Source organism: Streptomyces jeddahensis, assembly GCF_001642995.1.
Classification (GTDB): Bacteria; Actinomycetota; Actinomycetes; order Streptomycetales; family Streptomycetaceae; genus Streptomyces; species Streptomyces jeddahensis.
Window position 1 is genome coordinate 1 of the sequence record NZ_LOHS01000031.1, and the last position, 55,037, is coordinate 55,037.

The 55,037-nt window shown below is 71.2% G+C and carries 41 protein-coding genes; 20 read left to right on the forward strand and 21 right to left on the reverse strand.

What is annotated here, in order from left to right; all coding sequences use genetic code 11:
* Window positions 1-347 precede the first annotated feature (347 nt).
* The 5 genes from STSP_RS03515 to STSP_RS03535 form a co-directional block, all read right to left on the reverse strand.
* Window positions 348-1,721 (reverse strand): ABC transporter ATP-binding protein, encoded by a 1,374-nt coding sequence (locus STSP_RS03515; RefSeq protein WP_067271851.1) that lies wholly within the window; start codon window positions 1,719-1,721, stop codon window positions 348-350.
* Window positions 1,722-2,007: 286 nt separating this feature from the next.
* Window positions 2,008-3,312 carry an MFS transporter gene (locus STSP_RS03520; protein WP_067271861.1) on the reverse strand — a complete coding sequence of 435 codons (1,305 nt, stop codon included), beginning with the start codon at window positions 3,310-3,312 and terminating at the stop codon, window positions 2,008-2,010.
* A gap of 3 nt (window positions 3,313-3,315) precedes the next feature.
* Complete coding sequence (locus tag STSP_RS03525) at window positions 3,316-4,743, reverse strand: CitMHS family transporter (protein WP_067271863.1); 1,428 nt, start codon at window positions 4,741-4,743, stop codon at window positions 3,316-3,318.
* Window positions 4,744-4,865: 122 nt separating this feature from the next.
* Window positions 4,866-7,145 carry a molybdopterin oxidoreductase family protein gene (locus tag STSP_RS03530; protein ID WP_067271865.1) on the reverse strand — a complete coding sequence of 760 codons (2,280 nt, stop codon included), beginning with the start codon at window positions 7,143-7,145 and terminating at the stop codon, window positions 4,866-4,868.
* A 196-nt stretch (window positions 7,146-7,341) separates the two neighbouring features.
* Window positions 7,342-7,965, reverse strand: a complete 624-nt coding sequence (locus STSP_RS03535; protein ID WP_067271868.1) for a TetR/AcrR family transcriptional regulator — start codon at window positions 7,963-7,965, stop codon at window positions 7,342-7,344.
* Window positions 7,966-8,165: 200 nt separating this feature from the next.
* Here STSP_RS03535 and hmgA point away from each other — a divergent pair, with 200 nt between their 5' ends.
* From hmgA to STSP_RS03550, 3 genes are all read left to right on the forward strand, one after another.
* Window positions 8,166-9,533, forward strand: a complete 1,368-nt coding sequence (gene hmgA / locus STSP_RS03540) for a homogentisate 1,2-dioxygenase (protein ID WP_067271869.1) — start codon at window positions 8,166-8,168, stop codon at window positions 9,531-9,533.
* A gap of 70 nt (window positions 9,534-9,603) precedes the next feature.
* Window positions 9,604-10,353, forward strand: a complete 750-nt coding sequence (locus STSP_RS03545) for a GntR family transcriptional regulator (protein ID WP_067271873.1) — start codon at window positions 9,604-9,606, stop codon at window positions 10,351-10,353.
* A 12-nt stretch (window positions 10,354-10,365) separates the two neighbouring features.
* Complete coding sequence (locus STSP_RS03550; RefSeq protein ID WP_198547249.1) at window positions 10,366-11,595, forward strand: type ISP restriction/modification enzyme; 1,230 nt, start codon at window positions 10,366-10,368, stop codon at window positions 11,593-11,595.
* 60 nt (window positions 11,596-11,655) lie between these two features.
* On the opposite strand, the gene STSP_RS03555 is transcribed toward STSP_RS03550, so the two are convergent.
* From STSP_RS03555 to STSP_RS03570, 4 genes are all read right to left on the reverse strand, one after another.
* Complete coding sequence (locus STSP_RS03555) at window positions 11,656-13,395, reverse strand: amidohydrolase (protein ID WP_067271875.1); 1,740 nt, start codon at window positions 13,393-13,395, stop codon at window positions 11,656-11,658.
* A 315-nt stretch (window positions 13,396-13,710) separates the two neighbouring features.
* A complete protein-coding gene (locus STSP_RS03560; protein WP_067271877.1) occupies window positions 13,711-13,980 on the reverse strand; it encodes a hypothetical protein in 270 nt (89 codons plus the stop codon).
* A gap of 128 nt (window positions 13,981-14,108) precedes the next feature.
* Entirely contained in the window at window positions 14,109-14,873 is a 765-nt protein-coding gene (locus STSP_RS03565; RefSeq protein ID WP_232789512.1) for an anti-sigma factor, read from the reverse strand.
* A complete protein-coding gene (locus STSP_RS03570) occupies window positions 14,870-15,412 on the reverse strand; it encodes a sigma-70 family RNA polymerase sigma factor (protein WP_067271882.1) in 543 nt (180 codons plus the stop codon). The genes STSP_RS03565 and STSP_RS03570 overlap by 4 nt, the downstream gene beginning before the upstream one ends.
* 264 nt (window positions 15,413-15,676) lie before the next feature.
* Here STSP_RS03570 and STSP_RS03575 point away from each other — a divergent pair, with 264 nt between their 5' ends.
* The 4 genes from STSP_RS03575 (at window position 15,677) to STSP_RS03590 (ending at window position 22,451) form a co-directional block, all read left to right on the forward strand.
* Entirely contained in the window at window positions 15,677-17,203 is a 1,527-nt protein-coding gene (locus tag STSP_RS03575) for a DUF4331 domain-containing protein (protein WP_067271885.1), read from the forward strand.
* A 174-nt stretch (window positions 17,204-17,377) separates the two neighbouring features.
* Window positions 17,378-18,748: a tetratricopeptide repeat protein gene (locus STSP_RS03580; RefSeq protein WP_078066863.1), complete on the forward strand. Its 1,371-nt coding sequence runs from the start codon at window positions 17,378-17,380 to the stop codon at window positions 18,746-18,748.
* Between the two features lie 44 nt (window positions 18,749-18,792).
* Window positions 18,793-20,700, forward strand: coding sequence for a nickel transporter (locus tag STSP_RS03585; RefSeq protein ID WP_067271887.1), 1,908 nt, complete (start codon window positions 18,793-18,795; stop codon window positions 20,698-20,700).
* 44 nt (window positions 20,701-20,744) lie between these two features.
* On the forward strand, window positions 20,745-22,451 hold the full coding sequence (locus STSP_RS03590; protein ID WP_067271889.1) for a serine/threonine-protein kinase: 1,707 nt from the start codon (window positions 20,745-20,747) through the stop codon (window positions 22,449-22,451).
* A gap of 24 nt (window positions 22,452-22,475) precedes the next feature.
* Here STSP_RS03590 and STSP_RS03595 read toward each other — a convergent pair whose 3' ends face one another.
* Window positions 22,476-23,285 carry an SGNH/GDSL hydrolase family protein gene (locus STSP_RS03595; RefSeq protein WP_067271891.1) on the reverse strand — a complete coding sequence of 270 codons (810 nt, stop codon included), beginning with the start codon at window positions 23,283-23,285 and terminating at the stop codon, window positions 22,476-22,478.
* A 314-nt stretch (window positions 23,286-23,599) separates the two neighbouring features.
* On the opposite strand from STSP_RS03595, the gene STSP_RS03600 reads away from it, so the two are divergent.
* From STSP_RS03600 to STSP_RS03630, 7 genes are all read left to right on the forward strand, one after another.
* Window positions 23,600-24,814, forward strand: a complete 1,215-nt coding sequence (locus STSP_RS03600) for a S8 family peptidase (protein ID WP_067271900.1) — start codon at window positions 23,600-23,602, stop codon at window positions 24,812-24,814.
* Between the two features lie 177 nt (window positions 24,815-24,991).
* Window positions 24,992-25,399 carry a hypothetical protein gene (locus STSP_RS03605; RefSeq protein ID WP_198547250.1) on the forward strand — a complete coding sequence of 136 codons (408 nt, stop codon included), beginning with the start codon at window positions 24,992-24,994 and terminating at the stop codon, window positions 25,397-25,399.
* A gap of 1 nt (window position 25,400) precedes the next feature.
* Window positions 25,401-26,495 carry a GNAT family N-acetyltransferase gene (locus STSP_RS03610; RefSeq protein ID WP_067271906.1) on the forward strand — a complete coding sequence of 365 codons (1,095 nt, stop codon included), beginning with the start codon at window positions 25,401-25,403 and terminating at the stop codon, window positions 26,493-26,495.
* 420 nt (window positions 26,496-26,915) lie between these two features.
* On the forward strand, window positions 26,916-27,830 hold the full coding sequence (locus STSP_RS03615) for a glycosyltransferase family 2 protein (RefSeq protein ID WP_078066864.1): 915 nt from the start codon (window positions 26,916-26,918) through the stop codon (window positions 27,828-27,830).
* Window positions 27,827-28,894, forward strand: a complete 1,068-nt coding sequence (locus STSP_RS03620) for a glycosyltransferase (protein ID WP_269801023.1) — start codon at window positions 27,827-27,829, stop codon at window positions 28,892-28,894. Before STSP_RS03615 ends, STSP_RS03620 begins: the two co-directional genes overlap by 4 nt.
* A 40-nt stretch (window positions 28,895-28,934) precedes the next feature.
* Window positions 28,935-29,732 (forward strand): polysaccharide deacetylase family protein, encoded by a 798-nt coding sequence (locus tag STSP_RS03625; protein ID WP_198547251.1) that lies wholly within the window; start codon window positions 28,935-28,937, stop codon window positions 29,730-29,732.
* A complete protein-coding gene (locus STSP_RS03630) occupies window positions 29,725-33,759 on the forward strand; it encodes a lipopolysaccharide biosynthesis protein (protein ID WP_232789513.1) in 4,035 nt (1,344 codons plus the stop codon). The genes STSP_RS03625 and STSP_RS03630 overlap by 8 nt, the downstream gene beginning before the upstream one ends.
* Before the next feature lie 40 nt (window positions 33,760-33,799).
* Here STSP_RS03630 and STSP_RS03635 read toward each other — a convergent pair whose 3' ends face one another.
* Window positions 33,800-35,218, reverse strand: a complete 1,419-nt coding sequence (locus STSP_RS03635) for a GH39 family glycosyl hydrolase (RefSeq protein WP_067271969.1) — start codon at window positions 35,216-35,218, stop codon at window positions 33,800-33,802.
* Between the two features lie 144 nt (window positions 35,219-35,362).
* Between STSP_RS03635 and STSP_RS03640 the strand changes: the two genes are divergently transcribed.
* Entirely contained in the window at window positions 35,363-36,472 is a 1,110-nt protein-coding gene (locus STSP_RS03640; protein ID WP_067271909.1) for a DUF5925 domain-containing protein, read from the forward strand.
* An 89-nt stretch (window positions 36,473-36,561) separates the two neighbouring features.
* On the opposite strand, the gene STSP_RS03645 is transcribed toward STSP_RS03640, so the two are convergent.
* Window positions 36,562-36,942, reverse strand: a complete 381-nt coding sequence (locus STSP_RS03645) for a GntR family transcriptional regulator (RefSeq protein WP_198547252.1) — start codon at window positions 36,940-36,942, stop codon at window positions 36,562-36,564.
* A 70-nt stretch (window positions 36,943-37,012) separates the two neighbouring features.
* Here STSP_RS03645 and STSP_RS03650 point away from each other — a divergent pair, with 70 nt between their 5' ends.
* Together STSP_RS03650 and STSP_RS03655 are read left to right on the forward strand one after the other, a co-directional pair.
* A complete protein-coding gene (locus STSP_RS03650) occupies window positions 37,013-37,933 on the forward strand; it encodes a GNAT family N-acetyltransferase (protein WP_067271914.1) in 921 nt (306 codons plus the stop codon).
* Window positions 37,914-38,420, forward strand: coding sequence for a DUF402 domain-containing protein (locus tag STSP_RS03655; RefSeq protein WP_067271931.1), 507 nt, complete (start codon window positions 37,914-37,916; stop codon window positions 38,418-38,420). Before STSP_RS03650 ends, STSP_RS03655 begins: the two co-directional genes overlap by 20 nt.
* A gap of 6 nt (window positions 38,421-38,426) precedes the next feature.
* Here STSP_RS03655 and STSP_RS03660 read toward each other — a convergent pair whose 3' ends face one another.
* Window positions 38,427-39,578 (reverse strand): methyltransferase domain-containing protein, encoded by a 1,152-nt coding sequence (locus STSP_RS03660; protein WP_067271970.1) that lies wholly within the window; start codon window positions 39,576-39,578, stop codon window positions 38,427-38,429.
* A gap of 114 nt (window positions 39,579-39,692) precedes the next feature.
* On the opposite strand from STSP_RS03660, the gene STSP_RS38195 reads away from it, so the two are divergent.
* On the forward strand, window positions 39,693-39,830 hold the full coding sequence (locus STSP_RS38195; RefSeq protein ID WP_107441186.1) for a hypothetical protein: 138 nt from the start codon (window positions 39,693-39,695) through the stop codon (window positions 39,828-39,830).
* A gap of 35 nt (window positions 39,831-39,865) precedes the next feature.
* Here the strand turns inward: STSP_RS38195 and STSP_RS03665 are convergent, their stop codons facing one another.
* From STSP_RS03665 to STSP_RS03680, 4 genes are read right to left on the reverse strand one after another with little or no spacing between them, the layout of a single operon-like run.
* Window positions 39,866-40,342, reverse strand: coding sequence for a GNAT family N-acetyltransferase (locus tag STSP_RS03665; protein ID WP_067271934.1), 477 nt, complete (start codon window positions 40,340-40,342; stop codon window positions 39,866-39,868).
* Entirely contained in the window at window positions 40,339-41,835 is a 1,497-nt protein-coding gene (locus tag STSP_RS03670; protein ID WP_067271937.1) for a tripartite tricarboxylate transporter permease, read from the reverse strand. Before STSP_RS03670 ends, STSP_RS03665 begins: the two co-directional genes overlap by 4 nt.
* A gap of 1 nt (window position 41,836) precedes the next feature.
* On the reverse strand, window positions 41,837-42,376 hold the full coding sequence (locus STSP_RS03675; RefSeq protein WP_067271939.1) for a tripartite tricarboxylate transporter TctB family protein: 540 nt from the start codon (window positions 42,374-42,376) through the stop codon (window positions 41,837-41,839).
* Window positions 42,373-43,356 carry a Bug family tripartite tricarboxylate transporter substrate binding protein gene (locus tag STSP_RS03680; protein ID WP_067271942.1) on the reverse strand — a complete coding sequence of 328 codons (984 nt, stop codon included), beginning with the start codon at window positions 43,354-43,356 and terminating at the stop codon, window positions 42,373-42,375. The genes STSP_RS03675 and STSP_RS03680 overlap by 4 nt, the downstream gene beginning before the upstream one ends.
* Before the next feature lie 166 nt (window positions 43,357-43,522).
* On the opposite strand from STSP_RS03680, the gene STSP_RS03685 reads away from it, so the two are divergent.
* Window positions 43,523-44,209 (forward strand): response regulator, encoded by a 687-nt coding sequence (locus tag STSP_RS03685; protein WP_067271944.1) that lies wholly within the window; start codon window positions 43,523-43,525, stop codon window positions 44,207-44,209.
* Between the two features lie 60 nt (window positions 44,210-44,269).
* Here the strand turns inward: STSP_RS03685 and STSP_RS03690 are convergent, their stop codons facing one another.
* The 4 genes from STSP_RS03690 to STSP_RS03705 form a co-directional block, all read right to left on the reverse strand.
* Window positions 44,270-45,244, reverse strand: coding sequence for a DNA polymerase Y family protein (locus STSP_RS03690; protein WP_067271948.1), 975 nt, complete (start codon window positions 45,242-45,244; stop codon window positions 44,270-44,272).
* Window positions 45,241-48,792 carry a DNA polymerase III subunit alpha gene (locus STSP_RS03695; protein WP_067271950.1) on the reverse strand — a complete coding sequence of 1,184 codons (3,552 nt, stop codon included), beginning with the start codon at window positions 48,790-48,792 and terminating at the stop codon, window positions 45,241-45,243. Before STSP_RS03695 ends, STSP_RS03690 begins: the two co-directional genes overlap by 4 nt.
* Before the next feature lie 649 nt (window positions 48,793-49,441).
* On the reverse strand, window positions 49,442-49,894 hold the full coding sequence (locus STSP_RS03700; RefSeq protein ID WP_067271951.1) for a hypothetical protein: 453 nt from the start codon (window positions 49,892-49,894) through the stop codon (window positions 49,442-49,444).
* Window positions 49,895-50,026: 132 nt separating this feature from the next.
* Window positions 50,027-50,959 (reverse strand): hypothetical protein, encoded by a 933-nt coding sequence (locus STSP_RS03705; protein WP_067271953.1) that lies wholly within the window; start codon window positions 50,957-50,959, stop codon window positions 50,027-50,029.
* Window positions 50,960-51,479: 520 nt separating this feature from the next.
* On the opposite strand from STSP_RS03705, the gene STSP_RS03710 reads away from it, so the two are divergent.
* Window positions 51,480-54,620, forward strand: coding sequence for an AfsR/SARP family transcriptional regulator (locus tag STSP_RS03710; protein ID WP_232789514.1), 3,141 nt, complete (start codon window positions 51,480-51,482; stop codon window positions 54,618-54,620).
* The last annotated feature ends 417 nt before the right edge of the window (window positions 54,621-55,037 follow it).

Below are 55,037 nucleotides of genomic sequence, written 5' to 3' on the forward strand. Positions count from 1 at the left end.
TGGGGTTGTGCCCACCCGTTCCGCCCTGCGGAACGATTGCCCACAACGGTAGCGGTGCTGCTGCCCACAAACGGTCGCGGCGTGGCGCCCACAAAGGTCGACCCCACCGGCCCGCAGGCGCCATGCGGCCGAAGGGGACGTGGCGGGATGTGCGCCCGCAGCGGCTGGCGCAAAGTGTGGGCCAACCCGACGACGTACGGCCTGGCGCCAGACCGAGGACGTACATCCCGGCGCGGCCCCGACTCAGCCACCGGCAGGTGGTGGACCGGCCGACGACGGCCCGCAGACGCGCACACCCCTAGCCACCCACCGGCAGATGGCGCACCAGCCACCGCGCAGCGCCCCGCTCAGACATCCAGCCCCGGCACCACCGAAGGCGCCGGGCAGATCCGCCGCCCCTCCACGTCGAAGACATACAGGTGCGCGAGATCGACGAGCAGCGGAACCTGCGCTCCCCGCTGCAGCTGGACATCTGGACTGGTGCGTACGACCAGGTCACTCGCGCCGGCGGCGGGGCCACCGGCCCCCGACCTCTCCCAGACATAGGGCTCCGGCTCATCCACGGCCACCACCGGCCCCATCACTCGGTCCGATGCCGAACCGCCCGCCGCGCGGGAACCCGCAGGCTCCAGCCACCGGCTCAGCACCCCGGCCCCGGGCGCCCTGCGCCGCCGCCGCGGGACCGCCACCGGCCGGGGCGCCTCGAGGTCGGCCACCACGGCGGGCCGGGAGCCGGTGTTGAAGTGGACCAGCGCCTCATGGCCCTGGTACTCCATGTGCTCGACGAGCCCGCTGATCGGCACCTCACCGGGCCGCGCCTCGGCCGGCGTCGCGATCCGCACCGCCTCGGAGCGCAGCCCGACGACGATCCGCCGCCCCTGCTGGATGCGCAGCAACTGGTGGTCGGGGCTGAGCGGTTCGGGCAGGGGCAGCCGCTGCCGCCGCAGGTCGATCGACATACGGCCGTCGAGCGGGGCATGGACCGTGGCTTCGAGCAGATTGATGCGCGGGGTGCCGATGAACGCCGCCACGAAGATGTTCTCGGGGACGGCGTAGACGTCGCGCGGCGTGCTGACCTGCTGCAGCACACCGCCCCGCATGATCGCGACGCGGTCGCCGAGCGACATGGCTTCGGCCTGGTCGTGCGTCACGTAGACCGTGGTCACGCCCAACTCCCGTGTGAGGCGGGCGATTTCGGCTCGCAGGTGGTTGCGGAGCTTGGCGTCGAGGTTGGACAGCGGCTCGTCCATCAGAAAGCACGAGGGCCGTCGGCTGACGGCCCGTCCCATCGCGACCCGCTGCCGCTCGCCGCCGGAGAGCTGGCTGGGGTAGCGGTCGAGGATGTCCTCGATGCCCAGCATGCGCGCGGTCGCCTCGACACGCGCCCGGGGGTCGTCGCCGGAGTTCTCCATCCGGAGCGGGAAGCCGATGTTGTCACGGTTCGTCATGCTCGGGTACAGGGCGAAGTTCTGAAAGACCATGGCCATGTCGCGCTCGCCGGGCGCCAGATCGTCGACGGGCTCGCCGTCCAGCAGCAGTTCGCCGTCGGTGATGTCCTCGAGTCCGGCGATCATGCGCAGTACGGTCGACTTTCCGCAGCCCGACGGCCCGAGAAGGACCACGAACTCCCCCGGTGAGATGTCGAGCGTGAAACGGTCGACGGCCCGTACGTTCCGGCCGTACATCTTGGTGACGTTGCGAAGCGATATGGCGCGAGTCATGGGGTCCCGCCCAAGTGTTCGAGATGCGGCTGCGACGTAAGTGCTTGGATACCGCACGAGTGAACGTGCGGTGCCGGAACGTTAGCCGGTTACTCAGCGAGAGGGAACGACTCCGGCACGAGAACAGCCCGATTCACAGCCGCCGCCTGGGACAGAACGCGCACTACGTACAACCAGCGGCGTGGGCACGGCCCACCGCCCCCGAACAGCGGGACGCGTCGGGCCCGTTGGGCCTGTGCCCCTCGCGCAACGCTCACTGACCCGACACCCGGCCCCCGACTCACCCTCACTCCCTGCGGCTGACCGCCCCCGGCGCGTTCGCTGCCGAGCCCCGCCGTACGTCCCGCACATCGGCCCCACCCGGGCCCTGGCGGCGAAGCCCCAGCCCGGACGCCACCAGCAGCAGCACGCCGAGCATCACGAACGGCGCCGCCGTCCCCGCGACCCCGGCGACAAGACCGGCGGCCGCGGGCGCGGCGACCTGGCCGAGCCGGTTGCCGGTCAGCCGCAGGGCGAGCGCGGTGGAGCGGGCGTCCTCGGGAGCGGCCTGGACGACCGTGGTCATGGACAGCGGCTGCCCGACGCCGAGGCAGAAGCCGAGCACCGCGAGCATCACGGCAAGCGCCCAGACGGGGACGGGGAGGGCCAGCCCCGCGCAGACCAGGCCACCGACCAGGCAGGTCACGGCGAGCAGCGCGGCCCGTCCGAGCAGCCGCAGCATCGGGGGCAGCACCAGACGGCAGGCGATCGTCGCCGCGGCGCGCAGGCTGAGCAGCAGACCGATCACGGAGGGCGCGATGCCCCGGTGTTCGCCGACGACGGGCAGATACGCGGTGAGGATGTCGGTCGCCGACAGCACGGCGAGGCTGATGAAGATGCCTGCGGGCACACCCCGGGTGCGCAGGATGCGGTGCACGGGTACGCGCGGGCCCTCCGCCTTGCGCGAGCCCGGCGGCGTACGCCGCTCGATGCGCCACAGCGAGGTGAACGACACCGCGGCCACCACGGCCGCGACGATCAGCGCGAGTGCGCTGGTGTGCGCCATCGCGCCCGCCTGCCCGGAGACCGCGCCGCCCTGCCCGGCGGCGGCACCGCCCTGGCCGGACACCACGTACCCCGCGGCGATGGGCCCGACGAGCTGGCCGAGCGAGGCGCCGATCGTGAAGTGGCCGAAATTTCGGTCCTGTTCGGCGGGCGCGGACTGCCGGGCGACGATCGACTGGGCGCCGATGACGAAGCAGAGATGACCGAGGCCCATCACTCCGCTCCAGGCCGCCATGGCGAGCAGCGAGTCCGCGGTGCCGCTGAGCGCGCATCCGCCGGCGATCAGGGCGACGCCGACGGGCAGGAGGGGCGCGCAGCGGCCGTGGTCGGTCCTGCGCCCCAGCGGTACGGCGGCGAACAGCGGAAGGAGCGCGTACACACCGGCGATCACACCGATCGCCCGTTCGTCCGCGCCCAGCGCGAGGGCCCGGTAGGAGACGGCGGGCCGGGCCATCGACACCGCTCCCTGCGCGAAGGCGAAGGCGATGACGAGGCGGAGCAGCCAGCCGCGGTTCCCACCGGGCCTGCGTATATCGGTCTTGGGCATGGATCAGATGATGCCGAACAGGATTCCGGCGCCGAGCACCACCAGCGAGGTGAGCGCGGCCCACTTCACCACGAACCGGGTGTGGTCGCCGAACTCGACCTTGGCCATGCCGACCAGGACGTATACGGCCGGGACGAGCGGGCTCGACATGTGCAGCGGCTGGCCGACGAGCGAGGCCCGGGCGATCTCCAGCGGGCTGATGCCGTGGGCGGCGCCGGCCTCGGCGAGGACGGGCAGCACACCGAAGTAGAAGCCGTCGTTGGACATGAAGTAGGTGAGCGGCAGGCTCAGCAGACCGGTGACGAGGCCCATGTGCGGGCCCATCGCGTCCGGGATGACGCCGACCAGCCACTTGGCCATGTGGTCGACCATGCCGGTGCCCTGCAGGACGCCGGTGAAGACGGCGGCGGCGAAGACCATGCCGGAGACGTTGAGGACGTTGTCGGCGTGGGCGGCGATCCGGGCCTTCTGGTCCTTCACGTGCGGGAAGTTGACCGTGAGGGCGAGCGCGGCGCCGAGGATGAACAGCACCGGGATGGGCAGCCACTCCATGATCATGGCGGTGAGCAGCAGCACGGTCAGCGCGGCGTTGAACCAGTACAGCTTCGGGCGCAGCGTGGGCCGGTTCGGGTCCAGGCCCTTGAAGTCGTCGTCCGCGTCGTCCGGGGTCGCGTCGGCGTCGGTTCCGGAGCCGGAGCCGCCGGTGGCCTTGGCCGTACGCACCTTGTCGTCACCAGAGCCGCCGACGCCGGCACCGACGAGCACCGTCTCGGACTCCTGCTCCTTCTCCTCGACCAGCACCTCGTCGAGGGTGAGGACGCCGAGCCGCTTGCGCTCGCGCAGACCGAGGACGTACGAGAGCGCGAACACAAAGAGCAGGCCGACTCCGAGAGCCGGGATCATCGGGACGAAGATGTCGCCCGCGTCGAGCTTGAGGGCGGTGGCGGCGCGGGCGGTCGGGCCGCCCCAGGGCAGGGTGTTCATGACGCCGTTGGCGGTGGCGGCGACACCGGTCATCACGACCAGGCTCATCTTGAGGCGCTTGTACAGCGGGTACATGGCCGAGACGGTGATCATGAAGGTGGTCGAGCCGTCGCCGTCGAGCGAGACGATCGCCGCGAGAAGGGCCGTACCGACGACGATGCGCAGGGGGTCCGCTTTGCAGAAGCGGAGGATGCCCCGGACGATCGGGTCGAAGAGGCCGACGTCGATCATCAGGCCGAAGTAGACGATGGCGAACATCAGCATCGCGGCGGTGGGCGCGAGGTTGCCCACCCCTTCGATGACGTAGTCGCCGAGCTTCGCACCCTTTCCGACGAACACACAGAACAGTGCGGGGATCAGAACCAGCGCCGCTATCGGCGACATCTTCTTCATCATGATCAGGACCAGGAAGGTCGCGATCATGGCGAAGCCGAGAATGGTCAGCATCAGTGGACACCTAACGTTCGCCCTTGAACACCCCGCGGGGGCCGGGGGTGGCATGACGTTAGGTCGCGCAAGATGGGCTTAACAAGACGTTGACGTGCGAGCAATAAGCGCAAAACTCCAGGTCACGGCGTTGCTGTTACGCCAACGGGGATTCCGTTGAGCACGGCGTTGCCGGACAGCGGGTCCAGGAGGGTGCCGTCGAGCAGCTGGTTGACGTTGGCGCCGGGGTCGGTCGCGGCGGCGTGCAGGCGGGTGCCGGGACGGTCGTGGCCCCAGCCGTGCGGGAGGCTCACGACGCCGGGGCGCACCGCGTCCGTGATCTCCACGGGAGCGGTCACCTCTCCCCCGGCGCCCTTGACGCGCGCGTACGCACCGTCGGTGACGCCGAGGCGCGCCGCGTCGTCGGGATGGACGTGCAAGGTGCAGCGGTTGGAGCCGCCGGTCAGGGCCGGGATGTTGTGCAGCCAGCTGTTGTTGGAGCGCAGATGGCGGCGGCCGACGAGGACGAGACCCGCGGGACGCTCGGCGAGGCTCTTCTTCAGCCGGGGCAGGTCGTCGGCGATCGGCGCGGGCAGCAGCTCGATGCGGCCGCTGCGGGTCTTGAGCGGCCCCGGGAGGCGCGGCTGCAGCGGCCCGAGGTCGATGCCGTGCGGATGGTCGAGCAGCCGGTCGAGGGTGAGGCCGTCGGGGTCGGCGCCGAACCCGTCGCCGTACGGGCCGAGGCGCAGCATCATGTCCAGCCGCCGCTCGGGGCCGTTCTCGCCAGTGAGCTGTGCGGCCAGCTCCTTCGGGTCGCGGCCGTGGACCGGCGAGTGCGGGTCGGTGACGGCCTTGCCGAGGGTCCGGTCGACGACCATGGCGTCGACGGCGTCCGGTTCCGCGCCGTGCATGCCCGAGGCCGCGAGCACCAGCCGGGCGTGGATCTCGGTCTCGGCCATCCGGCCCGGTTCGAGCGGTACGGCGGCCCGGGTGTAGCGGACCTGGTTGTGGATGGCGAAGGCGTTGAAGGCGAAGTCGTGGTGCGGGCTCTGCGCGGGCCGGGGCGGCGGCAGCACCACGTGCGCGTGCCGCGATGTCTCGTTCAGATACGGGTCGACGCTGACCATGAAGTCGAGCGACTCCAGGGCCTTGTCCAGGCGGTCGCCGTCGGGCGCGGAGAGGACGGGGTTGGCGGCGATGGCGATGACGGCGCGGATCGGGCCCGCGTCCGTGGCACCGGAGCCGCGGCCCTCCGACTTTCCGGAACCGCCCGGCGTGTCGATCTCCTCGGCCAGCGCCGCCAGGGGCAGCTCGCTCTTGGCCTCGGGATATCCGCTCACCCGGCTGCGCCAGCGGCCCAGCGCGAAGCCCCTGCCGGGTCCGGCGGGACGCGGTGCCCGGTCGGTGGCGGCGAGCGGGAAGAGGGCGCCGCCGGGCCGGTCCAGGTTCCCGGTGAGGATGTTCAGGACGTCGACCAGCCAGCTGCCGAGGGTCCCGAAGGCGACGGTGCAGGTCCCCATGCGGCCGTAGACGGCGGCGGTCGGCGCTGCGGCCAGGTCGCGGGCCATGGCGCGGATGTCGTCGGCGGGCACGTCACAGGCGTCCGCGACGGCTTCGGGCGTGAACTCCCGTACCGCCTCACCGACTGCCTCGACCCCCTCCACATGACCGGCCAGCGCGCCGAGATCGGTCAGCCGCTCCTCGAAGAGGACGTGGACCATGGCCGCCAGCAGCAGCGCGTCGGTGCCGGGCCGGATGGCGACGTGCCGGTCGGCGAGCTTCGCGGTGCGCGTACGCCTCGGGTCGATCACCGTGAGCGTGCCGCCCCGCGCACGCAGCGCCTTGAGCCTGCCCGGGAAGTCGGGTGCGGTGCACAGGGACCCGTTGGACTCGAAGGGGTTCGCGCCGATGAGCAGCAGATGGTCGGTGCGGTCCAGATCGGGCACGGGTATCGCGAGCGCGTCGCCGTACAGCAGTCCGCTGGAGACGTGCTTGGGCATCTGGTCGACCGTGCTGGCCGTGAAGACGTTGCGGGTGCCGATCGCGCCGATCAGCACCGGCGGGTACAGGGCCCCGGCCATGGTGTGCACATTGGGGTTGCCGAGGACGATGCCGACACTGTTCGGCCCGTGCTTCTCGATCAGCGGCCGCAGCCCGACGGCGACGGCGTCGAACGCCTCCTCCCAGCTCGCCTCCTGAAGCCTGCCGTCCTTGCGTACGAGCGGCGTCCGCAGCCGGTCGGGGTCGCCGTCGACCGCCCCGAAGGAGGCGCCCTTGGGGCAGATGAACCCCCGGCTGAAGACGTCGTCCCTGTCACCGCGGGCCCTGGTCACCCGCTCGCCGTCGGGGGTCCCCTCGATGGTGAGGACGAGACCGCAGGTTGCTTCGCAGAGCGGGCAGATACGCAGGGCGGTGCGGGACATGAGTCCTCCCCGGGGCGGCGGCGGTGGCGCGCGGGATCGTCGGCACACGAGCGGCGGCCTGCGAGGACGCAGACGCCGCGAGCAGGGCGAGCATACCGACCGGTATGCCCGGAAGGCGATGCCCTGCCGGGAACAAATCCGGGAACGGACGGCGAACAGCGGCCACCAGGGGCGACAGGCAGGACCTGAGCAGGCTTCAGTCGAAGGTCCGCGCCAGATAGGCTCGCAGCAGCTCCCGCGTCTCCTCGATGACCCGTTCGTCCCCGCGTCCCGGCGGCCCCAGCCGGAAGGCCAGCTGGACCAGGGCGTCGGCCGACTCGACGGCCACCAGGAACGTACGGCGCAGGGCCTCGTCGTGCTCGCGCCCCAGATGGGCGGCGAGCAGGTCGGTGAGGCGGTCGGCGACACGGTGGTTGGGTTCGCCGCCCCGCGTGCCGACCGGGATCTGATTGCCGAAGTCGACGAGCGAGAAGCCGGGGGCGGTCCGTTTCATGGCGAGGTACTCGTCGAGTACGGCGTCCATGGCCGAGCGCCAGTCGCCGGCGGGGATCGCGGTCAGCCGCTCGGTGATCCGCTCCGCGTAGTGCTCCAGATTGCGCTGGGCCAGCGCGTCGGCCATGGCGCGCTTGTTGGAGAAGAAGCGGTAGACGGAGCCGATGGGCACGCCCGCGCGGTCCGCCACCGCGCGCGTGCTCAGATCGTCGTAGCCGACCTCGTCGAGGAGATCGGCGCAGGCGTCGAGGATCCGGGTCAGCCGCTCGGCACTGCGCCGCTGAACGGGTGCACGGCGAAGCGAGGTGGGATGAGGCACGGGCTTCATGATGCCTTTTCCGTACGGGTTTTCGTGCCCCTACGACGAACTCCGCCTGCCCGCCGACACACCTGCGACCGCCACGCCGACGGCTCTTGCGCAGCCCCTCACGCAATCCTATGGTCAAGCATAGAAATCAAGGGACCCTGACCGCGTACGCAGCAACCAAGCCCGCCGACCGCACCGGCGAGGGAGCCGAGGGAGCCACGATGAGCGGGGACGACGCCAGGAAGACCGCCGAGGGCCTGACCTATCTCCCGGGCTTCGGCAACGAGCACAGCTCGGAGGCCGTACCGGGAGCCCTGCCGCTCGGCCGCAACGCACCGCAGCGCGCACCGCTCGGGCTGTACGCGGAGCAGCTGAGCGGCACCGCGTTCACCGAGCCGCGGGCACACAACCGCCGCTCGTGGCTCTACCGGATCCGCCCGTCGGCCGCGCACCCCGCCTTCGTACGCATCAGCAACGGCACGATCCGCACGGCGCCCTTCACGGAGACGGCGCCCGACCCCAACCGGCTGCGCTGGGACCCGCTGCCCGAGCCCCCGGCCGGGACGGATTTCGTCGCGGGCCTGTGGACGCTCGGCGGCAACGGCGACGCGACGCAGCGCACGGGCATGGCCGTGCACCTGTATCACGCGAACTCCTCCATGCGCCGCCGGGTGTTCAGCGACGCGGACGGCGAGCTGCTGATCGTCCCGGAGCGCGGCGGGCTGCTGCTGCACACCGAGTTCGGCCTGCTGCATGCCGAGCCGGGCGAGGTGGCGCTGATCCCGCGCGGCGTCCGCTTCCGCGTGGAGCTGCTCGACACCGCAGGGCCGGACGGGCGGACACCACCCGCCCGCGGCTACGTCTGCGAGAACTACGGCTCCCCCTTCCGCCTCCCCGACCTGGGCCCGATCGGCGCCAACGGCCTCGCGAACCCACGGGACTTCCGCGCGCCGGTCGCCGCCTACGAGGACGTCGAGGGCCCGGTGGAGGTGGTGAACAAGTTCTGCGGGAACCTCTGGGAGGCGACGTACGACCACTCGCCGCTGGATGTCGTCGCCTGGCACGGCAACCATGTGCCGTACGTCTACGACCTGCGTCTGTTCAATGTGCTCGGCACCATCAGTTACGACCACCCGGACCCGTCGATCTTCACGGTCCTCACGTCGCCGTCGGACACCCCTGGCCTCGCCGGTGTCGACTTCGTGGTGTTCGCGCCGCGGTGGCTGGTGGGCGAGGACACGTTCCGGCCGCCGTACTTCCACCGCAACGTGATGAGCGAGTACATGGGCCTGATCGAGGGCGCGTACGACGCCAAGACCTCCGGACCCGGTGGCTTCGTGCCGGGCGGCGGCTCGCTGCACAACATGATGTCGGCGCACGGTCCCGACCGTGAGACCTTCGAGCGGGCGAGCGCGGCGGAGCTGAAGCCGCAGAAGATCGACGACGGTCTTGCGTTCATGTTCGAGACGCGCTGGCCGGTGACGCTCACCTCGCAGGCGGCGGAGGCGGAGCACCTGCAGCAGCGTTACGACGACGTGTGGCAGGGTCTGGAGCGCCATTACGCGGAGGGCGGCCCGCGCACCCTTTGAGTCGCCGGCGGAGGGTAGAGCTGAGTAGAGCCCTTGTAGAGCCCCTCTGAGAACCGATTGCGGAGACGCTGTGACCGCTTTTGCCCCGGACTCGATCGTCCTGAACCGCAAACTTCCGTTGTGGTATCAGGTGTCGCAGTCGCTCCGGGCATCGATACTGGGCCGGACAGAGGACGCCCCACTGCGGCTGCCCACCGAGGAGCAACTGGCCGGTCACTACGGCGTGAGCGTGCTGACCATGCGCCAGGCGCTCAAGGAGCTCGAGGACGAGGGTCTGATCAGCAGGCACCGGCGGCGCGGCACGTTCATAGAGCCGACCGCCCGGCGCGCCGCACCCGTACGGCTGCTGGGCTCCGTCGACGCGATCGTCGCCCAGCAGTCGGGCATGAGCACCCGGCTCATCGGCCACGGCACCGCGCCTGTGCCGCCCGACCTCGCGGAACACTTCCCGGACGGCCCGGACGTGATGACGTACCACCGGCTGCGCAGCGACGAGGGAACCGGCGAGCCCACCAACCACGCCCGCAACTACGTACGTCCCGACGTCGCCGAACGCATCGACCCCGCCGATCTTGTGCGCTGGCCGATGACGAAGGTCCTGCGCGACGTGGTGGGCGTGAGGATCAGCCGGATCACCGACACCGTCGAGGCCCACCTGGCGGACCCGGAGACCGCCCGGCTCCTCGAGGTGCCGCTGCTCAGCCCGATCCTGCACTACACGGGCATCAGCTACGACGAGCACGGCCGCGCCCTGGACGTGGCCCGCATCCACTACCGGGGCGACCGCTTCTCCTTCACGGTCACCCTCGACGCCGACTGACCACGACGTACGATGCCGAGCGTGACGCACGACGACGCTCCGCTGCTCGCGGACCTCATGCCGTGGTCCGTCGCACCGCTGCGGCTGGGCCGCGCCTGGCCCATGGCGCCGGACGCCCCGTCCCTGAAGGCCCGTTGGGACGCCTTCGTACGGGCGGAAGGAGCCACCCGTGAGGCGCTGCTGCAGCCTACGCGGGCCCGCACCCTGGGCACCGCCGTGGCCCAGCTGCCCGGACACCCCGGCGGCACCGGGCGACTGGCCCGTGAGGAAGGCCCCTGCCCAGAGCCGGTACGCGTCCTGCACGGGCCGTTCGACGAGCAGTGGCTCATACCGGACCACCGGCTGATCGACGCGGCGCGCCCCGAGCTGTGGCGGGTCGCCGACGAGCACCAGCTCTTCGCCATCGAACAGGGCCATGTCCCGGACACGTCCGGTCCGGCCCTGCTGGCCACGGCCCTGCTGCCCGACGGCCGCTCCCCCGCGGGCCGCCCCGGCCGCATCCGCCCGCTGTACCGCCGCCCCGGGGGCCTCGAACCGAACCTCGCGCCGGGCCTGCTCGACCACCTGGCCCGCCGCCTCGGCGAGCGGCCGGAACCGGTCGACGTCCTCGCCTGGACACTCGCCGTCGCGCAACCCGGAGCCTCGGGATGCCGGGTGCCGCTGACCGCCGACCCAGAAGTCTGGGCGCACGGTACCGGCCTCGGGCACCGCATGCTGTGGCTGATGCTGCGCGGCGGCATCAAGGACGGCCGCGTCGCACCCGGCAGCGGCGAGCGGCCCAAACTCCCCGGCGGCCGCCGCCCCTACGTCCGCGCCCCGCTCCCCGCCCGGCCCGCCGAACTGCTCTACGACCGCGACGAGGAGACCCTGCACCTCGGCGAGGGCCGCATCGCACCCGTCCCGGCCGAGGCCTGGGACTTCCACGTCAGCGGAGCCCGCGTACTGGAACTGTGGTTCAGCCGGAGGAGCGGACAGCCGGAGCCGGGCACGCTGGAGGCGATCCGCCCCACCGCATGGCCCCAGACCTGGACCTCGGAGCTCCTCGAACTCATCACGGTCCTCGCGCTCCTCGCCGAACTCGGGGCTCAGCAGGCCGCATTGGCGGACGCACTGGATCCGGCGATCACGGCGGCCGAACTCCATCGGTCCGGAGTCCTCCCCGTGCCGGACGCGGCCCGCCGACCCGCGTCCGTACTGGACCATCTCGAGGAGGGCCCGGAGGGGCAGTTCGCGCTGCTCTGATCACTCCTGGCCGCTCACGGCCGCCGTGCGCCCGGCGTCCGCGAGCGGCCCGTCGTGCGGCTACTTCTGGGGGGCGAGGTCCGGCCCGAGTGAGGCGAACTTCTCCTGGGACACGACCCTCTTGGGCGGCCAGGTGATGTTCTCCGGGGGCCAGGACTGGCCGGTCTTGCGCAGGAACCACTCCGGCGGCTCGTACATCGGCGGCTCGTAGCCGTCGGGCAGGGCCGTCTTCCAGTCGACGCCCTTCGTGCGCTCCGCGAACTCGTCCTTGATCGCCTTCAGCCGCTCCGGCTGGGTGATGAGGTCGACGGCGGTGGCGGCCAGATACTTGGCGGCGGCGAGTACGGCTGCCTGGCCGGGGGCCGCGGCCGCGCACGCGGCGGTGGACCACGTGTGCATCTTGGTGCCGATGGGGGCGAGGGCGGCGCCCATCGACACGGTCGGCACGTTCCAGCTGATGTCGGCGACATCCGTCGAACCGCCGCCCATGAAGACGGGGTTGGGCGCGGTCAGATCGGCGATCGTGTCGTGCAGGCCCTTGGTCGGCAGGCCCAGCGACTCCTGCAGCTCCTTGGCCAGGTGATGCGCCTCGTCGCTGAACTCCGGCGGTCCGATCTGCCGCATGTTCTCGTGCAGCAGTTCCGCGAAGGACTTGGACGGCAACTGGTTCCAGCAGGCGGAGGTGATGCGGTGCTGCACCGTGGTCTGGCTGGCCTTGGCCGCGGCCTCGGAGACGGCGATCACCTTGTCGAGGAGCACCTGGACGCGGGCCGGGCTGCCTTCGCGTACGTAGTACGAGATCTCGGCTATCTCGGGGGTGACGTTCGGTATGTCCCCGCCGTTGTTGATCACCCAGTGCAGGCGGCCCGAGGGAGCGAGGTTCTCCTCGCGGAGGAACTCGGACATGGTCGCCATCATCACGGCGGCGTCCAGCGCGCTCTTGTTGCCGAGCGGGGTGCCGCCGTGGCCGGCCACGCCGAGGAAGGTGAAGGTCACGGCGGTCATGGCGGTGCTGGTGCCCCAGCCGGTCGCGTTGGCCGTCGACGGGTGCCAGTCGAGGAAGGCGTCGAGCCCGTCGTACACGCCCTTGCTGACCGCGTACGTCTTGCCGATCAGCGCCTCCTCGGCGGTGGAGCCGAAGAACTTCACGGTCACGGGCAGCTTGTGCTTCGCCGCGGCCTGCGCGACCGCGGCGGCTGCGGCGGCTGCCGCCGTGCCCAGTGCGCTGTGGCCGCAGCCGTGCCCGGGGCCGTAGCCCGGCGCGAAGGGGTCGTGGATGTACTCGCGCGGATCGTGGTGTCCGACGCCCTTGTTCTGCGAAAGGCCGGGCAGCGCGTCGTACTCGCCGCTGAACCCGAGGACCGGGCCGCCCTTGCCGTACGCGTACGTGGCGGAGAAGGCGGTCGGGAAGCCCGCCGTGCCGAACTCGACCTCGAATCCGGCCTTTTCCAGGAATTCGGCCTCGGCGATCGAGGACTTCCACTCGCGGAGGCTGAGCTCGGCGTACTCCCAGATCTCGGCGTTCAGGCCGGTGATGCGGTCGCTGTTGGCCTTGATCCAGGCGAGGGCGGCGGACTTGGCGGGGCTGTCCTCGGCGAGGCCTTCCGGGGCTTGGTACTCGGCTGTTTCCGCCTGGCTGCTGTCGTCCGCTGCTGCGGCCATCACCGGATCGGCCTCGGCGGCCATCACGGCCGTGGTCACTCCGGCCGCGCCGAGCAGCTGCATGATGCGGCGCCGGCTGAGGGCCGGGCCGCCCGCGGGCTGGGACTCGTGCTCGTGCTGATCGTGCAGGTCACACACGCGCGCCTCCGGGCGAGGTAAGTGTAATGGCCAAATGATCAGCCACCCTGGCCTCACCACGTTGCTGCGTCAACAGCGCCGCATGACAAAGGTGTTACACGGGGGACGAATCGGGGACATGTCCCGGACGGTCACGGCACTGGGGAAGGTGCCGCGTGAAAGCGCGTGCTGAAAGCCCGTGCGCGCGGGCGAACACACCGGAAGCGCTGCCGCATGCCGTGGGGATGACGGACGCGGAGATCGCAGCGGGGCGCGGAGGGTGTGTTCGCCTGAGCGCGGAACGTATCTGCGGCCGGAAACGCCGACGACGTGCCGTCAGTGGCCGCCGAACAGCGAACGCCGCAGGCGCCGCAGAGGTGCGAAGAGCGAGAGACGCCTGACGCGCGCCCCCCTGCCGCTGCGGTCGTGCGCCACATCCCGTGTCGTTATCTCACGCATCAGCGACGTCGCCTCGGCCGCCTCGCGCTGCGGGACGGCGGGGCCGCCCAGCACCGAGAGATGGCGGTCCAGGCGCGCGCTGGTAGCGCTACTCCCGCACGTGATCGCAGGGACACGCGCCCTGCTGCGCACTGTTATCTGATCCATGACACTCCCCACGCGTCAACCCACCCATACGGCGGGCACCCGGCCCGGGCAGGGTAACCCTATCGCCCCGTCAGGACACCCGTGTATCCCGGTCATCGGATTCACTTCCCTCTTAAGGAGGTTGGAACTCACTCTCCGAATCCAACTGATTTCAGGGCGAGTTGGACAAGCGGTGCGCTGGTGGGCTGGGGAGATCCGCCCGCAGGCTCCGTCGTGACGGCGAGTGAGGTCGCCGATGTGTTCAAGCCTCCGACGACCTTCGGCGTGTCGCCGTCGAGCACGCCCAAGGACCGGGGCGTACCGGACTTCCCGACGGCCCACAGCTGGTGGACCCGGTCGCCCGGCGGAGCGCCGAGGCCCGTGACCGTCACCACCGCCCGGTGCAGGGACGCGGAGGCGACGACGTTGATGCCGCGGCCTTGCGCGTCCTGCTGCCCGGTGGAGCGCGCGTCGGGCGCCGACAGGACGCGGGCGATCTCATGCGCGGCGGCCCGTTCCTGGTCGAGGCGGTCCTGGGCGCGGTCGAGTTGGACGCCGAACAAGGCGGCCACGACGAGGGCCGCGGCGGCGGTGGCGGTCGCGAAGGGGACGAACAGCGCACGCGCGCGTGAAGGATGTGCAGAGCCGCGCGCGCGTGACTGCTGCCATGCCGCCTCCGCCCGGGGCGTCTCCTGCGGTGTCGTGCGTACGGCGGTCAGCACCCTCTCCCGCAGGGCGGGCGGTGCCGGGGCCGCGGCCGACCAGGCCAGGCGCACCGCGTCCTCCCTCAGCGCACGCACCTCTCCCGCGCACCGCTCGCAGCGCCCCAGATGCCTCTCGAAGCGGCGCCGCTCCCGGCCGTCCAGCGCATCGAGCGCGTAGGGGGCGGCGAGCGAGTGCAGGTCGCGCCTCATATCGCGCGTCCGAGGCATTCGCGCAGCCGCGTCAGTCCGTCGCGCATCCGCGTCTTGACGGTGCCGAGCGGTACGGAGAGCCGCTGGGCGACCTCGCGGTACGTGTAGCCCTCGTAGTAGGCCAGGGTGACGGACTGGCGCTGCAGCTGTGTGAGTCCGTCGAGGCAGCGGCGTACCCAGTCGCGCTCGAGGCCGGCCTCCACCGCCTCCGCGACCTGGTCGAAGGCGGGCCCGTAGGCGCGCCGGCCGACGCGTTGGTCCCGCTCGCTCGCGGCGCGGGCGCTGCGGACCCGGTCGACGGCCCTGCGGTGGGCGAGGGTGAGAATCCAGGCGAGGGCGCTGCCGCGCTCGGGGTCGAACCGCGCGGCGGAGCGCCACAGTTCGAGCAGCACCTCCTGGGCCACCTCCTCGGACTGGGCGGGATCGCGCACCACCCTCCGCACGAGCCCGTAGACGGGTCCCGACACCGCGCCGTACAGCTCCTCGAAGGCCGTCTGGTCGCCGTGGGCCACCAGCACGAGCAACTCCTCCGGTTCCACTCGTTCCCCCTCTCCGGCCGCCCACCACGGCCTCCCCGGCCGCCCGGACGTCGAGCCCGACGTACCGCCTGTCATTCGGAGCCCGACGGCATCCGGATGGGAGTACGGACGGGCGGCCCGAAAACGCGGGCCGAAGTCCGACCAATCCGCCCCGGCCGCCGCTCCGAATGGCGTGCATCAGGCATCGGACGCGGCACGTGCCGGCGGGGCCCTCGCCAGGAGGGCACCGCGGGGGACACCGCTTGGGACGTGAGGACGGACGGCATGACAGCAATCACCAGGACCGGCCTGGGACGCAGGAGTCTTGCGGCCCTCGTCTGCGGTGCGCTGGCCGCCGGGGGGCTCGGGGCCGCCGGCGTGACCGCGCTCGAACCGGGGGCGGCCCACGCCTCCAGCCACCGGGAGGCCCCGCTGATCTCGGGGCAGCCGCAGTACGACAACACGGACCTGTACGCGTTCGTCAGCCCCGACCGCCCCGACACGACGACCATCGTGGCCAACTGGATCCCCTTCGAGGAGCCGGCGGGCGGACCGAACTTCTACCAGTTCGCGGAGGACGCCCGGTACGACGTCCACATCGACAGCGACGGGGACGCGCAGGGCGATCTGCTGTACCGGTGGACGTTCAGGACCCATGTGAAGAACGGCAACACCTTCCTGTACAACACCGGCCCCGTCGAGAGCCTGGACGACCCTGATCTCAACGTCACGCAGACGTACGACATCGACGTGCTGCAGCTGCGCCACCAGAAGCTCGTCTCGAAGACGAAGCTCGCCGACGACGTGCCGGTCGCGCCGTCCAACGTCGGCAAGGCGTCGATGCCCGACTACCAGAGGCTGCGCGACCAGGCCGTGCGGGAACTCACCGGCGGCGCCAAGGCGTTCGCGGGCCAGGCCGACGACCCGTTCTTCCTCGATCTGCGGGTCTTCGACCTGCTCTACGGCGGCGATCTGTCGGAGGTCGGCAGGGACACGCTGAAGGGCTACAACGTCAACACCGTGGCCCTGCAGCTGCCGAGCACGTGGATACGGCAGTCGGACGAGCAGCCGGTGGTCGGCATCTGGGCCACGACGCAGCGCAAGAACGCCCAAGGGCACTGGACGCAGGTGTCGCGGCTGGGCATGCCGCTGGTCAACGAGGTCGTCGTTCCGCAGAAGGCCAAGGACAGGTTCAACGCGTCATCGCCGTGGACCGACGGCCAGTTCCTGCCCTTCGTGACCAAGCCCGAGCTGCCGAAGCTCATCGAGGCCATCTACAAGATCAAGGCTCCGGCCGAGCCGCGGAACGATCTCGTCGACGTCTTCCTGAAGGGCGTACAGGGCCTCAACCAGCCGCCGAACGTCCGCCCGGCCGAGGCGCTGCGCCTCAACACCTCGATCCAGCCCACCGCCCAGCCCAAGCGGCTCGGGGTGCTCGACGGCGACAACGCGGGCTTCCCCAACGGGCGCCGGCTCACCGACGACGTGATCGACATCTCGCTGCAGGTCGTGGAGGGCGAACTGGTCGGGCAGAAGAACGATCTGGGCGACGCGGTCGACGCGAACGACAAGAAGTTCGGATCGTCCTTCCCGTACGTGGCCAACCCGACCGCGGGCTCACGGGGCAAGACGGCCGAGCCCGCCGGCGGTGACGACGTGCGCACACAGCTGGGCGCCGGACCCGCGGGCACGTCCGGCCTGTCCGACGACGCGCTGCTCGTGGCCTCGGCGGCGTCGGCCGGGACGGGGTTCCTGCTGATCGGTACCGGCCTGCTGTGGTGGCGCAGGCGGCAGCGGATCCGCGGCTACTGACGCCCCCCATGTGCAGGCGCGGCCCGCGCTTTCCGTTCCCACGCCCCGCGGGCCGCGCCGCTCCACCCGCCGACCGACGACCGACGACCGACGTACCGACGTACCGACGTACCGACGTACCGACGTACCGACGTACCGACGACCAGCCGACCGCATACGGACGAAGGAGGGGGCATGTCCATGCCCAGTACGCCCCATGAAGGGGAAGCCGAACGCGCCGGTGCGGCCCGGCGGCGAGCGGGACGCCTGGCGCTCTGTGCCGCCGCCCTGGCCGTCGCGCTCACCGCGGGCGCCGTCGTCCTGGGCACCGGGCCCGACGACGCGGCCACGACGGCGTCCGTGCCCGCGACGGCACCGCAGCTGCTCGCGAGCGGCGATCTGGCGGCCCAGATCTCCGCGCTGCAGTCCCATCTGCGCGCTCAGCCCAAGGACTTCACGTCCTGGGCCACACTCGGCGTCGCGTACGTGGAACAGGCGCGGACCCAGGGCGACCCGTCCCGCTATCCGCAGGCGGAGCGGGCCCTGCACCGCTCACTGTCCCTGCGGCCCGGCAACGACCCAGGGCTCGCCGGCCGCGCCGCGCTGGCCGCCGCCCGGCACGACTTCCGCGCCGCGCTGCGCCACGCCGAGCGGGCACTCGCCGAGAACCCGTACAACGAGCGCGCGCTGTCCTCCCGTATCGACGCTCTCGTCGAACTCGGCCGCTACGACAAGGCTTTGCGCGCCGCGGAAGAGGCAGACGCACGGCGGCCGGGCATCCCGGTTTTCACCCGGTACGCGTACGTGCAGGAACTGCGCGGTGACGTACGGGCGGCACGGCGCGTCCTTCAGCGGGCGCTCGCCTCGGCGACGGCCCCCGGTGACGTGGCGTACGTCGCGACAGCACTGGGCCGGCTCGCCTGGCAGCAGGGCGAGTACGGAACCGCGCTGAAGCACTTCGCGCGGGCTCTGGGCGCCGACCCGGCGTACGTTCCCGCGCTGGAGGGACGCGCGCGTGCGCACGCGGCGCGGGGCGAGACGGCTCAGGCGATCCGGGGCCTGGAGACGGTCGTGGCCCGGTATCCGCTGCCCGGCCCACTCGTGGAGCTGGGGGAGCTGTACGAGGCCGAGGGCGAGAAGGACACGGCACGCGAGCAGTACCACCTGATCGGCGCCTGGACGCGCCTCGCCCGCGCCAACGGCGTCAACGCGGACCTGGACACCGCGCTTGCGGCGGCCGACCACGGCGACCGGAGGGCAGCGCTGCGTGCGGCCCGCGCCGAGTGGTCGCGCCGCCACACGGTCCATACGGCCGACGCCATCGCGTGGGCCCTGCACGTCAACGGCCGTGACGAGGAGGCCCTTCCGTACGCCCGCCGGGCGGCGGCCACCGGCTTCCGCGACGCGACGTTCCTGTACCACCGGGGCATGATCGAACACGCCACGGGCGACGTGGCGGCGGCCCGGCGGTCACTCGAGTCCGCCCTGCGACTCAACCCCGGCTTCTCGCCGGTGGGTTCACGCGTGGCGCGCCGGACGCTGGCTGACCTCGGGGGTGCGCGGTGAACGCAGGGCGTCACCAGACAGACCGCCGGTATGCGGGCAGGCGCGTGAGCCGTCGTCAACCGCTCGCCGTCTGTGCGGCGCTGCTCGTGGCGGTCGCCGCGCTCGTACTGCTGTCCGCGACCGGCGCCAGCGCGCATCCGCTGGGGAACTTCACCGTCAACCGGTACGACGGGCTGGTGGCGGCACCTGGCGTGCTGCGCGTCGATCACGTCGAGGATCTCGCGGAGATACCGGCCACCCAGGCCGAGCCTCGGGTCGAGCAGCTGGGGATGGCGGGCTGGGCCCGTGAGCGGTGCCGGGCGGCTGCCGACGAGAGCCGGGTCGAGGTGGGCGGGCGTGCCGTCCGGCTCACCGTCGACGAGAGCCACGCGCGCGTGCGGCCCGGCCAGGCCGGGCTCTCCACGCTCCGCCTGGAGTGCCGGCTCACCGCTCCCCTCCCGGAGGGACGGGCCGTCACCCTCGGCTTCAGGGCGGCCGGTGACGACGGCCCGGGCTGGCGCGAGATCACGGCTCGCGGCGACGGCAGGACGCTCGCCCGGTCCGACGTACCGGACGAGTCGGTGTCCGATCAGCTGACCCGCTATCCGCAGCGGCTGCTGTCCTCGCCCCCGGAGCGGACGTCCGCGTCCCTGCGCGCCCTTCCCGGTGGCCCGGCCCTCGCCGAGGAGCGGGCCGCCCCGCCCACCGCGTCCGTACTGCCACGCGGCGCGGACCGCTGGACGCAGGCCCTCACCGGCCTGGTCGCCCGGCACGACCTCACGCCCGCCTTCGCGGCCCTGGCCCTCGGCATCGCCGTCGTACTCGGCGCCGCGCACGCGCTCGCGCCGGGCCACGGCAAGACGCTGATGGCCGCAACTGCGGCCGCCCGGAGCCGCGCCACCCTGCGCGACGTGCTCCCACTCGCCGCTTCCGTGACGGTCACTCATACGCTGGGCGTGATCGTGCTCGGCCTCCTCATCGCCGCCGGCTCGGCCGCGGCCCCGTCGGTGATCTCGTTGCTGGGCGTGGCGAGCGGCGTACTGGTCACGGTGGCGGGAACGGCGCTCCTGCGGAGGGCTTGGCGGCAGCGGGGGCACGACCATGCGCACGGGCACGACCATGCGCACGGGCACGACCATGCGCACGGGCATGGGCATGGGCATGGGCATGGCCACTCACACGTGCCCGCAGCCGCGGTCCGGCCGAAGGGGACGTGCCGGGGTGTGCGCCCGCTGGGGGTACCACCCAGGCCCTTAAGGCACTGGGGGAGGCTGGCGCAAAGTCCGGGTTCCCCGAACGTCGTAGGGCTCGGCGCCAGACCGAGGACGTACATCCCGGCGCGGCCCCGACCCATCCACCGGCAGGCGGCGCCCCGAGCCCACGAACACCCGCACGGCCACGAACACCCGCACGGTCACGAACACCCCCACGGCCATCCGCGCGGCCACGAACACCCCCACGAGTACACCGACGAACCCACGCAGGAGCCGGAGGCAACGCCCGCCGCCCGCGACCACCCTCACCCCGACAGGCACACGGACGCCGACGCCAAGGCGAGGGCGGTGCCGGACTCCGGACCCCCCACCCTCCGCGGCACCCTCTTCCTCGGCTTCGCCGGCGGGCTCGTGCCGAGTCCGTCCGCGGTCGTCGTGCTCGTCGGGGCCGCCGCACTGGGGCAGGCGTGGTTCGGGTTCCTGCTCGTGCTGGCGTACGGCGCCGGGCTCGCGCTGACCCTCACGGTGGCCGGCTTCGCGGTGGTACGGGCCGGGGACCGGGTGGTGCAGGCCCTCGTCGACCGTCCCGGCCACGGCCGCGAACGACGCGTCGGAGAGCCCGGCGGCCGCATCGGACACCTGCTCAGCGGCCCCCTCTCGGCGGGCGTACGCCGCGCCGTCCCGCTCGGCTCCGCCTGCCTCGTGGTCGCCGTCGGCTGCGGATTGGTGCTGAAGGGGGCGGCAACAGCGCTCGGTTGAGCTAGTTTTGTGGAGGATCGCACCACTGCGAATGGGGGGCGCCCGTGAGTGCAGAGCCGGGCATCGACGGGGTGGGCGGGCCCCGGCGGATCGCGGGCCGCTACCGCCTGCTCGCACCGCTGGGCGAGGGCGGCATGGGCACGGTGTGGCGGGCCCACGACGAGGTCCTGGGCCGCGAGGTCGCGGTCAAGGAGGTGCGCGCCCCCGCGGGGCTCCCGGCGAGCGACGTCGACCGGCTGTACGCCCGGCTCGAGCGCGAGGCCTGGGCCGCCGCCCGTATCCCGCACCGCAACGTCGTGACGGTCTACGACGTGGCGACCGAAGAGGGCCGCCCCTGGATCGTGATGGAGCTCGTCCGCGGGCTCTCCCTCTCCGACGTACTGGCGGCTGAGGGCCCCATGTCCCCGCGGCGCGCCGCCCAGGTGGGCGCCGAGGTGCTGGCCGCCCTGCGCGCAGCCCACGAGGCGGGGGTCCTGCATCGCGACGTCAAGCCCGGCAACGTACTGATCGCGAACGACGGCCGCATCGTGCTGACCGACTTCGGCATCGCGATGGTGGAGGGCAGCTCGGCGCTCACGATGACAGGAGAGGTCGTCGGATCGCCCGAGTTCCTGGCGCCGGAACGGGCCCTCGGACGGCGGCCGGGCCCGGAGTCCGACCTGTGGTCGCTCGGCGTGCTGCTGTACGCGGCGGTGGAGGGCAGCTCCCCCTTCCGGCAGGACACCCCGCTGAGCACGCTGCGGGCGGTCGTGGACGAGGAGTTGCCGCCACCGCGCCGCGCGGGTCCGCTGGCGCCCGTCATCGAGGAGCTGCTGCGCAAGGATCCGGCGGAGCGCATCGCCGCCGACGAGGCCGAGCGCGATCTGCGGATGGTGGGCGCGGGCGGCACCCCGCGCGCAGGCTCCACGCAGTCACCGGCACTGTCATCCCTGCCGGCGGCCACGGCGCTCCATCAGCCCGGCCCATCGACGCCCCCACACCCCGTCCCGGCGCCCACCGGATCGCCCTCATACGCCTCATCACCCGCGAACCCTGCGACGACGACCGCGTCGGCGCCGGCACATCCGCGCCGCACGGTCGTGGTGCTGATCGCGGGCATGGTCGCCCTCGCCGTGGCCCTGGCAGCCCTTACCTACGCACTGGTGAACCGGGACGACCCGGGCGGCGGCTCCGGGAACGGCAGCACCACGGCCGGAGGCGGCACGGGAGGAAACGACGGCGGCAGCGGCAACGGCGGAAACAGCAGTACGAACGGCGGCGGCACCACGGGCGGCAGCACCTCCGCGAGTCCGAGCGAGGGGTACACGGACGGCGGGTCCACCAACGGCGGATCCACGACCGGCGGATCCACGACGGGCGGCCACGGCGGTACGACATCCCCGCCGGCCCAGTCCGTCAAGGTCACCGTCGCAGCCGTCCGCGGCAGCTACACCGGCACCTGCCCGCCGCCGGAGGCCGAGGCGCCCGCGTTCACGGCCACGTTCACGGTGGGCCGGGTCCCGGCGGAGGTCGACTACCGCTGGGTCACCACGACGGGCGAGCCGTCCGACCCGGGCTGGAAGACCCTGTCGTTCCCCTCCGGCGGCGGGAAGACGAAGCAGGTGAACCATGTGGAGCTGACGTACGAGGCGGACGGGACGTACCACAACGAGATCAGCGTGGAGGTCCGGGGCCCGGTGGAGACGCGGTCCAACTCCGTGGCGTTCTCGGTGACCTGTGAGACGGAGGCCCCGCCGGACGGGGCCTCCTGAACTGGCGATGAACGGCCGATATCGTCAGGCGACACCTCTGAACACAGGCAGATAACCGCTGGACTGCCCGGTGGCCGTCGGGTGGTACGACTCGCCGATGTTGACCCAGTTGACGCTGTGCAGCCACGAACTGCCGGAGCAGATCTCGTGTCCGGCGAACGTCGCGTTGACGTCGCCGAAGGTGAATCCGTGATCGGCGGCCCGCTTCGCGATCACGCTGTTGAGATGGTCCGCGGCGTTGTTGATGGCGGCCCGCTCCGTCTCGGAGAGGCCCGCCACGCAGGAGCCGCTGAGTTTGTAGAAGCGCGGATAGCCGAGCACCACGACGTGGGCCGCCGGGGCCCTGCCGCGGATGGCCGTGTAGACGTTGTCGAGGTTGCCGGGCAGCGTCGAGTCCATGTACGCCTCGGCTCGGGCGATGGCCGCCAGGCACGCGCTCTCGGACTGGAGCACACAGGTCGTCATGACATCGGCGAAACCGGCGTCGTTGCCGCCGATGGTGATGCTGACGAGTCCCGTGCCTGCGCCGAGCGGGCCGAGCTGGCCGGCCACGACATCACTCGTACGAGCTCCGGAGCAGGCGGTGAAGGAGAACGTCGAGGGTGAATGGGCGGCTGCCCAGAGGACGGGGTACGCGCGCGTGCTGCGCTTGCAGGAGCCGCTGGAGCTGTCGTAGCTGCCGGCTCCGACACCGGAGGAGTAGGAGTCGCCGAGGGCCACATAGCCGGTGGCCGCCGCCAGTTGGGACGCTTGCGCCGTCGCGGCCCCGGTGAGAGTGCAGACGACGGCGAGGAATAACGAGGCAACATATGCCGCGGATCGGGAACGTCTCATGAAACCTCCCTTAGCAGGATCTCTGCCTCAACCGTCATAGCACCCCCCATAACTGACGGGTAGTGCTCATGACAAGAACATTCGGCTCAGACCTCCGCCGACCTCCCTGCGCGACTGACGCAACTTCAGTTTCACTGTCGTGTCAGGGATATGTCATTCCCTCAAAGCCCTTGATCTACGCCCGTAGAGACGCCACGCTTGTTGATCGCCCGGGAACGGAACACCCAGTTCCCGGGCGCGTGTGCGATCCCGCACACCACCCCCAGTTGCGCGCCCGCCGGGGCACGCACCGCCTAGAGGAGGACTCCCTCGTAATGGCACAGCAGCGCAGCAAGAAGAGGATCCGGATCGCCGCCGCGGCGATCTCCGTCGTCACCGCCGCCACCCTGATCGGCGCCGCGACCGCTCTCCCCGCCCAGGCCGCACCGGCCGAGGGAACGGTGATCGGTGCCGGCTCCGCCGACGCCGTGAAGGACAGCTACATCGTCACGCTCAAGAAGGGCGCGGGCTTCAAGGCCGCCTCCACCCAGGGCAAGAGCCTCATATCCGAGTACGGCGGACACGTGAAGCGGACCTACAAGGCCGCACTCAACGGCTATGCCGTCCAGCTCTCCGCGCAGGAGGCCAGACAGCTGGCCGCCGACCCGTCGGTGGACAAGGTCATCCAGGACACCAAGGTGTCCGTCGACGCGACCCAGTCCAACGCACCCTGGGGCCTCGACCGCATCGACCAGGCGTCGCTTCCGCTGTCCGGGACGTACACGTACCCCGACACCGCCGGCAGCGGCGTGACCATCTACGTCATCGACACCGGTGTACGCATCAGCCACTCCGACTTCGGCGGCCGTGCCGTCAACGGCTATGACTTCGTGAGCAACGACAGCGTCGCGCAGGACGGCAACGGCCACGGCACCCACGTCGCCTCCACCGCCGCCGGCACGACCTATGGCGTGGCCAAGAAGGCCAAGATCGTCGCGGTCCGCGTGCTGAACAACAGCGGAAGCGGCACCACCGCCGGCGTGGTCGCAGGCATCGACTGGGTGACCCAGAACCACAGCGGCCCCTCGGTGGCCAACATGTCGCTGGGCGGCGGCGCCAACACCGCGATCGACACGGCCGTACGCAACTCCATCGCCTCGGGCGTCACCTACGCCGTCGCGGCGGGCAACGAGACGACCGACGCCTCGACCAGGTCGCCCGCCCGGGTCTCGGAGGCCATCACCGTCGGCGCCACCACCAGCACCGACGCAAAGGCGAGCTACTCCAACTACGGCAGCACCCTGGACCTGTTCGCCCCGGGTTCGAGCATCACGGCGGCCTGGCGCACCAACGACACCGCGACCAACACCATCTCAGGCACCTCGATGGCCACCCCGCACGTCGCGGGTGCCGCGGCCGTCTACCTGGCGGGCCACACCTCCGCCACACCCTCGGCCGTCGCCTCGGCCCTCGTGAACGGCGCCACCACCGGTGTGGTCACCAGCCCGGGCAGCGGCTCACCGAACAGGCTGCTCAGGATCGTCCCGTAATCCCAACTGCGCTCATGCGCCAGTGAGTTACCCCTGTTCCCCGGAGACGCGCCCCATGCTCCGGGGAACAACCCCTCGCACTTTTTCCATGTCTTGACGCAAGCCTGGGGTCTGCGCGACATTGAAGCCCGGCATCCGGCGCTTCGGGGGGAAAAGTCGCCAATGCAGACCATCGGCATGAAGCCATCACCATCGGGCATCGAGCAGTCGCCGCAGACTCAGGGGAGAGATCTGCTGCCGCTGCTCGCAGGTGCAGCCGTCGCCGTCGGAGGGGTCGGCGCGGCTCTCGCACTCATCGACGTGGACGCACCGCTGCGCGGCCCGTTCACGCTCTTCTTCCTTCTCGCGGCGCCCGCGGCCGCCATCGGAGCCGCTCTGCACGGCCTGGAACCGGCCGGGCGCGTCATCGCGTCGGCAGCAGGGGCGGTCGCGGTCAATCTGCTCATCGCCGAGGCGATGATCGCCCTGCACGTCTGGTCGGTCCGCGGCGGAATCGTGGCCGTCGCCGCGCTCAGCTGCCTCGTCCTCCTGCTGGTTGCGGTACGGCGGCTGCGCCGGCGCCCGGCGCGAAGGCGGGCTTCCTGACGTGGACATCACGGTGTACCGCCCCGGCGAGCTGACCGCCGCCGACCGGGCGGCGTGGACGGCCCTGCAGTCCAAGGCCCACCTCGACGGTTCGCCCCAGCTGGCGAATCCCTTTCTGTCCCCGGAGTTCGCGATCGCGGTGGGCCGCTGCCGGCGCGGAGTGCGCGTCGCGGTGGTCCGCGAGGACGGCGAGCCGGCGGCGTTCTTCCCGTTCCAGAAATCCGCCACCGGCGTCGGCCGCGCCGTGGGCCTCGGCGTCTCCGACTCCCAGGGTGTCGTGCACCGGCCCGGCTTCACCTGGGACGCAGAGCAGTTGCTGCGGGCCTGCGGGCTCGCGGTATGGGAGTTCGACCACCTGGTGGAAGGCCAGACACCGTTCGAGGCGGGGGCCTCCGGCACGTTCCCCTCGCCCGTCATGGACATCGACCAGGGCTACGAGGCGTATCTGAGCCGGCTGCGGCAGCAGTCCCCGAAGTTCACACGGACGACGCTCGCCAAGGAACGCAAACTCGACCGGGAGCACGACGGCGTGCGGTATGTGCACGACGAGCGCGACCCGGCCGCGCTCCGGGCGCTGATGGCCTGGAAATCCGCGCAGTACCGCAGGACAGGGCGCAGCGACCGCTTCGCGCACGAGTGGATCAACCGGCTCGTGCAGCATCTCTTCCACAGCCGGTCGGAGTCGTTCGCCGGTGTGCTGTCGGTGCTCTACGCCGACGGCCGGCCCGTCGCGGCGCACTTCGGGCTGCGCTCCGAGCGCGTCCTCGCGTGCTGGTTCCCGGCATACGACCCGGCGTTCGCCAAGTACTCCCCCGGGCTGATCCTGCATCTGCGGATGGCTGAGGCGGCCGCCGCCGACGGCATCGCGTATCTGGATCTCGGCCGGGGCCAGAAGGAATACAAGGACTCCCTCAAGACGCGTGAGATCTTCGTCTCCGAGGGGTGGGTGACGCGCCGTCACCCGGTTGCGATCGGACACCGGGCGCGGCGCGCCCCCGTCCGGGCGCTGCGCAACACCGTTCTCGCCCGGCCCGAACTCTTCGAGCCGGCCGACCGACTCCTCAAACGGATCGGGAAAATCCGCTCGAGGAAATGAGCAATAACAGGAATTCGGAATTCCGGACTCCAGATGAACCCGCGAAAATGCGGGACGAAAACAACAAAAACGTGAGACCTGGTTCCAGGTCTTGCATTATGGTGTCATTCGTCAATACCTTCGTTCATCCACCCGCATCGGTCCATCATCAAAGCGGCTCCAGGGGAGGGCTCAGGACCGCAGATGGTTTCCGGCGCGGGGCGCGGTAGGGGGGTGCCGTGTCCGGTGACCAGTGATCACGGGTCTACCGGGACGCGGGCCGCGCGACCGACCTTGCCAGTCGGCCAGCTTGACCAGCTCACTCGGCCTGCACGGAGATCCATTTCGGCATGGCCATGAGTGAGAACCCCCCTTTCGAACCGGACAAAGAGCCGGACTGCCCAGGGGCGGGCGGTCCACCGGACGAGAGGGAACAGACTCATGAGTGCTTTTCTGCGCCCGGCGATACCAGGCGAAGATCCGCTGACCAGGCCGTCCACGAACGGCAGCTCCGCCGAGACGGCGACGGTGAGAATTCCGAGGCAGTACCGCCCGGTCTCCTCGCATCTCGCCATTGCACCGCCGGTGAGCGTGGTGATTCCGGCCATGAACGAAGCGGAGAATCTGCCGCACGTCTTCAAGACGCTTCCCGAATGGATCCACGAAGTCGTTCTGGTCGACGGCAATTCCACGGACAACACGGTCGAGGTCGCCCGTGACCTGTGGCCGGATGTCAAGGTCGTCAAGCAGCTCGGCAAGGGCAAGGGCGACGCGCTGATCACCGGCTTCGCGGCGTGCACGGGCGACATCATCGTAATGGTCGACGCGGACGGCTCGGCCGACGGCCAGGAGATCGTGAGCTACGTCTCCGCGCTGGTGTCCGGGGCCGACTTCGCCAAGGGCTCGCGGTTCGCCAACGGGGGCGGCACGGACGACATGACGCCGATCCGCAAGCTCGGCAACTGGGCGCTGTGCGCCGTGGTCAACGCCAAGTTCGGCGCCCGCTACACCGACCTGTGCTACGGCTACAACGCGTTCTGGCGCCACTGCCTCGACGAGATTGACCTCGACTGCACCGGCTTCGAGGTCGAGACCCTGATGAACATCCGGGTGGTCAAGGCCGGGCTCAAGGTGCAGGAGATCCCCAGCCACGAGTATCTGCGGATCCACGGCGCGAGCAATCTGCGCGCCGTACGGGACGGGCTGCGCGTGCTCAAGGTGATCCTCAAGGAGCGCTCGAACCGGCGTGCGCTGCGGAAGCGTGCGCACGCGCTGCGCCTCAAGGCCAGGCTGAACACCGGGAGCGGCAACGGGCTCGGCACGGGTCTCAACTCTGGCAGGAGTGAAGCGTCTTGAGCACGCACGGCTTTCAGGAGGGCGGGGGCAGGAAGCCCGGCGGCGCGGACGGCCGCGCCGCCGCCTCCCCCACCGTCTCCGTCGTCATCTGCGTCTACACCGAAGACCGCTGGGAGGACATCCTCGCGGCGGTCGCCTCGGTGCGCGGGCAGTCGCTGCCCGCGCTGGAGACGCTGCTGGTGGTGGACCACAACCAGCCGCTGCTCGAGCGCCTGACCAGGGAGTACAAGGAGACGGAAGGGGTCCGTGTGCTCGCGAACGCGGGCCCCCGCGGCCTGTCCGCCGGCCGCAACACCGGCATCGCGGCCTCCAGCGGCGAGATCATCGCGTTCCTCGACGACGACGCCGTCGCGGAGCGCGACTGGCTGCGCCACTTCGCGGCGGGGTACGAGGACCCGCGGGTCATGGCGGTCGGTGGCCGGACCATGCCCATCTGGGCGTCCGGCCGCCGGCCGGTCTGGTTTCCCGAGGAGTTCGACTGGGTCGTCGGCTGTACGTACAAGGGGCTGCCGCCGGGCCGGGTCCGGGTGCGCAACGTCCTGGGCGGGAACGCCTCTTTCCGGCGGACGGCGTTCAACGCGGCGGGCGGCTTCGCCACCGGCATCGGCCGCGACGGCGACAAGCGGCCGCTGGGCTGCGAGGAGACCGAGCTGTGCATCCGGCTCAGCCGTGCCAGGCCCGACGCGATCCTGCTGATCGATGACCGCGCGGTGATCCACCACCGGGTCCCGGCCGGCCGCGAGCGGTTCCGCTACTTCCGGACCCGTACGTACGCCGAGGGCCTGTCCAAGGCCCTGGTGGCCCGGAGTGTCGGCGCCGCCAAGGGCCTCGAGTCGGAGCGCCGCTACACCACGCGCGTCCTGCCCGCCGGGGTCGCCCGCGGCCTGCGCGACGCCGTGCTGGCCCGCCCCGGCGGAGCGGGCCGCGCGGGCGCCATCGTGGCGGGAGTGGCGGCCGCGGCCGGTGGGTACGTACTCGGGAGCGTCCGTGCGCGCAGGGGTGGCGCGACGTTCTCCGTAGCGGAGATCGGGGGGAGCACGGACGGCGAGGGGGCGGGGGTATGAACAGGCGGTCCGTGCTGGGTCATGCGTGTCGGGGGGCCGCATGAACAGACCCGTGCCCATCCTCATGTACCACTCCGTCGCGCACGCGCCCAACGACGCCACCCGGGCGCTGTCCGTGACGCCCCAGGCGTTCGCCGCGCAGATGGCGCTGATCGGGGACGGCGGTTTCACGCCGCTCACCACGGCGCAGCTGGCGGACGCCTGGCGGTCCGGGAGGCCGCTGCCGGAGCGTCCCGTGCTGATCACCTTCGACGACGGCTACGAGGGCGTGCACCGGCATGCGCTGCCCGTGCTCGCCGGGCACGGCTTCGCGGCCACCGTGTTCGTCTCGACGGGCTGGCTGCGCGGGGCGCACGACACCGGAGGCGCTCTGGACACCATGCTCGACTGGGACCAGGTGCGCGAACTCGCCGACGGCGGCGTGGAGATCGGCGGCCACAGCCACACGCATCCGCAGCTGGACACCCTCCAGGACGACGCGCTCCGGTCGGAGCTGGTGCGCTGCAAGGAGATCGTGGCCGAGGAGCTCGGCACCCGGCCCGTCTCGTTCGCGTACCCGTACGGCTACTCGAGCCGCCGCGTGCGCCGGGCGGTGTGCGAGGCCGGGTTCGCGCAGTCCCTCGCGGTCGGCAACGCCCTGGCGCGGCGCCGCCAGGGGCCGTACGCGCTGCAGCGCGTGACGGTGCGCCGCAGCACCGGAATCGACGAGTTCGCGCGGCTGGTGGAAGGCCGCGCCATCGCCCGTACGTTCGCCAGGGACCGCGCCCTCACCAAGGGGTACGCCGTGGTCCGAAGAGCCCAACAGGCCAGCCGGAAGGCAGCACGTACCCGTGTCTGACACGACGACCACAGCCCAGGTCGACTCCTCCGCGACTCCCCCGGCCGAGCCGCAGCCGACGGCCGGCCGCAGGCTGCGCCTGCCCGGACGGGGCAAGGGCTCCGGCGGCAACCCGCTCTTCCGCAACGCCTATGCGCTGATGCTCAACACCGGGATCAGCGCGGTCCTGGGCCTCGGCTTCTGGCTGGCCGCCGCCCGCTACTACTCCGACGACGCGGTCGGCCAGGGATCGGCGGCCATCGCCGCGATGAAGCTGCTCGCGGGGCTCACCGCGGTGACGCTCACGGGCGCGCTGGCCCGGTTCATCCCGGTGGCGGGCCGCGCCACCGGGCGTCTCATCTTCCGTACGTACGCGGGCAGTTCGGTGGTGGTGGCGCTCGCCGCCGCGGTCTTCCTGCTGACCCTCGACTTCTGGGGGCCCTCGTACGGGTTTCTGCACGGCACCGTCAACGGCCTGGGTTTCATCGTGGCCGTCGTCGCCTGGTCGCTGCTGACGCTGCAGGACGGGGTGCTGACCGGGCTGCGCAACGCGCTGTGGGTGCCCGTCGGGAACACGGTGTTCTCCGCGGTGAAGCTGGCGCTGCTCGTCGCGTTCGCCGTGGCCGTCCCGACCACCGGCGTCTTCGTGTCGTGGGTGGCCGCGATCGCCGCGTCCGTGGTGCCGCTCGGCTGGCTGGTGTTCCGCCGTCTCGTGCCGCGGCATGTGAAGGCGACCAAGGACCACGCCCAGCCGCCGTCGCTGCGCGAGCTGGGCCGCTTCCTGGCCGGCGACTACACGGGCTCGCTGTTCTCGCTCGCCGTGGTCTACCTGGTCCCGGTGATCGTCGCCTCGCAGGTCAGCTCGGCCGACAACGCGTACTTCTACATCACCGCCACCATCGGCGGCACGATCAATCTGCTCGCCATCAACATGGGTGCGTCCCTGACCGTCGAGGGCTCCCACGACCCGGCGCAGCTCGCCGCGAACACCCGCGCGGCGCTGCGCCGCATGGCGCGGATCATGCTGCCGGTGGCCGGCGTACTGTTCATCGGCGCGCCGTACGTCCTGCGGGTGTTCGGCGAGGGGTACGCGGACGCGGCGACCCCGCTGCTGCGCTTGTTCGCGGTGGGTGCGGTGCTACGCGTCGTCATGGAGACCTACTTTGCGGTACTCCGCGCCCAGAGCCGTACGTCCGGACTCGCCTATCTGCAGGGCCTGCTGTGCGTCCTGGTGCTGGGGCTGACGCTGCTGCTGCTCCCGCGGATGGGCCTGACCGGTGCGGGTGTCGCGGAGATCTCCAGCCTTGCCGTGATCGTGGCGATCGCCGCCCCCAAGCTGTACCGGATCGTCGGGACCGCACCGGCCGCACCGCCCGCCGGCGCGTCGGCGGCGCCTGACGGCGATCTGGCCGATCTGGGCACGGCCGACGTGGCGCTGCCGCACGGGGAGAAGACGCATCACGGCCCGGGCTGGGCGCTGCGCGACTCCCTCGAATCGGACACCCTGGCGCTCGGCGTCCAGCTCAACCTGGACCACCAGGAGCGCAGACCGGACATACGGCCGGGTCCGACGTGGGCCCTCAGGGCGCCGCTGGCCCTGCCCGGGCCGCGGACGGAGGCGCATGCGGAGGCCGCCCTCGGGCACGAGTCGGGCGGCGGTGAGGAGGGGGTGCGCCCGGCCTCGGGGGGCGCCGGTTCCGCCGACGAGGCACGACCGGCGGGCAGTTCGGACAGTTCGGAGAGTTCGAAGGGTTCTCCCCCGACGGCGAGTTCGGAGAGCTCGCGTACGGAGGGGTCGCGCACCACGGAGGCGTCGGAGGCGCCGTCGTCCCGGGCGGACTCGGGGGGTGGTCACGCGCAGTTGGAACGGGATGACCGGAACGGCAAGGGGGCCCGGCGTGGGCACGACGTCCCGGGAGCCTCACCGCAACGTGCTGACGTGCGTGGGGTCTCGGCGCGAGCGGCCTCCGTACCAGGGGCTGCCGCGCGCGGGGCCTCCGTGCAGGAGGACGCGCCGCGGACCGGACGGCACGCGCGCGTGACGCCCGGTCTCGTCATCCTGGCCATGCTGCTGGTCAGCGCGCTGGGGCTGTACTGGGTGCCCGCCTCGGCCCTGGACGACCGCGACCTCGACCGCATGGGCGGGCTCGGACTGATCTCCGTACTGCCCCAGACCACGTTGCTGGGCGCCGCCCTGCTCGTCGTCGTCTTCGCGTCACTGCTGTGGGCGAACCGGCAGCACCGGGTCCTGCTGCTGGTCACGCTGCTCGCCACCGTGGTCTCGCTGCACGCGCTGCCCGCGGTCATCGAGACCGAGCCGCGCTTCGCGACGGCCTGGCAGCACCTCGGCTTCATGGACTACATCGACAGGACGGGCTCCGCGGTGCCCGACCTGGACGCGCGCTGGAGCTGGCCCGGCTTCTTCGCCGCCGCCACCTTCGTCGCCGAGGCGTGCGGCGTCACGGACATGACCGAGGTCATCCGCTGGTGGCCGCTCACCATGCAACTGCTCTATCTCGCACCGATGTTCCTGCTCATGCGGTCGATGCGCGCCGGCTGGCGCGCCAAGTGGGCCGGCGCCTGGATCTTCGTACTGAGCGGATGGGTCGGCCAGGACTACTTCTCCCCGCAAGGCTTCACCTACCTGCTCTATCTCGTCTTCGTCGCCGTACTGCTGGTCTGGTTCCGCGCCCCGCGCGTGCTGTGGACGAAGCGGCGCCCGGGCGAGCTGGAAGTCGAGCCCACCAACCGCCGCCAGCGGGCCGTGCTGCTGCTCGTGCTGATCGGCCTGTTCGCGGCGACCGTCCCGGCCCACCAGCTCACGCCGTTCGTGATGCTGGGTGTGCTCGCGGTCCTGGTGCTGGTCGGCCGCTGTGAGCTGCGTGGGCTGCCGATGCTGTTCGCGGTGCTGGTCGCCGTATGGGTGGGCTTCCTCGCCGAGCCGTACTGGTCGGGCCATTTCGAGGAGATGTTCGGCGGGATCGGCGGTGTGGGCGGCAATGTGTCATCGTCCGTCTCCGGGCGTATCGAGGGCGGCAGCTCGACCCACCAACTCGTGCTGTACACGCGCGTGGCGCTCGCCGGCGGCGTGATGGCGCTGGCCTGCTGGGGCTGGTGGCGGCGGCGCGACGCCAAGTACCGCGAGCGGTCGCTGCTCGTGCTCGCCTTCGTGCCGTTCCTCGGCTTCGGCATGCAGTCGTACGGCGGCGAGATCGCGCTGCGCGTCTTCATGTTCGCCCTGCCGGGCGCGGCGCTGCTCGCCGGTCTGGCGCTGTTCCCGCGCGCGGGCATCACCGCCGAGGAGCGGGATCGCGACCGCGTCAGCCTGGCGCCGCTGGCGTTCCTCATGGCGGGCCTGGTGCTGATGGGCGGCTTCCTGGTCGCCCGCTGGGGCAACGAGCCCTTCGAACGCATCAGGACGGGCGAGGTCGCGGCCATGGAGTGGGTGTACGCCCACGACGACCCGACCGTCCGCCTGCTGTGGCTGAGCAACGACACCCTCGAGAACGTCACGCCCGCCATGCCGTGGGGTTCCCGCGACATGGAGAAGGTGGAGTACGTCCCGACGCTCGCGCCGTCCGATCCGGTGCTGGTGTCCGGACTGGTGAAGTCGCTCAAGGACGCCGGCCCGAACTCGTATCTGATGATCAACGAGAGTCAGGTCGTCTATCTCCAGATGGACGCGGGCTATTCGAACACCTGGGAGACACGGCTCATCCGCAACCTGGACCAGCGGCCTGAGCTGAAGAAGGTCTTCACCAACGACGACGCGACCGTCTACACGCTCAGCAAGGAGCCGGACGGCAAGCCGGCGAAGGCAGATCCGGGTCCGATCGGTCCGCAGGTGACCTGGACGCCGTGGTCGGTGGTGGGCGCGCTGGCGGCGGTGGCGCTGATCCTGCTGCTTGCCACCCGCGAGGTGATGCGGGTCGCTGCGGCGCCGAGCGTGCGGCAGCTACGCCGGCTGCAGAGCAGCTTCTGGTTCTCGCTGCCGCTCTTGGCGGTGCTGGTGGCCTCGCTGGTGCAGCGGTTCATGACGATGGCGTGAGGCGTGGCGTGAGGTGCCTCAGGCAGAGGGGTGAGGTGGCTCAGCGCTTGAGCCACCTCACCTCGTAGGCAGCCATCTTGAACTGCTTGCCGTCGACCTTCGTGCTGATCTGCCGGTCCAGGGTGTTCACCACGAGGACCGCCTGGTCGTCCGCGAGCACCCGCACATGGGGGACGTCGTCGGCGGCGACGGACACCTTCTCGTACGTCGTGCCGGGCGGGAACTCCTTGGCGAACCGGGAGAGCAGGCCGAGCATCGGCAGTGCGGTGCCTCCGTCGGACAGGTGGGTGGAGCGCCACAGGCAGCCGGGGCAGGTGGCGCCCCTCTTCTGCGGGTTCCAGTAGAAGGCGGAGGTGGCGCCGCCGCGGGCCATCGCGATCAGGCCGGAGGCGTGGACGGCGATCCGGTGCGGCTCGGACCAGCCGTCGCGCTCGTCATCGTCGTCGCCCGGCTCGACGTAGTACTCGGCCCACCACAGGGGCAGGTCGCCGGTCTGCTGCCGCACCCAGCGGCTGACGGCGGTCAGCTTGTCGGTGGCCTTGAACTCGTCCGGGACCAGCTCATCGTCGACGGTGTAGCTGGAGCCGTCGACGACGACGAAGTCGGCGCCCGCCTTGTTCTTGTTCCAGTAGGCGAAGGCGTCGAGGACGCGCTGGTCCAGGGCGCCCCAGTCGCCCGTGAGCGCGCTCGACGCGTTCTGCTGGCGTGGGTCGACGCTGTCCATGACCAGATAGGGGCCGCCGACCAGGATGTCCTCGTCGATCTTCTTGAGCTCTTCGTAGACGAGGTTGTAGAGCTCGGTGTAGCCCTCGTAGTCCCAGCGGCCCTCGGAGTCGTTCCAGAAGCCCTTGAACTCGTTCCAGACGATGAAGTGCCGCACGTCCGGGTAGCGCTTGGCGACGGTCGCGGCGAGCTTCGCGAAGTCCTTGTAGTGGGCGCGGTCGGGCGCGGTCTCGAGGGCCTGCTTGCTCCAGTCCGTGTTGTCGGCGCCGGGCTTGCCGCCCTTCATCCAGTCGGGGGCGCAGCAGAGGGTGACGACAGGGGTGCCGCCGGTGGCACGGATGAAGTCCAGCCGCCGGTCCATCTCGCCGAAGTCGTAACGCCCCTTGGTGGGCTCGGGGTTGCCCGCGCCCCAGCCCATGATGTGCTGGATCTGCGGCATCGGCTGCCGGGAGAGCAGCTTCTGGGCGCGCTGAACCGCGGCCGCCTCGCCATGGTCGGCGCTGTACTGGGTGTGGGTGAAGCCCCAGCCCACCTCCGGCTCCGCCCTGCCGGACGGGACGGCGGGGGTGCCGTGCACCTTGTCGCCGTCGGGAGTGGTTCCGACGGTGCTGCCGCGGCTCTCGCCGGGCAGCGTGCTGATCAGCGTCACCACCAGTGCCAGAGCGACCGCACCGACGCCGAGCAGTGCGGTGAGCCGCCACCGCCGTGCCCCCGAATTCCACCCATGACGTCCCATCAGCGGCAAGGGTAACGGCGGGTGGGGGCGGTAGGACGGATTCCGGCACCACAGCTGTGTAACGGGGCGCGCCACGGAACGCAGGCGCAGGACGCACTGCGGAAACCGCGTGCACGGGACGCGTACGTGACGGATCATGGCGGCATGTCTGCGAACCCACACGACGCTCTGCCGATCCGGCTCAACGTCGACGACAGCGACTCCCCGTGCGATGTCGTCGACGCGCTGTTCCTCGGCCGCTTCGCGACGGGCGAGCAGCCTTTCTCGCACAGCGTGAACATCGACCGGGTGCGCTCGGGTGTCACGCTGCTGCCGCCGGGCGCCACGGTGCTGCGCGGCGCCCGCGACGACGACCGCAGCGCGACGCTCGCCGAGGGCGACGGCTGGACGCTGCTGGTCTCCCGCTGGAACCGCGGCGCGGACGTCACCGTGACGGCGACCAGCGCGGACCTGGCGGAGAAGATCCTCAAGCAGGCCACGGACGGCGCGCAGGACGAGCCGGAGCCGCAGCCGGACAACGTGACGATGGGCTTCTGGTATGTGTCGCCGCGGCGCGGCCCGCACCGCACGACCCGCCAGATCACGGCCGGTACGTGGGAAGAGGTGCGGCCCAACTACACCGCGCCGGTGGCCGACGCCATGGATCGTCTGATGAAGACCACGCCGGAGGACATCGCGGGCCGGCTGCTCCTGCTGCACGGCCCGCCGGGCACCGGCAAGACGTCGGCGCTGCGCACGCTGGCGCGTTCGTGGCGCGACTGGTGCCAGGTGGACTGTGTCCTGGACCCCGAGCGTCTGTTCTCGGATGTCGGCTATTTGATGGACATCGCCATCGGCGAGGACGACGGCACGGCGAAGGGCCGCTGGCGGCTGCTGCTCCTCGAGGACTGCGACGAACTGATCCGCGGCGAGGCCAAGCACACGGCCGGTCAGGCGCTGTCGCGTCTGCTCAACCTCACGGACGGGCTGCTCGGCCAGGGCCGCAACGTCCTCGTCGGCGTCACCACCAACGAGGACCTGGAGCGGCTCCACCCGGCGGTCGTCCGCCCCGGCCGCTGCCTGGCCCGCATCGAGGTCGGCCCCCTGACCCGCCCCGAGGCGGTCAGCTGGCTCGGCCCGGAGGCCCCGGACCTGGAATCGAGCCTGGGCCGCGACGGCGCGACGCTCGCGGAGCTCTACGCACTGCGGCGTGGCACGACACCGGCGTCGGTGCCGGACCAGCGTGCCGGTGCGGATGCGGGGTTGTACCTGTAGCGCAAGGGGCCCAAATCAGCCCGTCCGGCGTTTGAGGACGAGCCCGAAGGGCGATTTCGGGGGGTCCAGGGGGCGAAGCCCCTGGAGGGTCACCCCGAGTCCCCGTAAGCCGCGCGCAGCGCATCCCGTACCGCGTCCAGTGCCGCGGCCTCCGTGAGGCCGAGGCGCTGGACGCGCTCGGCGTACGCCTGCGCGGCCACGGCCGCGCCCTTCGACGCGGCGTCCCCGGCTGCGGCGACGAACGTCCCGTGGCGGCCGCGTGTCTCGATCACTCCGTCCGACTCCAGCGCGCGGTACGCCTTCGCGACCGTGTTCGCGGCCAGCCCCAGGTCCTCCGCGAGTCCGCGTACGGTCGGCAGCTTGTAGCCCACGGGCAGCGACCCCGAGCGGGCCTGCTCGGAGATCTGGGCGCGCAGTTGCTCGTAGGGCGCGGTGTCGGCGCCGTGGTCGATGTCGATCTTCAAGGTCACGTGCCGATTGTCCCGCACGGCGCGGTAATTCGGAGGCGAGCACGGCGCCTCCCGCGTAGCGTGCGGCCTCATGACTGTGATCGTCCGTGGCTTCCGTCCCGAAGACGCCGAAGGCTTCGCGCGGGTGCGGCGTGCCGCCCTGCCGTTCATGCTCTCCACCGCCGAGTCCGTCGCCTTCGACGTGACGCACGCCCATCCGGACGCGCACTACCGGCCGCTGGTCGCCGAGGAGGACGGCCAGATCATCGGTACGGCGCAGCTGGGCGTCGCCCACGACAGTCCCGAGCCCGGGCAGGGGTACGCCAATGTGTATGTGCACCCGGAGCGGCTGCGCCGCGGCGCGGGTTCGCTGATCGTGCGTACGGCGGAGGAGTTCCTGGCCGGGCACGGCGTCACCACGCTCTACAGCTGGGTCCTGGACGCCCCCGGCAACCGCGCCTTCGCCGAGAAGCGCGGTTACCGCGCGAGCCGGTCGGCCCACTTCCTCCGCCTGGACCTGGCGCAAGGCACTCTGCCCCCGCTCCAGCGGCCCCCGGCGGGCGTCGAGCTCCGCACCGCCGCGGACTTCGCGGACGACCCGCGCCCCCTGTTCGACCTGGACGCGGAGACGGTGCAGGACGAGCCCAGCGACATCGACACGGAGTTCACGGACTACGAGTACTGGCTGACCGAGACATGGGGCCATCCGCTGCTGGACCGCGAACTGACCACGGTTGCCGTGGTGGACGGCCGCCCGGTGGCGTTCAGCGTGGCCCGTACGGACGGGACGTCCCGGTACGCGACCGGCATGACCGGAACCGCACGCGCCTACCGCGGCCGGGGCCTCGCCAAGCTCGCCAAGAACGACTCCCTCCACCGGGCCCGCGCGGCCGGCTACACGGAGGCCTTCACCGGCAACGACACCGAGAACGGCCCCATGCTGGCCATCAACAAGTGGTTCGGCTACGAGATCTGCGCGACGGAGGTCCGGTATGTCCGCGAACTCGGCTGACCCCCAGGGCACCGTCGACGTGGTACTGCTCAAGTCGGGCCGCACCAAGATCCGTTACCCCGCCCGACTCATCCACGACGACGGCGCCCGGATCACGGTCGAGGCCCCCTGGGCGGGCGGGGCCGTCCGCGACTTCGGCTTCGTGCGCTTCGAGCCGGGCGACGTCTTCACCGAGCACTACTGGCGCGATCGCTGGTACTCGGTCAAGGAGGTCCGGGCCGCGGACGGCACCCTCAAGGGCTGGTACTGCGACGTGACCCGCCCCGCCGTCCTTTCGGGCGCCGAGCTGGTCGTGGAGGACCTGGACCTCGACCTGTGGGTGTCCGGCGACGGCACGACGGTGCTCCGGCTGGACGAGGACGAGTTCGCCGCGAGCGGCCTGGCCGAGTCCGACCCGGCCGCCGCGGGCGCGGCCCGCCGGGCCCTGGACGAGCTCGAACGCCAGGCCCGCGGGGACGGCCTCGGCGGCCTGCTCAGGTCTCCTTGAGCACGATCAGGCCTCGTTGAGCACCCGGGCCCGGACCGGACCCCCCGGGTCGTACGCGATGGCGTCGCCGTCCTCGTGCCAGTGCAGAACGAAGCGCTGCCCGGCCCGGTACGCCTCGAAGCCCGCCCTGCAGTACGCCACCATGTCGTCGGGGAGCTCGGACAGCCGATGCCAGCCGATCCCTGAGCACTTGTCCGGCTCCCTGTTCACGGGCTCGCCGCCCGCCCCGTACTCCGCCTCGAAGAACCAGCCGATGCGCGGCTGCCCGCCCGGGCCGCGGTGCTGCATGACGAGTGCGACGCGCAGGTCGTCCGGCGCGAGGTCGAGGCCGATCTCCTCACGGGCCTCGCGGATCATGGCGGCGCGGACGTCCTCGCCGTCCTCGACGTGCCCTGACGGCCCGTTCAGCAGGCCGTCTCCGTACCCCGTACCGGCACGGCGCGCGAGCAGCACCTCGTCGCCACGGCGGAGGATCAGATGGACGTCGACGACCTCCGTGTGACGGGCGGCCGCCCGGGGTTCCGGGAAGGTCGCCACCATCGCGTACCGCTCGTCGTGCACCTCCCGCCCCCACAGGCGGGCATCGCCCGACAGGTGCTCGGTGTGCAGGCGAGCGGCCAGCGGCGTGAGCATCTCCACGAGGTGGCGGACGGGAATGCCGACCGGGGACGTCTCTCCCCACACGCCCTCGACCAGGACGAGCCGGCCCCCTGGCCGCAGCAGCGCACACCACCGGCGCAGCGCCGCCTTCGGATCAGGCAGCGTCCACAGCACATGGCGGACCAGCACCACGTCGAACCGGCGGTCCCCTACCGGGGGCGCCGCCGCATCACCGACCAGGATCTCGACATCGCCTCCCGCGAACTGGGCCAGCTTGGCCCGGGCCAGCTCGGCCATGCGAGGCGACAGGTCGACCCCGGTGACCCGGTGCCCCTGCTCGGCGGCGAGGAGCGAGAGACTGCCGGTGCCGCACCCGACGTCCAGAATGTGAGATCTCCGGGAAGGAAGCCACTCTTTCATCCGCCTCGCCCAGGCGTCCCGCACGGCGGGGTCCCGCAGGCCGTGATCCGGATCGTCGTCAAAGGTGGCGGCCTCGGCATCCCAGTCGACGCCGACGTGCTCGATGTCGTCCTGGTCGGAATTCAGGTCGGAACTCATGTCCCCGATCGTGACAGCCGCCACTGACAATCCGGCCGCCGATGGGGCACCCTCCCTCAACAGGTCTACCTCCGCACCACTGCTGCGGAACCCGGTAGGCACAAGGAGGCAGCCATGCGCCGTGTGACCGTGCAGAAGCCCCTGGGAAAGACGACCGACCGCCGCCGCGTGCGGGAAGAACCCGAAGACCGGCCCCGTGACCGCCCCGAGGTCCGCAAGGACATCCAGCGAACCTGGTGGCCGGACGGCTGACCGCGAGGGCCGGCCGAAAGGGCTGATCAAGGCGCTCAGGCCAGCCTCTTGCGGTAGTGAATGCGGTCGTACGGCCCGTCGAGACGCCGCTCCACGACCTCGTATCCGTACCGCGGGTAGATCTTCTGGTTCTCCCACATCATGGCGTTGGTGTAGAGCCTGACCTCGGGCAGTCCGAGTGCACGCGCGCGTGCATCGACGAATGTCAGCAGGCGGCGGCCCACGCCCTGTCCGTGTGCGTCGGGGTGCACCGCGATGCTGTCCAGGAACAGGTGGCCGTCCTCCGGGACGACGACCACGAGGCCCGTCACCGGATCGCCGGTGACGAACACCCGGCCCGCGGCGACGTTCGCCGCGTGATCAGCTTCCATCGGCGCGGGTACGACCCCGATGCGCTCGATGTAGTGGCGATACGCCGCGTCCGTGACCGCCTTCACGGCGGTCACGTCGGCGGCGGTGGCCGGGCGGATCCGCGCCGAGGCCGGGGCGGGCCGGGTGTAGTCGTCCGTCATGCCGCCACGTTACGGCCCCGCCCCACCAGCCTCTTCACCAGAGGCCAGGCCAGGATGAGCACGACCACCGCGTACACCGTCACCGAGAAGGGCGTGTTGACCAGGCCCGTCACGCTGCCGTCGCTGATCTGCAGGGCGCGCCGCAGCTGTTGTTCGGCGTTGGGCCCGAGGATGACGCCGATGACGGCGGGCAGCACCGGCAGCCCGTAGCGCCGCATACCGAACCCGATCAGGCCGATGATCAGCAGGATCACCAGGTCGATGACCTCGCCCCCGACCGCGTACGCGCCGACCGCCGCGAAGAAGAGGATGCCCGCGTACAGATACGGCCTCGGGATGCGCAGGAGCTTCGCCCACAGCGGGGCCAGCGGCAGGTTCAAGGCGAGCAGCAGCACCATGCCGACGAAGAGGGAGGCGATCAGGCCCCATACGAGCTCGGGTTCGCGTTCGAAGAGGAGCGGTCCTGGCTGGATGCCGTACTGCTGGAAGGCGGCCAGCATGACGGCCGCGACGGCGGTGGTGGGCAGGCCGAGCGTCAGCATGGAGACGAGGGTTCCGGCCGCGGAGGCGGAGGAAGCCGACTCCGGTCCTGCGACGCCTTCGATCGCGCCCTTGCCCCATTCCTCCTTGTGCTTCGACAGCCGCTTCTCCGTGACGTACGACAGGAACGTCGGGATCTCCGCGCCGCCCGCCGGGATCGCACCGAACGGGAAGCCGATGACCGGGCCGCGCAGCCAGGACTTCCAGGTGCGCCTGACGTCGTCGCGGCCGAGCCAGGGGCGGCCGACGGGGATCGGCTCGCCGGGGGTGCGGCGCAGATGGGCGGCGACCCACAGGGCCTCGCCGATCGCGAACAGGCCCACCGCGACGATCACCACGTCGATGCCGTCGGCGAGTTGGAGCGAGCCGAAGGTGAGGCGCTGCTGGCCGGTCATCTGGTCGAGGCCGACGAGGCCGAGGGTGAGGCCGATCAGCAGGGACGCCAGCCCGCGGATGCGGGACGAGCCGAGCACGGACGTCACCGCGATGAAGGCCAGCACCATGATGGCGAAGTAGTCGGGCGCGCCGATGTCGACAGCGAGGTCGGCGACCGTCGGGGCGAGTGCGACGAGCAGGATCGTGCCGATCATGCCGCCCGCGAAGTGCCCGATGGCGGCGGCCGCGAGCGCCTGCGCGCCGCGCCCGGCCTTGGCCATCGGGTTGCCCTCCATCGCGGCGACGACGGCGGCGCTCTCGCCGGGGGTGTTGAGGAGGATGGAGGTGGTCGAGCCGCCGAACATCGCGCCGTAGTAGATGCCCGCGAACATGATGAACGCGCCGGTCGGGTCCAGGCCGTACGTCACCGGAAGCAGCAGCGCGACCGCCATCGCCGGGCCGATGCCGGGCAGCACGCCGATCGCGGTGCCGAGGAGCACGCCGATGGCGGCCCACAGCAGGTTCAGCGGGGTGAGGGCCGTGCTGAAGCCGTCGAGAAGGGAGTTGAGAGCGTTCATGTCACAGCACTCCCATCAGCGGGCCGCCGGGCAGCGGCACTCCGAGCAGGTTGTTGAAGACGACGTACGTGAGGAGTGACAGTCCGGCGGCGATCAGCGGGTCGCGGTCGATGCGCCGGCTGCCGAGGGCGAAAGCGGCGCCCCAGAAGAGGAGCGCGCCCGCGAGGGGGAAGCCGAGCGGCTCGATGAGGACCGCGGTGGCGAGGAAGACCCCGGCGAGCAGCAGCACCGTGCGCCAGTCGGCCGGTTCGGACAGGTCGATGTCCTCGCCGGTCTCCGCCTGTCCGCGGCCGCCGCGCAGCACGTCGACGGCGAGCAGGGCGGCGATCACGAGCAGGCCGATGCCGACCACGATCGGCACGGTCTTCGGGCCGATGGGCCCGCGCTGCGCGATGTCGACGTCCATGGTCAGGGCATCGGTGAGGACGAGCACGCCGAGCGCGAGGAGCAGCACGCACACGCCGAGTTCGGAGTGCTCGCGCAGCCAGGAGCGGCGCTCCCCCGGCTCCGTACGTTCCTGTGTCTGCGAGGTCGTCGTCACAGTCCCAGCTCCTTCAGCACGGAGACCACACGCTTGTCCTGGGCGTCCAGGAAGGCGCCGAACTCGTCGCCGGTCAGGAAGGCGTCGTCCCAGCCGTTCTTCTCGAGGGACTCCTGCCATTCGTCGGAGTCGTGCAGCTTGGTGATGAGGTTGGTGAGCTTGTCCCGCTCGGCCTCGGACAGTCCGGGCGGGGCGACGATGCCGCGCCAGTTGGTGAACTCGACGTCGTAGCCGGACTCCTTGAGCGTGGGCGCGTCCAGCCCGTCGACCCGCTCGGGTCCGGTGACGGCGAGCAGCCGCAGCTCCCCCGACCTGATCTGGTCCAGGTACTCGCCGACGCCCGAGACACCGAAGGCGACCTTGTTGCCGAGGATCGAGGCGAGGAGTTCGCCGCCGCCGTCGAAGGGGACGTAGTTGACCTTCTTCGGCTCGATCCCAGCCGCCCGCGCCATCAGCATGGGTGCCAGGTGATCCGGTCCGCCGGGCGAGGAGCCGCCCCCCACGGGCAGCTTCCCGGGGTTCTCCTTCCAGGCGTCGATCAGCTGGTCGATGGTCTGGTACGGGGAGTCCTTGGCGACCACGACGACGTCCTGCTCCTCGGTGAGCCGGGCGATCGGAGTGGTGTCGGCGAGGGTCTTCGGCGCGTGGTTGGAGCGTACGGCTCCTACGACACCGAGGCCCATGGACATGGCGAGCTTGCCGTTGCCGTGCTCGCTGACGAGCCGGGTGAGGCCGACGGTGCCGCCGGCGCCGGGCAGGTTGAACACCTCGATGTTGTGGGTGAGCCCTGCGTCCTCGGCGTTCTTGGCGGCGGTGCGGGCCGTGATGTCGTAGCCGCCGCCGGGCGTGTTGGGAACCATGAAGCGCAGGCCGGGGATCTGTGTGCCGGTCTCGGCGCCGCTGCCGGTCGTGAGCAGCGGCGGTCCCGCGAGCACGAGCACCGCTGCCCCGAGCAGGGCGAGGGGAGTGCGCAGCCGCACGTGTGCCACCACCTGTCGGTACGTCGGATCAGTACGGGGAGCCTCAGGGGGAGCCTTGTGGAGGGTGTGAGGTGGCCCACATGTTGCCTGCGTGTTAACGAGCTGTCTCCCTTCCGCAAGCAAGGAACGTTGTGGTCCTTGTGGTCGGGCCCATAGCCTGCGGCGGGTGACAAAGGTGCTGGTGGTGGACGACGACTTCATGGTCGCCAAACTGCACAGCCGGTATGTGTCCGCGACGGACGGGTTCACGGTCGTCGGTGTCGCGCACAGCGGCGTGGAGGCACTGCGGGCGGTGGAGCGGCTGACCCCTGACCTCGTACTTCTGGACGTCTATCTGCCCGACATGGACGGGATCGGCGTGCTGCGCGAGCTGCGGGCCGCCGAGGAGCGCGATCCGGAACGCGAGCCGGTGGACGTGCTGTTCATCACGGCGGCGCGGGACGCGGAGATCGTGCGGGCCGCGTTGCGCGCCGGGGCGCTGCACTATCTGATCAAGCCGTTCAACCAGGCGGCACTGCAGGAGCAGCTGCGGCACGTGGCGGCGTTGCGGGCCCGCCTCGACGGCCTCGACGAGGCGCGCCAGGAGGACGTCGACCAGATCTTCGGCGCCCGCCCGCCCGGTTCCCGCGAGCTGCCGAAGGGACTCGCGGCGCACACCGCGGAGCTCGTGGAACGCACACTGCGCGCCCACCCGGACGGCCTCTCCGCCTCGGAATGCGCCCACGCGGGCAGCCTGTCCCGGGTCAGCGCCCGCCGCTACCTCGAGTACTTCGCGGACACGGGCCGGGCGCAGGTGACGCTCAAATACGGGAGGACGGGGCGGCCGGAGCGGCGCTACCGGTGGGTGAGCTGAAGCCGAGGCGGGCGCCACGACGGCCCCTGCACACCGTCACCGTGAGGAGCTCTTCCCCGCCTACGCCGCCAGCGCCCCCGGGATGACCGCGCCCGGACCGAACCGGGCGCGGGCCTTGTCCGCGGCCTCCTCGAGGCGGCGGGCCTTCTCGTCCTCCGGGTCGAAGCTGAGCTGGTGGGCGGTGCCTTCGGCGGGGCCCAGTCCCTCGGCGCGCAGCGCGACGGCGCGTACCCGGGCCCGCTGCAGGCCGAGCGCCTCGTACATCCGGTACGCGGCGTCGGTGAGCGCGGACGAGTGGGCGGTCGGCTCGGGGAGCGTCCGGCTGCGCGTGGTCGTCGAGCGGTCCGCGTAGCGCACGGTGAGTGCCAGGACGCGGCACACCTGCTTCTCGGCGCGCAGCCGGGCGCCCAGCTCCTCGGTGATCGAGAGGAGAGCGCGCCGGTGCTGGAACGGGTCCAGTTCGTCGCGCGGGAAGGTCCGTTCGGAGGCCAGCGACCGCGCGGCGGCGTTGGGGACGACGCGGCTCCGGTCGATGCCGTGCGCCTTCTCGTGCAGTTCCCGCCCGGCGCGGGCGCCGACGAGCCGCTGCACGGTGGACAGGGGTGCCGCCGCGAGCCTGCCGATGGTGTCGAGCCCGTACGAGCCGAGCGTGCGGGCGGTCGCGGCGCCCACCCCGGGGAGCGCCCAGACCGGCTTGTCGGCGAGGAACTCCGCGACGGCGTCCGGATCTTCGTGCACGACCCGGGTCACCCCGGGCGCGGCATCGCGTGCGGCCATACGCGCCAGCATCGGCCCTGGTCCGGCGCCGATCGCGCAGTCCACTCCGTACAGGGCGAGCGCCCGCACCCGTATCACCGCAGCCAGCTCGACCGCGTTCCGTCCGAAGTACCGTTCGGCTCCGCCCAGATCGGCGAGTGCCGCGTCGGGCGGGGCCGCCTCGACGACGGGGGTGAACTCTCGGAGCAGCGTGAGGAGCCCCGGCAGCACGGTCTCGCCCGCCGACGGCAGCTGGAAACGCAGACAGAGGATGGTCATCCCGCACTCCCTGGACTCTGGTGCCACAACTTCCGTCCGCTCGCCGGGCCTTCGCCCGCCGGACGCAGGTCCGCCCACGGATGCATCTCGTATCCGGTGGGCATCCGGATGCGGCGGCCGTCCGAGCCGTCCTCACGGCCGCCGCCTTCCGCCTCTCCCCCGCCACCCTCACCGGGCTCCTCCGTAGCCGTGTCCGTCGTCGTACTCGGCGCCGTATCCATCGCCGGCTCGGCCAGCCGCTGCGCCACCGCGTCGAGACCGCCCTCGCGGCGCAGTTCCAGCAGGTCGGCGAGGTTCCAGGCGGCGGAGCCGACCACGCTGAGGCTGCGGGGGCCGCGGCGCTGCACGACTCCGCGTACGAGCAGCAGCCAGGAGTGGAAGACGGTGTGCGCGCACGCGGCGTGGGCGTCGTCGAAGAAGGCGAGGTCGACCAGGCCCGTGCCGTCGTCGAGGGTGCTGAAGATGACCCGCTTGCCGGAGCGGATCGGCGGCGTCTGGGTGGCCGCTTTCGCCCCCGCGACCAGGACCGTCTCGCCATGCCGGGCCGTCCGCAGCCGACGCGCCGGCACGACGCCCAGCTCGTCAAGGAACTGCTGGTAGTCGCCCATGAGATGGCGCGACGCGTCCATGCCGAGGACACCGAGCTCGGCGCTGAGCCGCTCGGCGGCGCTCAGATCGGGCAGCCCGGCCGGGGCGGTCTTCCGCCCGCCGGCGAGCGGGAGCTGCGATGTGCCCGACGCGTGCGCGCCGCGGTGCAGCTCCGACAGGTGCAGCTGCAGATCCCGGCGGTTGGCGCCGAACTCGTCCAGGGCGCCGACCTGGGCGAGCCGCCCGGCGACCGGCCGGCTGGGCCTGGCCCGCTCCCAGAAGTCGAGCAGCGAGGAGTACGGCTGTTCGTCGGCGATCCGCTGCGCCTCGGCCTTGCTGATGCCGTGGACGTCGGAGAGGGCGAGCCGGAGTCCCCACCGGCCGCGGGCATCGTCGATAACACCCTCAGAGCGCTCAGAACCAGACACCAGTTCGATCCGATGATCGACCCCGGACCGGTTCACATCCAACGGCAGGATCGGCACCCCCTGCCGCCGCGCATCCGCGAGCAGCAGCCGCTTCGGATACATCCCGGGGTCATGGGTGAGCAACCCCGCATAGAAGGCGGCCGGATGATGGGCCTTCAGCCAGGCCGACTGGTACGTCGGCACGGCGAAGGCGACCGCATGCGCCTTGCAGAACCCGTACGAGCCGAAGGCCTCCACGATCTCCCACGTCCGGGCGATCGTCTCGGCGTCGTACCCCTTCGCCGCCGCCTCCTGCGCGAACCAGGCCCGGATCCGCCCCTGCGACTCGGGGTCGGAGAGACCACGCCGCACCTGATCGGCCTCGTCACGCCCGCAGCCCGTCATGATGCTCACGATCTCGATGATCTGCTCGTGGAAGACCACGACTCCGTAGGTCTCCTTGAGCGGCTCCTCCAGGTCCGGGTGCGGATAGCGGACCGGCGCCCGGCCGTGCCGCGCCGCGATGAACGGCCTCACCATGTCGGCCGCGACGGGGCCCGGCCGGAAGAGCGATATGTCGACGACGAGATCGTGGAAGGTCTCCGGCTGCAACCGCCCGACCAGATCGCGCTGGCCCGGCGACTCGATCTGGAAGCAGCCCAGCGTCTCGGTGGAGCGGATGAGTCGATACGTCGATGGATCGCCCTCCGGCACGCCGTCGATGTCGAGACGGACCCCCGTCACCCGCTCGACCTCGGCGACCGCGTGCGCCATCGCCGACTGCATCCGCACCCCCAGCACGTCGAGCTTGAGCAGCCCAAGGTCCTCGACGTCGTCCTTGTCGAACTGCGACATGGGGAAGCCCTCGCCGCTGGTCGGCATGGTGGGCGTACGGGAGAGCAGCGAGGCGTCGGAGAGCAGAACTCCGCACGGGTGCATGGCGACCCCGCGCGGCAGCGCGTCCAGCGCCTCGACCAGCTCCCACAGGCGTCCGTGCCGCTCCCGCTCCCCCGCCACCTCACGCAGTTCGGGCAGCTCGTCCATCGCCGCTCGGGCGTCGCGGGCCCGGATGTGCGGGAATGACTTGGCGATCCGGTCGATGTCCGCCGGGTCCATGGACAGGGCGGCGCCCACGTCGCGGATGGCATGCCGCACGCGGTAGGTCTCGGGCATGGCGACGGTCGCGACCCGCTCGCTGCCGAACCGGTCGATGATCGCGCGGTAGACGTCGAGCCGCCGTGCGGACTCCACGTCGATGTCGATGTCGGGCAGCGCGATCCGCTTCTTGGACAGGAAGCGCTCCATCAGCAGGCCCTGCTCCACCGGGTCGGCGTGGGCGATGCCGAGCAGATGGTTGACGAGGGACCCGGCGCCCGAGCCGCGCGCGGCGACGCGAATGCCCATCCGCCGGACGTCGTCGACGACCCCGGCCACCGTGAGGAAGTACGTGGCGAAGTGGTAGTGGGCGATGATGTCCAGCTCGTGGTGCATCCGCTCCCAGTACACGCGGGCGTCGGGGCGGCGGTCGTAGCCGCGCAGCACCATGCCCGCCGCGGCGCGCGACGCCAGGACGCGCTGCGCGGTCCGGCGCTCGGCGCCGACGAGGTGCGGCTCGGGGAAGTGCACGGAGCCGAGGCCCAGATCCTCCTCGGGGTCGACCAGGCACTCGGCGGCGGTGGCCTGTGTCTGTTCGAGCAGGCGGTACGCGGTGTCGCGGCGGTAGCCCGCGGCCTCGACGATCCGCTCGGCGACGCGCAGCATGTCGTCGGCGCCCTTGAGCCAGCGCTCGCCGCCGTCCAGCTCCTTGCGGAAGTCGATCGGGACGAGGCGGCGGGCCGCGTCGAGGACGTCGGCGACCGGACCGAGACCCGGGTCGGCATAGCGGACGTCGTTGCTCAGCACGGGGCTAATGCCCTGCTCGGCGGCGAAACCGACGGTGCGGGCGGCGAGCCGGAGCGAGCCGGGACCCGCGCCCTGCCGGCCGTGGTGGACGGCTTCCAGACGCAGCGCGTCGCCGTAGATCTCCCGCCAGGGCCCGAGCAGTGCGGCGGCCCGGTCCGGGCGGCCCGCGGCGAGCGCGAGTCCCACGTCGGATGCGGGTCCGAGCAGCACGGTCAGGCCTTCGCCGTGGTTGTCCTGCCACGGCAGGACCGGGCGGTCCTCGGGGACGCGGCGGCCCTCGGCGCTGTGTGCGGCGGTGATCAGACGGCACAGGGCGGCCCAGCCGCGGGCGCCGTCCCGGGCGAGATAGGTGACACGCGGTGTCGACTCGTCGATGAAGGCACCTCCGCGTACGGGGGTGCGCACGTGGGCACGTCCCGGCCGAGGCCGTACGGGCTCGGCGACCGCGAGCTCCGCCCCGAACAGCGGCCGCACTCCGGCCCGCGCACACGCCTTGGCGAAGCGGACCGTGCCCGCCACCGTGTCGCGGTCGGTGAGCGCGAGGGCGTCCATGCCCTGCTCGGCGGCGCGCTCGGCCAGCCGCTCCGGGTGCGAGGCTCCGTACCGCACGGAGAAGCCCGAAACGGTGTGCAGATGCGTGAACCCTGGCACACGCACCTCCTGATCACACCTGCTCTCGCCACCCCCAGTTCCATCGTCCACCATAGACCATTTTCGAACAGGCGTACGAGACGACGCGCGCTCCCCGGCTCGGGGTAGCAGCCCCGGCTTGTGACCATTCAGGCTTGTTGGCGGCTGTTCATCGGAGTCGGCGAGTTCTCGCAGCAAGTGATCACGTCGCGCTGAGTAACGAGCAGATGTGGTGATCTGTACCTGCGTCGGGTACAGCAGTACTCCTGTTGACCCATGCGCTGAGCGATGGAGGCGAAGATCCGATCGGACTCATGGCCCCCTCAGCGTGGCGGGACGGCGGACAATCCTGCGGGTACCGGCGCCCGGGGTGACCTTTGCTGTGGCGGGATGGCGGACAGCCCTGCGAGTACCCATGCCCAGGCCGCCCTTCAACGTGACGGGGCGGTGGACGGTCCTGCGGGAACCGATGCCAGGGTTGCCCTTCAAGGTGACAGAGCGGGAGACGGACGCGCGTCCAGAAACACCCGGACTGCCACCGCCGCCCTTCAAAGTCCGGTGATCGGCCCGGGGCCGCCGCGGTCGTAGTGCTCGCGGGGACCGGTCTCACCAGGGCGAGGCCGTCGGCACAGCACCGGGCGAGGGTTTGCCCGCCCGGTGCCACCTCAGCTCAGTCGTCCAGGAACTTCCCGCAATCGCTGTTCCACACCCACTGGTGGGAGCTGATGCTGTTGTTCACCTCGGCGCCGTTCGTGTACTTGAAACCGCTGATCGCGTCCATGTAGAGCTCGGCCTTTGTGAGGCAGATGTGCCCACCGCCGTAGCTCTTGTGCTGGTAGACCTTGACGGCCATGCCTGAGGTCCCCTTGTGCAATAGGGACGTCGCCGCGTCGTTGGCGCTGCCCCGGAAGCCGCCCACACTGTCGGCCCAGTTGGTGTCGTTGTCCTTGTCGGTGCCGAGAAGGCGGTTGCAGTTGATGGCTTCGTAGGCGCGGAAGTAGCCGTCGCCCGTGCTGTGCCACGCGTTATCGCAGGTCGTGGAGGCCTGTGCGCTGGAGGCGGGGACTATGGCCCCGAGGCTGGCGAGTCCGAGGGTCGCTGCCGTGGCCAGGATCTTACGCATTGAGGTATCTCCTTGAATTGGTCGTCCGTGCGAATCCACCGCGGCCGTCGTGCCACGGAAGTCATGGGATGCCCGGAGAGTCTGGGCGGGTGGTGGCGCTGCCTCAGAGCCTGTCGGACGGCCCCGTTCGGATCAGGCCGTGCCGCCGGCGATGTCCTCGGCCCTGGCCAGCGCCGTGAGGCGCATCCGCCGATACGTGGCGATGTCCTCGCGGTACGCGCCGAGCCGCTTGCCGCGGTACTCCTCGTCCAGCTTGCGGGCGGTGGCGGCAAGCGGTGTCCTGGTCGCGCATCTGGCCTCGGCGACCGCCAGCCGTACCTCCACGGCGTGTGCCTCCGCAGAGCTCAGGCCCTCGGTGAGCGCCGGAAGTTCAGCCCGGATCGCGGGCGGCTCCGCGTACTCGTGACCGGCCGCACGCATACACGCGGCCCATTCGCCGACCGCGTTGGTGAAACGTTTATCATCGAGGAGGTCCGGCACATACAGGTCGGTCAGGTTCGTTGCGATCTTCTCCGCCTTGAACCAGGTCTCGAAGTCTCCGTAGAGCCGCTGCTTGGCCTCGGTCTGGCAGCTGCGCCGCGGAGTCTGGATGGTGCCGCCCCCGGGCAGTTCGACAGTCAGCATCCCGGCTGAGGGGCCACCGTTGAGCACCTCGTCGTAGCGCAGGGCCTCCTTGTGCGAGAGGCCGTTGGTGTACGCGTGGTTCGGGTCCTCGCGCTGGAGCCGAGGCAGCCTGGCGCTGAGCCGGCCGCCATAACCCTGCCGCTTCGCCCAGTCGACGTCCGTCACCACATAACCGCCGCCCTTGAGGTCATCGACGGTCGGCAGCGGACCCACCCAGTACCTGAAGCCCTCCCCCGCCATGCACTCCTTGACCAGTAACGCCTCGGCGCGCTGGACCAGGATCTGTTCGGTGTGAGTCAGCTCCCGGGCGGCCGGTGCGGAACGGCTGGGGTCCGGCCGGTCGGCGGATGCGGCTGTGGTGCAGCCGGCCGCGGCCAGGATCGCGAGCGCCGCGGCCGGCCAGGCATGAGCCGATGGCTGCTTTATGGCATGCAATGACATTCAACCCCCCGTTGCCGTTGTTTACGTCGTTTCTGGCGTCACCCCTCTCGGGGACGGCTCACTTGAGTTGTACAGGTCCATCGCTGCCGCGACGGAGTAGAGGCTGGATTGGTTGTTACGCACGATCACCGCCCCCCTGTACGGAGCCGCCGCCTGACGACCTGATCGCGCAGACCTGCGCGTACACATCGGTGTCGATCTTTTTGGTGCTGGCGCAATGCCACGTACTGGAGCTGGAGGTGATCGGGTTTGTGTTGCCGTAAGCATCCTCCCCGTTGACGTTGTTCGGTTCGTGCGGAGTGCGAGTGCCTCAACGGTGGTCGGGCCGGCCTCATCCCCGGTCAGGGTGGAGGCAACGGCTGCCGGTGTCCGTGGTGGCGGGTACAACCCTGCCGAGCCGTCGTGCAACAACCCTGCAGGAAACGTAGAATCCGCAGGCAGGGCCGTGTCTGCGGCCGGGCGGCACAGACGGGGGTTGGGTGTGGAGTTTCGGCTGCTGGGCGGTCTTGAGGCACGGACGGTGACCGGACCGGTTGAGCTCGGGCCTGCCCGGCAGCAGACGGTGCTGGCTGCTCTTCTCCTGGACGCCAATCGGCTGGTGACAGTGGATCAACTAGTGCACCGGGTGTGGGGGGACAAGCCGCCACAACGTGCCACGCAGACCCTGTACAGCTACGTGTCCCGGCTGCGCCGCCTACTGCCAGGGGTGATCGCCCGGGGGACGGGCGGCTATGTGCTCACCGCCGACGAACCGATGGTCGACATACACCGGTTCCACCAGCTGCTCGGGCAGGCCCGGCAACCCGACGACGATGCCCGGTCGGTGGTGCTGTTCCAGGAGGCCCTGGCGCTGTGGCGGGGAGAGCCGTTCCCCAGCGCGGACACCCCCTGGTTCAACGCCGCCCGCGACACCCTCAACAAAGAGCGGTGGGCCGCCGAGCTGGACTGCACCGACCTGCGTCTGCGGCTCGGCGAGCACACCGCGCTGCTCGCCATGCTCGCCGAGCGCAGCGCCGAACATCCGCTGGACGAGCGGGCGGCCGCCCAGTACATGCTTGCCTTGTACCGCTGCGGCCGGCAGGCCGACGCCCTCGCCCACTACCGGCACCTGCGGGACATGCTTGCCGAGGAACTCGGCATCGACCCGGGCCACGAGTTGCAGGGCATGCACCAGGCAATCCTCAGCGGGAACACGGAGCTGAGCGCGCCGACCGTCCGGCGGCCGTCCGAAGCGGCCTGGGCCGTCCAGAGCCAACTGCCCTTGGCCGCACCGGATTTCGCCGGACGGACCGAGCTCGTCCATCGCCTCGAGGAGTTACTGGCTCCGTCCGCGGCGGTGCCCGTCGTCGTATCCGGCTCGCCCGGGGTGGGCAAGACCGCGCTGGCAGTACACCTCGGTCATCGGCTGCGGCCAGCATTTCCCGACGGCCAGTGGTACGTCCGGATGCTGGGCACCACCGACCGGCCGCGCGATCCCGCCGAGGTGCTGTCCTGGCTGCTGCGCGCCTCCGGCCAGGACCCGGGCATGATCCCGCAGGCGCCGGAGGACCGCGCGGCCGCCTTCCGCAGCAGAGTGGATGGCCGCCGTGTCCTGCTGATCCTCGACGATGCCGCCGACGCCGAGCAGATACGACCACTGCTGCCGGGCACCGCCGGGGCTGCCGTACTGGTCACGAGCAGGCGGGACCTGTGGGGCCTGACCGTCAGCCATCCAGCCCACATCGTGCCGCTGGAGGCACTCGATCTCCCTGAGGCGATCACACTCCTGACCCAAATCCTCGGCGAGCAGCGGGTGGAGTCGGAGCCGGAGGCCACCGCGCGGCTGGCCGAGTTGTGCGCCCGCCTGCCGCTGGCGCTGCGGATCGCCGCCGCCAACCTCGCCGCGCGACCCGGCCGCTCGATCACCCGCTACGCCGAGGAGCTGGCCGAAGGGAACCGGCTGGCCAAGCTCGCCATCGTCGGCGACCGCCAGGCCGCGGTCCGTACCGCCTTCGACCACTCTCACACAGCACTGGAGCCGACCACGGCACGGCTGTTCGCCCTGCTCGGGCTGCATCCCGGGCCGGACTTCACCGCGGAGGCGGCCGCAGCCCTGCTCGGCGCGGAGCCGCCCGCCGCCGAGCACCTACTGGACCAGTTGGTTACCGCAGGGCTGGTGCAGCGCACCGCCGCCGACCGGTTCCAGTTTCACGACCTGCTGCGCCTGTACGCCGCCGAGCACGCCGCGGCAGACCCCTACCACAAGGCGGCCTGGCAGCGGCTGTGTGACTGGTACCTCGCGACCGTCGATGCCGCCACTGCCTTCGACTACACCGGCAGCGTCCAACTTCCCCGCACACGCGCCGAATCCACACGATTCAACGACCGGCACCAGGCCCTCACCTGGCTGGAAGGCGAACGCGCTGGCCTGACTGCCCTGATCATCCGCGCCGCCGAATCGGGCCCACGTGAGATCTCCTGGCAACTGGCCGATCAGTTGCGCCTGTACTTCTACGCGCGGCGGCACACGGCCGAGTGGGAGGCCACGACGACGGCCGCCCTGCGCGCTGCCGAACACGACGGCGAGGTGCTCGCTCAGGCAGTGCTGTGGAACAGCATCGGTATGCTGCGCGAGCACACGGGCAACGCCATGGCCGCCCGCGAGGCCCTGCACACAGCCCAGGAGGGATACCGGAGCGCCGGGTTCACCCTCGGTGAGGTTGCCATCCTCACCAACCTGGCGATCAACTACGCCTTGCGCGGCGAGATGCGTAAGGCGATCGACTGCCAGCAGGACGGCTACGCCCTGCTCCGCGACCTCAACCGGCCGGTACTGCTCGCCCGGGCGCTCAGCAACATGGGGCTCATGCACGCGCACCTCGGCGAGTTCAACCAGGCGGTGGGCCAAACGACCGAAGCCATCGAAATCTGCCGCGCGATCGACCGGCCGACCGGCAAAATCGGCCCGCTGGTCAACCGTGCCATCGCCCGCCACGGCCTCGGCCACTATGCCGAGGCGCTGGCCGACGCCACCGAGGCGCTACGCCTACACCACTGCCACCCGCACGGCACAAGTGGGCCCGCCGTCCACGAGATCCTCGCCCGCATCCACCGCGACACCGACCGCGTCGACCTCGCCCGAACCCACGCCGAACAATCCCTGCGCGTGGCCCTCGAGCTTGGCGAGCCCACCCTGGAGGCTGATTCCCTGATCACCCTGGGCTCCATACACCGCATGGACGGCGACCCCGGCCTTGCCGCCGCCCGCCTCCAAGAAGCCCTGGAACTCACCCGCCGCTCCGGTTTGCGCCACCAGGAAGCCGAGGCGTACTCCCAACTAGCCCACGCTCACCTCACGTTGGGCGCCACGGCCGATGCGATGCACCATGCCCGCCAGGCACTGGCCATCGCCCGCACCTTGGGCTTACGCCCCGCTGAACACCGGGCACTTACGGCCCTCGTCGCAATCGCCCACGCCGCTGGTGACGCCACCGCGGCGGTCAACCACACTACGCAGTTCCAGCGGATACAGGACGAAACCGGCTACCGCCCCTCACCTGCTGACGAGCCACCCCGTCAGCAGAACCAACGCCGGGCAAATGAAGGCTCGACCTCACGAGGGCGCCACCGATCGCTGTCGGTGCCGGTGGTGAGGCTGACGGATAGGCCTTCTGGCGAGTGAGTGAGTCATGAGGTGTGAGCCGGGGACGTGGACAACGGACAGCAAGCAACCCTGTCCAAGACTTCATCTCGTATTGCCAGCCCGTCCCGACCGGCAGGGTCGGGACGGGCTCGACGAGCGGGACTCCGCCAGCGCCGCGGACCACGCGGAGCGCGCCCTGGCCACCGCCCATGAAACTGGAACTCCGCCCGATCGCCTGCTTAGCGCTGGCGGCGCTCGCCGCCTTCCGGCGGGCCACAGGCAATCCGCCTCGGCGGCCCGGCACGCCGCCGAAGCCGAACGAGTCGAGCAGGGGACCCGCTACCGCCTCAACCGGCGTGAACAGAAACCGCGCGGGCAGCGAAGCCACCCCGCCTCAATCGCCAACAACCGCGAACAGTCACACCCGGCTCAGGACACACGAACGGGCGGCCCTTA

Excerpts from the sequence above, each read along its gene's own strand:
- STSP_RS03535 (WP_067271868.1), bottom strand. The coding sequence starts at position 7,965 with ATGAAGCCCGTGCCTCATCCCACCTCGCTTCGCCGTGCACCCGTTCAG.
- STSP_RS03565 (WP_232789512.1), bottom strand. The coding sequence starts at position 14,873 with ATGAGGCGCGACCTGCACTCGCTCGCCGCCCCCTACGCGCTCGATGCG.
- STSP_RS03690 (WP_067271948.1), bottom strand. The coding sequence starts at position 45,244 with ATGACCATCCTCTGTCTGCGTTTCCAGCTGCCGTCGGCGGGCGAGACC.
- STSP_RS03550 (WP_198547249.1), top strand. The coding sequence starts at position 10,366 with ATGCCGAGCGTGACGCACGACGACGCTCCGCTGCTCGCGGACCTCATG.
- STSP_RS03580 (WP_078066863.1), top strand. The coding sequence starts at position 17,378 with ATGTCCATGCCCAGTACGCCCCATGAAGGGGAAGCCGAACGCGCCGGT.
- STSP_RS03650 (WP_067271914.1), top strand. The coding sequence starts at position 37,013 with ATGACTGTGATCGTCCGTGGCTTCCGTCCCGAAGACGCCGAAGGCTTC.
- STSP_RS03625 (WP_198547251.1), top strand. The coding sequence starts at position 28,935 with ATGAACAGACCCGTGCCCATCCTCATGTACCACTCCGTCGCGCACGCG.
- STSP_RS03575 (WP_067271885.1), top strand. The coding sequence starts at position 15,677 with ATGACAGCAATCACCAGGACCGGCCTGGGACGCAGGAGTCTTGCGGCC.
- STSP_RS03635 (WP_067271969.1), bottom strand. The coding sequence starts at position 35,218 with ATGGGACGTCATGGGTGGAATTCGGGGGCACGGCGGTGGCGGCTCACC.
- STSP_RS03600 (WP_067271900.1), top strand. The coding sequence starts at position 23,600 with ATGGCACAGCAGCGCAGCAAGAAGAGGATCCGGATCGCCGCCGCGGCG.
- STSP_RS03560 (WP_067271877.1), bottom strand. The coding sequence starts at position 13,980 with ATGGATCAGATAACAGTGCGCAGCAGGGCGCGTGTCCCTGCGATCACG.
- STSP_RS03655 (WP_067271931.1), top strand. The coding sequence starts at position 37,914 with ATGTCCGCGAACTCGGCTGACCCCCAGGGCACCGTCGACGTGGTACTG.
- STSP_RS03615 (WP_078066864.1), top strand. The coding sequence starts at position 26,916 with ATGAGTGCTTTTCTGCGCCCGGCGATACCAGGCGAAGATCCGCTGACC.
- STSP_RS03530 (WP_067271865.1), bottom strand. The coding sequence starts at position 7,145 with ATGTCCCGCACCGCCCTGCGTATCTGCCCGCTCTGCGAAGCAACCTGC.
- STSP_RS03670 (WP_067271937.1), bottom strand. The coding sequence starts at position 41,835 with ATGAACGCTCTCAACTCCCTTCTCGACGGCTTCAGCACGGCCCTCACC.
- STSP_RS03595 (WP_067271891.1), bottom strand. The coding sequence starts at position 23,285 with ATGAGACGTTCCCGATCCGCGGCATATGTTGCCTCGTTATTCCTCGCC.
- STSP_RS03700 (WP_067271951.1), bottom strand. The coding sequence starts at position 49,894 with ATGCGTAAGATCCTGGCCACGGCAGCGACCCTCGGACTCGCCAGCCTC.
- hmgA (WP_067271869.1), top strand. The coding sequence starts at position 8,166 with ATGAGCGGGGACGACGCCAGGAAGACCGCCGAGGGCCTGACCTATCTC.
- STSP_RS03660 (WP_067271970.1), bottom strand. The coding sequence starts at position 39,578 with ATGAGTTCCGACCTGAATTCCGACCAGGACGACATCGAGCACGTCGGC.
- STSP_RS38195 (WP_107441186.1), top strand. The coding sequence starts at position 39,693 with ATGCGCCGTGTGACCGTGCAGAAGCCCCTGGGAAAGACGACCGACCGC.
- STSP_RS03515 (WP_067271851.1), bottom strand. The coding sequence starts at position 1,721 with ATGACTCGCGCCATATCGCTTCGCAACGTCACCAAGATGTACGGCCGG.
- STSP_RS03640 (WP_067271909.1), top strand. The coding sequence starts at position 35,363 with ATGTCTGCGAACCCACACGACGCTCTGCCGATCCGGCTCAACGTCGAC.
- STSP_RS03665 (WP_067271934.1), bottom strand. The coding sequence starts at position 40,342 with ATGACGGACGACTACACCCGGCCCGCCCCGGCCTCGGCGCGGATCCGC.
- STSP_RS03605 (WP_198547250.1), top strand. The coding sequence starts at position 24,992 with ATGAAGCCATCACCATCGGGCATCGAGCAGTCGCCGCAGACTCAGGGG.
- STSP_RS03705 (WP_067271953.1), bottom strand. The coding sequence starts at position 50,959 with ATGTCATTGCATGCCATAAAGCAGCCATCGGCTCATGCCTGGCCGGCC.
- STSP_RS03525 (WP_067271863.1), bottom strand. The coding sequence starts at position 4,743 with ATGCTGACCATTCTCGGCTTCGCCATGATCGCGACCTTCCTGGTCCTG.
- STSP_RS03520 (WP_067271861.1), bottom strand. The coding sequence starts at position 3,312 with ATGCCCAAGACCGATATACGCAGGCCCGGTGGGAACCGCGGCTGGCTG.